At 39.0% G+C, this 50,091-nt stretch carries 38 protein-coding genes, 1 tRNA gene and 1 pseudogene; 17 read left to right on the top strand and 23 right to left on the bottom strand.

Annotation, left to right across the window (positions count from 1 at the left end; all coding sequences use genetic code 11):
- Nucleotides 1–491 precede the first annotated feature (491 nt).
- From ACK4HO_RS04800 to ACK4HO_RS04780, 5 genes are all read left to right on the top strand, one after another.
- The gene (locus ACK4HO_RS04800; RefSeq protein ID WP_409663315.1) at nt 492–1,610 is read left to right on the top strand and encodes a vWA domain-containing protein; all 1,119 of its coding nucleotides are present in this window, start codon (nt 492–494) and stop codon (nt 1,608–1,610) included.
- Nucleotides 1,611–1,655: 45 nt separating this feature from the next.
- The gene (locus ACK4HO_RS04795) at nt 1,656–3,122 is read left to right on the top strand and encodes an AAA family ATPase (RefSeq protein ID WP_409663312.1); all 1,467 of its coding nucleotides are present in this window, start codon (nt 1,656–1,658) and stop codon (nt 3,120–3,122) included.
- 159 nt (nt 3,123–3,281) lie between these two features.
- Nucleotides 3,282–3,366: transfer RNA gene (locus ACK4HO_RS04790), tRNA-Ser, on the top strand.
- Nucleotides 3,367–3,977: 611 nt separating this feature from the next.
- Nucleotides 3,978–4,559 carry a Crp/Fnr family transcriptional regulator gene (locus ACK4HO_RS04785; protein WP_409663310.1) on the top strand — a complete coding sequence of 194 codons (582 nt, stop codon included), beginning with the start codon at nt 3,978–3,980 and terminating at the stop codon, nt 4,557–4,559.
- A gap of 141 nt (nt 4,560–4,700) precedes the next feature.
- Nucleotides 4,701–5,129, top strand: coding sequence for a nuclear transport factor 2 family protein (locus ACK4HO_RS04780; RefSeq protein ID WP_409663308.1), 429 nt, complete (start codon nt 4,701–4,703; stop codon nt 5,127–5,129).
- A 118-nt stretch (nt 5,130–5,247) separates the two neighbouring features.
- Here ACK4HO_RS04780 and ribB read toward each other — a convergent pair whose 3' ends face one another.
- The 7 genes and pseudogenes from ribB to ACK4HO_RS04745 form a co-directional block, all read right to left on the bottom strand.
- A complete protein-coding gene (gene ribB / locus ACK4HO_RS04775; protein ID WP_409663306.1) occupies nt 5,248–6,381 on the bottom strand; it encodes a 3,4-dihydroxy-2-butanone-4-phosphate synthase in 1,134 nt (377 codons plus the stop codon).
- Nucleotides 6,382–6,857: 476 nt separating this feature from the next.
- Nucleotides 6,858–8,267 (bottom strand): annotated as a pseudogene (locus ACK4HO_RS04770) (LptF/LptG family permease); the annotation flags it as partial.
- 7 nt (nt 8,268–8,274) lie between these two features.
- Entirely contained in the window at nt 8,275–8,916 is a 642-nt protein-coding gene (locus ACK4HO_RS04765; protein WP_409663304.1) for a LolA family protein, read from the bottom strand.
- A 1-nt stretch (nt 8,917) separates the two neighbouring features.
- On the bottom strand, nt 8,918–11,296 hold the full coding sequence (locus ACK4HO_RS04760; protein ID WP_409663406.1) for a DNA translocase FtsK: 2,379 nt from the start codon (nt 11,294–11,296) through the stop codon (nt 8,918–8,920).
- Nucleotides 11,297–11,429: 133 nt separating this feature from the next.
- Nucleotides 11,430–11,804, bottom strand: a complete 375-nt coding sequence (locus ACK4HO_RS04755; RefSeq protein WP_409663301.1) for a diacylglycerol kinase — start codon at nt 11,802–11,804, stop codon at nt 11,430–11,432.
- 10 nt (nt 11,805–11,814) lie between these two features.
- Nucleotides 11,815–12,312: a thiol peroxidase gene (tpx, locus tag ACK4HO_RS04750; RefSeq protein WP_409663298.1), complete on the bottom strand. Its 498-nt coding sequence runs from the start codon at nt 12,310–12,312 to the stop codon at nt 11,815–11,817.
- An 89-nt stretch (nt 12,313–12,401) separates the two neighbouring features.
- Nucleotides 12,402–13,979 (bottom strand): SulP family inorganic anion transporter, encoded by a 1,578-nt coding sequence (locus tag ACK4HO_RS04745; RefSeq protein ID WP_409663295.1) that lies wholly within the window; start codon nt 13,977–13,979, stop codon nt 12,402–12,404.
- A gap of 342 nt (nt 13,980–14,321) precedes the next feature.
- On the opposite strand from ACK4HO_RS04745, the gene ACK4HO_RS04740 reads away from it, so the two are divergent.
- The 6 genes from ACK4HO_RS04740 to arsB are packed head-to-tail and all read left to right on the top strand — an operon-like array spanning nt 14,322 to nt 18,187.
- Nucleotides 14,322–14,645, top strand: coding sequence for an ArsR/SmtB family transcription factor (locus ACK4HO_RS04740; protein WP_409663292.1), 324 nt, complete (start codon nt 14,322–14,324; stop codon nt 14,643–14,645).
- 36 nt (nt 14,646–14,681) lie between these two features.
- Nucleotides 14,682–15,158 (top strand): DUF6428 family protein, encoded by a 477-nt coding sequence (locus tag ACK4HO_RS04735; protein WP_409663289.1) that lies wholly within the window; start codon nt 14,682–14,684, stop codon nt 15,156–15,158.
- A gap of 1 nt (nt 15,159) precedes the next feature.
- Nucleotides 15,160–15,777 (top strand): class I SAM-dependent methyltransferase, encoded by a 618-nt coding sequence (locus ACK4HO_RS04730; protein WP_409663286.1) that lies wholly within the window; start codon nt 15,160–15,162, stop codon nt 15,775–15,777.
- Between the two features lies 1 nt (nt 15,778).
- Nucleotides 15,779–16,390, top strand: coding sequence for a low molecular weight phosphatase family protein (locus ACK4HO_RS04725; RefSeq protein WP_409663283.1), 612 nt, complete (start codon nt 15,779–15,781; stop codon nt 16,388–16,390).
- Between the two features lie 3 nt (nt 16,391–16,393).
- Nucleotides 16,394–17,101, top strand: a complete 708-nt coding sequence (locus ACK4HO_RS04720; protein WP_409663280.1) for a protein-tyrosine-phosphatase — start codon at nt 16,394–16,396, stop codon at nt 17,099–17,101.
- Nucleotides 17,102–17,152: 51 nt separating this feature from the next.
- Entirely contained in the window at nt 17,153–18,187 is a 1,035-nt protein-coding gene (arsB, locus tag ACK4HO_RS04715; RefSeq protein WP_409663277.1) for an ACR3 family arsenite efflux transporter, read from the top strand.
- 39 nt (nt 18,188–18,226) lie between these two features.
- On the opposite strand, the gene ACK4HO_RS04710 is transcribed toward arsB, so the two are convergent.
- The 3 genes from ACK4HO_RS04710 to lpdA are packed head-to-tail and all read right to left on the bottom strand — an operon-like array spanning nt 18,227 to nt 22,432.
- Nucleotides 18,227–19,579 carry a hypothetical protein gene (locus tag ACK4HO_RS04710; protein WP_409663274.1) on the bottom strand — a complete coding sequence of 451 codons (1,353 nt, stop codon included), beginning with the start codon at nt 19,577–19,579 and terminating at the stop codon, nt 18,227–18,229.
- The gene (locus tag ACK4HO_RS04705; RefSeq protein WP_409663272.1) at nt 19,579–20,991 is read right to left on the bottom strand and encodes a choice-of-anchor B family protein; all 1,413 of its coding nucleotides are present in this window, start codon (nt 20,989–20,991) and stop codon (nt 19,579–19,581) included. The genes ACK4HO_RS04710 and ACK4HO_RS04705 overlap by 1 nt, the downstream gene beginning before the upstream one ends.
- Before the next feature lie 37 nt (nt 20,992–21,028).
- Nucleotides 21,029–22,432, bottom strand: coding sequence for a dihydrolipoyl dehydrogenase (gene lpdA, locus ACK4HO_RS04700; RefSeq protein ID WP_409663269.1), 1,404 nt, complete (start codon nt 22,430–22,432; stop codon nt 21,029–21,031).
- A gap of 377 nt (nt 22,433–22,809) precedes the next feature.
- Between lpdA and pckA the strand changes: the two genes are divergently transcribed.
- From pckA to ACK4HO_RS04685, 3 genes are all read left to right on the top strand, one after another.
- Complete coding sequence (pckA, locus tag ACK4HO_RS04695; RefSeq protein WP_409663266.1) at nt 22,810–24,411, top strand: phosphoenolpyruvate carboxykinase (ATP); 1,602 nt, start codon at nt 22,810–22,812, stop codon at nt 24,409–24,411.
- Nucleotides 24,412–24,474: 63 nt separating this feature from the next.
- Nucleotides 24,475–26,142, top strand: coding sequence for a putative transporter (locus tag ACK4HO_RS04690; RefSeq protein ID WP_409663263.1), 1,668 nt, complete (start codon nt 24,475–24,477; stop codon nt 26,140–26,142).
- Between the two features lie 228 nt (nt 26,143–26,370).
- The gene (locus ACK4HO_RS04685; RefSeq protein WP_409663261.1) at nt 26,371–27,726 is read left to right on the top strand and encodes a M28 family peptidase; all 1,356 of its coding nucleotides are present in this window, start codon (nt 26,371–26,373) and stop codon (nt 27,724–27,726) included.
- A gap of 3 nt (nt 27,727–27,729) precedes the next feature.
- On the opposite strand, the gene ACK4HO_RS04680 is transcribed toward ACK4HO_RS04685, so the two are convergent.
- Nucleotides 27,730–28,758, bottom strand: a complete 1,029-nt coding sequence (locus tag ACK4HO_RS04680; RefSeq protein ID WP_409663258.1) for a hypothetical protein — start codon at nt 28,756–28,758, stop codon at nt 27,730–27,732.
- Between the two features lie 214 nt (nt 28,759–28,972).
- Here ACK4HO_RS04680 and ACK4HO_RS04675 point away from each other — a divergent pair, with 214 nt between their 5' ends.
- The 3 genes from ACK4HO_RS04675 to ACK4HO_RS04665 all read left to right on the top strand — a co-directional run bounded on the left by ACK4HO_RS04675 (nt 28,973) and on the right by ACK4HO_RS04665 (nt 31,925).
- Nucleotides 28,973–29,245 (top strand): DUF4242 domain-containing protein, encoded by a 273-nt coding sequence (locus tag ACK4HO_RS04675; protein ID WP_409663255.1) that lies wholly within the window; start codon nt 28,973–28,975, stop codon nt 29,243–29,245.
- Between the two features lie 227 nt (nt 29,246–29,472).
- A complete protein-coding gene (locus tag ACK4HO_RS04670; protein WP_409663252.1) occupies nt 29,473–30,507 on the top strand; it encodes a hypothetical protein in 1,035 nt (344 codons plus the stop codon).
- Between the two features lie 2 nt (nt 30,508–30,509).
- Nucleotides 30,510–31,925: an MBOAT family O-acyltransferase gene (locus tag ACK4HO_RS04665; RefSeq protein ID WP_409663249.1), complete on the top strand. Its 1,416-nt coding sequence runs from the start codon at nt 30,510–30,512 to the stop codon at nt 31,923–31,925.
- A gap of 296 nt (nt 31,926–32,221) precedes the next feature.
- Here the strand turns inward: ACK4HO_RS04665 and ACK4HO_RS04660 are convergent, their stop codons facing one another.
- The 12 genes from ACK4HO_RS04660 to ACK4HO_RS04605 all read right to left on the bottom strand — a co-directional run.
- Nucleotides 32,222–32,635 carry an OsmC family protein gene (locus tag ACK4HO_RS04660; RefSeq protein WP_409663247.1) on the bottom strand — a complete coding sequence of 138 codons (414 nt, stop codon included), beginning with the start codon at nt 32,633–32,635 and terminating at the stop codon, nt 32,222–32,224.
- A gap of 64 nt (nt 32,636–32,699) precedes the next feature.
- The gene (locus ACK4HO_RS04655; RefSeq protein ID WP_409663245.1) at nt 32,700–32,930 is read right to left on the bottom strand and encodes a 4a-hydroxytetrahydrobiopterin dehydratase; all 231 of its coding nucleotides are present in this window, start codon (nt 32,928–32,930) and stop codon (nt 32,700–32,702) included.
- Between the two features lie 217 nt (nt 32,931–33,147).
- Complete coding sequence (locus tag ACK4HO_RS04650) at nt 33,148–33,897, bottom strand: Asp/Glu racemase (protein ID WP_409663243.1); 750 nt, start codon at nt 33,895–33,897, stop codon at nt 33,148–33,150.
- 156 nt (nt 33,898–34,053) lie between these two features.
- A complete protein-coding gene (locus ACK4HO_RS04645; protein ID WP_409663240.1) occupies nt 34,054–34,968 on the bottom strand; it encodes a fumarylacetoacetate hydrolase family protein in 915 nt (304 codons plus the stop codon).
- Between the two features lie 44 nt (nt 34,969–35,012).
- Nucleotides 35,013–36,125, bottom strand: a complete 1,113-nt coding sequence (locus ACK4HO_RS04640) for a cupin domain-containing protein (protein WP_409663237.1) — start codon at nt 36,123–36,125, stop codon at nt 35,013–35,015.
- Nucleotides 36,126–36,135: 10 nt separating this feature from the next.
- Entirely contained in the window at nt 36,136–37,116 is a 981-nt protein-coding gene (locus ACK4HO_RS04635; protein WP_409663234.1) for a carbon-nitrogen hydrolase family protein, read from the bottom strand.
- Between the two features lie 26 nt (nt 37,117–37,142).
- Nucleotides 37,143–37,565 (bottom strand): acyl-CoA thioesterase, encoded by a 423-nt coding sequence (locus tag ACK4HO_RS04630; protein ID WP_409663231.1) that lies wholly within the window; start codon nt 37,563–37,565, stop codon nt 37,143–37,145.
- 73 nt (nt 37,566–37,638) lie between these two features.
- Nucleotides 37,639–39,228, bottom strand: a complete 1,590-nt coding sequence (locus ACK4HO_RS04625) for an AMP-binding protein (protein ID WP_409663229.1) — start codon at nt 39,226–39,228, stop codon at nt 37,639–37,641.
- A gap of 40 nt (nt 39,229–39,268) precedes the next feature.
- A complete protein-coding gene (locus ACK4HO_RS04620) occupies nt 39,269–41,569 on the bottom strand; it encodes a bifunctional salicylyl-CoA 5-hydroxylase/oxidoreductase (protein WP_409663226.1) in 2,301 nt (766 codons plus the stop codon).
- Between the two features lie 44 nt (nt 41,570–41,613).
- The gene (locus ACK4HO_RS04615) at nt 41,614–42,219 is read right to left on the bottom strand and encodes a flavin reductase family protein (RefSeq protein WP_409663223.1); all 606 of its coding nucleotides are present in this window, start codon (nt 42,217–42,219) and stop codon (nt 41,614–41,616) included.
- Nucleotides 42,220–42,313: 94 nt separating this feature from the next.
- Complete coding sequence (locus ACK4HO_RS04610) at nt 42,314–49,234, bottom strand: GEVED domain-containing protein (RefSeq protein WP_409663220.1); 6,921 nt, start codon at nt 49,232–49,234, stop codon at nt 42,314–42,316.
- A 193-nt stretch (nt 49,235–49,427) separates the two neighbouring features.
- Nucleotides 49,428–50,091, bottom strand: a 664-nt coding sequence (locus tag ACK4HO_RS04605; protein ID WP_409663217.1) for a DUF2238 domain-containing protein, incomplete at its 5' end; no start/stop codon positions are given.

Below are 50,091 nucleotides of genomic sequence, written 5' to 3'. Positions count from 1 at the left end.
ATTACAGCCCAAAGAAAGGGCAATCCCAAAGAAAGTTAATTATCTAAGTTAACACCGAAGTAAAACCTTAGAACCTTAGCGCCTCAGTACCTTAGAACCTCATATTCTTCGCGCCTTCGCGAGACAATTACAGCCCAAAGAAAGGGCAATCCCAAAGAAAGTTAATTATCTAAGTTAACACTGCAGTAAAACCTTAGAACCTTAGCGCCTCAGTTCCTTAGAACCTCATATTCTTCGCGCCTTCGCGAGACAATTACCCTTCAATTAAAGTATAAAAAAGAGTAATGTGATCGCTAAAACCAAACCCAATCGTCTGCATATTGTCACCCAGTCCCGAAGCTTCGGGAGTTGAGAGTCTTTACTCAACCACTCAGTCACTCAGCCACTCAGTCACTCAGTCACTCAGCCACTCAGCCACTCAACCCACAATTTCACTAATAATTAACATTCGTTTGTGCCAACTTATTAACCAGAAGTGATATTTTTATACAATGGAAAAGCAAACCAAAAAAGGATTTTTCTTCAAGCCCTACGAAGCACCCTTTCTTTCGCCATTCGATAAATTATTCGACCTGTTTAAAGAGCTCATTACCCACACCTCAGGTGATTTTGAAGAAGCGATTGATTGGTTGCGGCAGTTGGATGTAGAGTACCAACTCACCGACGAGCATTATACCGTTGATGACTTTATCGAAGACTTAAAGAAAAAGGGCTACATCCGTGAGGAAGTAAAACCCGATGGCACCGGAGGCATGGGCATTACCGCCAAAACCGAAAGAGCCATCAGACAGGCCGCGCTCGACCAAATATTTGGCAACCTTAACAAGTCGGGGAGTGGCAACCACAAAACCAAATACTCCGGCAACGGCGATGAAAAAACAGGCGAGTTCAGGGCGTACCACTTTGGCGATGGGTTAGAAAACATTGCCCTAACCGAGAGCATCCGCAATGCCCAAATCAATAATGGTGTTGGCGAGTTTCAGTTAACTGAAAACGATTTGGTGGTAGAAGACAGCCAATTCAAAGCCCAAATGAGTACCGTATTGATGATCGACATCAGCCACAGCATGATATTATACGGCGAAGACCGCATTACACCCGCCAAAAAGGTAGCCATGGCGTTGGCCGAATTAATCACCACACGCTACCCCAAAGACACCATTGACATCTTGGTGTTTGGGAATGATGCCTGGCCCATTGCTATTAAAGATTTACCCTATTTAACCGTAGGCCCTTACCATACGAATACCGTGGCCGGATTACAATTGGCGATGGACATCCTCCGCCGAAAGCGCAACACCAACAAGCAGATATTCATGATTACCGACGGCAAGCCCAGTTGCGTGCGCGAAAAGGGCGGCACCTATTATATGAACAGCAATGGTTTAGACCAATACATAGTAGAGCAGTGCTACAACCAAGCGGCACAAGCCCGTAAATTGCACATTCCCATTACGACGTTTATGATAGCCAATGACCCCTATTTGCAACAGTTCGTCAACCGATTTACCGAAGCCAACCAAGGGAAAGCCTTCTACACCGGATTAAAAGGGTTAGGGGAGATGATATTCGAGGATTATGAAACCAACAGAAAGAAGAAGTTGAAATAAAGGCAACCTACTGCCGTCAGGCAGGGAAACAAGTAGAAATAAGATATGAAAATAGAGACTATAAAAACACTAGGAGAATTAAAACAATCGGGATACAAACCAAAAAGCATTAAAGATGAGTTGCGTGATAATTTGCGTAACAAACTAAAAGCAGGGCAACCCGTTTTTGAAGGCGTACACGGATTTGAGAACACCGTCATCCCCGAGTTGGAGCGGGCCATTTTATCGCGCCACAATATTAATTTGTTGGGACTTCGCGGTCAAGCCAAAACCCGTTTGGCTCGTAAAATGATTGAATTGCTCGACGAGTACATACCGGTAGTAGCAGGTTCCGAGATTAATGATGACCCTTTGCAACCCTTGTCGCGTTTTGCGCAAGACCTCATAGCCGAACACGGAGATGCCACACCCGTGAATTGGCTCCACCGCAACGAACGCTTCTTCGAAAAGCTAGCCACACCCGATGTAACTGTAGCCGACTTGATAGGCGATATTGACCCTATAAAAGCCGCCAATTTAAAACTTTCTTATGCCGATGACCGCGTCATCCATTTCGGAATGATACCAAGAGCCAACCGCTGCATATTCGTAATCAATGAATTACCCGATTTGCAGGCACGCATCCAAGTTGCCTTGTTCAACATCTTACAAGAAGGCGATATTCAGATAAGAGGTTTTAAACTCCGTTTGCCACTCGACATGCAATTTGTATTCACCGCCAATCCCGAGGATTACACCAATAGAGGCAGCATCGTGACCCCATTAAAAGACCGTATTGGGTCCCAAATATTGACCCATTATCCCGAAACTATAGCCATAGCCCGCACCATTACACACCAAGAGGCTAAATTAGATGATCAGCAAGCCAATGCCGTTTATGTGCCGTCGTTGGCCAAAGACCTGTTGGAGCAAATCAGTTTCGAAGCCCGCGAGAGCGAATACATCGATGCCAAAAGTGGCGTCAGTGCCCGTATGAGCATTACCGCTTTTGAAAACCTAATAAGCACCGCTGAAAGAAGAGCATTACAAGCCGGAGCCGAAAAGACAACGGTACGCTTGTCCGATTTTATGGGAATCATTCCGGCCATTACCGGTAAAGTAGAATTGGTTTACGAAGGCGAACAAGAAGGCGCTGCCGTGGTGGCCCAACATTTAATAGCCGATGCCATTAAAACCTTCTTCCCGGCCTACTTTCCCAAAATAGAAAAGCTCGAACGCGATGCCGAGGCCAGTCCGTACGCCTCAATCCTAGAATGGTTTTTTACCGAAACAGGTTTCGAACTCCTAGACGACGCCACCGACGAGGAGTATCAAAAACAATTAGACGCCATAACCCCGCTAACCGATTTAATCACCAAGTACCAACCCAATGGTTTAGCGGAAGACCGTTATTTCCTAAAGGAGTTTTTACTTTGGGGATTAGTAGAGTACAACAAACTCAGCAAAGACCGAGTGGCAGTAGGGTACCAATTCAAAGATTTGTATAGTAATTACATTAATAAACTACAATAGTACGTTAAATAGACAAGCTCTCAAAAGTTAATTGGCACAGCATTAATGAAATAGGGTAGCCGTAAAAAAATAAGTGAATATTTTACCTTAAATCTTTTTGCAAAAAGAAAAAGGTTGCTATATTTGCAACCGCATTAAGCAATTAGTGCCCGACTTATAGGAGAAATGGCAGAGTGGTCGATTGCGGCAGTCTTGAAAACTGTTGACTGTAACAGGTCCGGGGGTTCGAATCCCTCTTTCTCCGCAAAGGAAAACCCGAAACGATAGTTTCGGGTTTTTTATTTCAAAAAAGTCCCAAAAGTTCACTTTTGAGGACTTTTTTGAAATAAAAAACCAATGCCTTTGAAAAAGGCATTAGGGTTTTCCTTTGCAAGGTACCCCCTCCAGGGATCACCGCAGGTAATCCTGCAAAGAGGCACTAAGGCTCTAAGGTTCTAAGGCACTGAGGTTTTTCCCTGCAAAGTTCATCCCCTCCAGGGATCACCGCAGGTAATCCTGCAAAGAGGCACTAAGGCTCTAAGGTTCTAAGGCACTGAGGTTTTTCCCTGCAAAGTTCATCCCCTCCAGGGATCACCGCAGGTAATCCCGAGAAGTCCTCAGTACCTATGGTGCTGAGGTTCTAAGTTACTAAGGCACTGAGGTTTTCCCATACAAAGTTCACTCCACCAAAGATCACCGCAGGTAATCCCGAGAGTCTTTCTCTATAACCCGAAATCTTCAACCCGCAACTCTAATACGCCACATACTTCGCAATCACAAATCCATAAAGTATCCCACCAAAGCAATTGCCTACTATTACAATAAATTACCACCTTTTTTATAACTTGCATGGTTTTAAATAGAATAGGTAAACTAATGCACGAAAAATTAATCGACTATATAAATCAACACACCTCTTTACCACTTACTAAAGTAGAAGAAGAATTAGTTATTGCTGCTTTTCAACCTAAAAAACTCAGGAAGAAACAATACTTTTTACAAGAAGGAGATGTTTGTAAATATACTAGCTTTATAGTTAAAGGAGCCATGAGGCAGTTCAGTGTTGACGACAAAGGAGTAGAGCACATTGTACATCTCTTCATCGAAAATTATTGGGCAAGTGATCGAGAAAGTACAATTATGCTAACACCCTCAAAGTATAACATAGAGGCTTGGGAAGACACCGAATTATTGGTTATTACAAGAGCGGATATGTTAGACTTAATGGATAAAATACCTGCATTAGTAGAAATGATTCGATTGATGGATGAACGAAATGCAATAGCAAATCAAAGAAGATTAAGTTCTACTATTAGCAACACGGCAGAAAAGCGGTATGAAGAATTTGCTAAAAATCATCCACAGTTTATCCAACGATTTCCGCAACATATAATAGCGTCATTTTTAGGGATAACCAAAGAAACTCTCAGTAGAATAAGGAAACAATCATTAAAATAAGGGGAAGTTTTTAACCATTTATATAAAACCGTTGATATTTGTCAACGGTTTTTTTTATCAAATCTCATTGTTATAGCATTACTTTCTACTGCAACTTTGCCCTATCAAAATAGAAAATAAAATAACATTAAAATTGAAAAAATGGAAACTTTAAAAAATACCCCAGTTACCCAATTGCTTCGTAACAGTTTAGAAACCTTTTTGGCCAAAGATATGAAAGGTTGGGCTGCACTTTGTGCCGATGATGTAGTTGCCGAATTCCCTTTTGCTCCCGAAGGTTCGCCGTCAAGGTTTGAAGGACGTGACGCACTTTATGCCTATCTAAAAGATTACCCTAGTTTTATCGACGTAAAATCGTTACCCACATTAAAAATTTATGGCACTGACGATTCCAAAACGGCAATCGCAGAGTGGAGTGTCTCAGGTGTCGTGATTGGGAATGGAAATCCTTATGAAATGAGTTATGCAACTTTCGTAACTTTTAGAGACGGACTAATTACAAACTACCGCGAATACTGGAATCCACAAGCATTTATGAAAGCAATGAGTGGAGGAAGTTTTGCGGAATAAAGAGTAAGACTATTATTGGAGAACTTATTATTTTATTTAGCCTAAGCCAGCTTTGAAATAAAACAAAACCTTCAAGGAAACTTGAAGGTTTTTATATTTGAATTAGGTTTAATTATCTTTAATAGGCCACATACTCCGTAATCTCCAGCCCATAGCCAATCATGCCCACACGCTTGGTTTGGGTAGTGTTGGAGATGAGTCGGATTTTAGAAACATCAATGTCATGTAAAATCTGCGCGCCTATTCCAAAGTCTTTGCTGTCCATTTTTACCAATGGCGCTTTCATGACTCCTTCGGCCTGCAAGAGTTTTAATTCGGATAAACGATTGAGCAAGTCACTCGAATCGCGTTCGCTGTTAATGAATACTACGGCTCCTTTTTGTTCTCTGTTGATGAGGTTGAACACGTCGTCTAACTTCTTATCCATACTATCCGTCAAAGAGTTCAGGATGTCATTGTTAGATTGGGTCGAAATTACACGAGTCAATATCGATTCGCCCGAGCTCCAGCTTCCTTTGGTAAGGGCTATATGCACTTGCTTGTTGGTGTTTTGCCAATACGCTCTTAATCGGAATTGACCAAATCGAGTAGTCATTTCAAAGTCTTCTTTCTTTACAATCAGACTGTCGTGCTGCATTCTGTAGGCAACCAAGTCTTCTATGGAAACCAGTTTCAAATCAAACTTCTTAGCCACTTCCACTAACTCAGGCAAACGTGCCATAGTACCGTCTTCATTCATAATCTCTACAATCACACCCGCCGATTTGAATCCTGCAAGTCTGGCAAAGTCAATAGCGGCTTCGGTGTGACCGGTTCTTCTCAAAACCCCACCTTGCTTAGCTGTTAAAGGAAATATATGTCCCGGACGCGCTAAATCGTGCGGTTTGGTATCTTCATTCACTAAGGCCAATATAGTTTTGGCTCTATCCGCTGCCGAGATACCGGTGGTAACGCCATTTCCTTTCAAATCTACCGAAACGGTAAAGGCGGTTTCCATATGGTCGGTGTTGTTCTTCACCATCGAGTGCAGTTCCAATTCGTTACAACGACGCTCGGTTAGCGGAGCACAAATCAATCCACGGCCGTGTGTCGCCATGAAGTTAATCATCTCAGGGGTTACTTTTTCGGCTGCAGCCAAAAAGTCGCCTTCATTCTCACGGTCTTCATCATCTACTACGATAATGACTTTGCCTTGGCGAATGTCTTCAATGGCTTCTTCTATAGTGTTGAGTTGTATTTTGGTGATGTCCATTAGACAGTAGTATTAATTGTTGCAATAAGTTGTTTGACAAAAATCCGGTTGTAAATATAAAACAGGAAGTAAAAAGGAAACCCTGCTGCCAGTAGCACCAAAAGAGGGATATCGGCTTTTTTATCAGCCTTTGCCGCCAAAGCAGTTAAGGCTTGTTGGGTTTTGTATAAGCTAAAGAATAACGCCATAGCCACCAACGCGGCAATGATTATCAAAACCGGAGTATCGGGTTTACCCCAAAAGAAAAGTCCAAATAAAATGACATTGCTCACCAAGCCTACCAAACTAAAAAGGTTGTATTGTTTCAAAAGGGTTTCTACAGAACGAGTATCAGTAGGCAACACCTTCTCCTCAACTATGTTTTTAGGCTTGCTGTCGCCGGGTAAAGTGTTTAAATATTGGTGTACTTCCTCTGCATCAATAGCCAATTCAGGGGTTACGGTTGACACTACCAATTCAGGTTGGGTCTTATCCGGGAAGATGCGGTTGAAGAAATTGGTCAACCAATCAAAGTTCATGCTAAATCCTTTGTCATCAGTAGCCCTTTTGGTCAATAATATAGCAAGCGGTGTCAACACAAAAGAAGACATCCAACTGCCTAAGAAAGGGGAGAGTTCGTCCTGTTGTGCTATCTTTTTGCCAAAAGTATTGATAAAGTGGAAGATGATAAAAATAAGTATCGCAAATACGATAGGCAATCCCAAACCACCTTTGCGGATAATCGCTCCCAATGGCGCACCGATAAAGAACATCAGCAAACAAGCATAGGCTATTACAAACTTATCATACAAAGCAATCCAGTGTTGGTTGATGTTTTTTTGTTTGGCTTGCAGTTCATATTTAGAAGACTCTAAGGAGAAGTTCATAGCATCTACATTACTGTTGGCGACTCTCAAGATATGGGTTTTGTCACTTTTAGAATAAGTCCTTAGCAAATCGGTATTGTTAAGCACCGGCGCCACGGTATCCTTCATTAAATCGGTCAGCGTCATAGCAGAACGCTGGTTGATGTTTTCGGTATACGAAAGGACTTCTTTGCTGTAACTCTTCTGTAGTGAGTCGAGCGTGAAGGTGAGTTCACTAACATTCAACATGGTGTTGGTGTTGGTGATTTTTTCTTCGTCTAAATTGGAGCTGTTGAGTTTAGACAAATCGATATTGATGACATACCTCTGGAACTTACTCTTGGCAAAGGGCATTTTGTCGCGTTCTTCAAATTTCTTTGGGGTAATGTCTTCGTAGTAATGCCCGTCGTTGAGCACCAGTTTTAAAACATTAGAGTCTTCACTACTGATCAATTCTCCTTTTTTGGCTTTGATAACGGTATTGCTCCCCGAACCCATAACCGATTTTTTGTGAATGGTCACTTGGCTAAGGAAACGGCCATTATCTCCCGATTTCTTTTCTACTTTTATGTTGTAAGCACCCACTTCACTAAATTGCCCTTCGGCTATAGCCATCGCAGGCTTGACTTGGGCAATGTTTCTTCGGAAGTTAATGAATTTATACTCGGCAAAAGGAATTACGTTATTGGCAAAGAAAAAGGCAACAATACTTAACAAAAGGATAAAAACCATAAGACTGCGCATTGCTCGTTGCAAAGAAATCCCCGATGACTTCATGGCAGCAAACTCATAGTTCTCTGCCAAACTACCAAAAGTCATGATGGAAGCGAGCAGCACAGAAAGCGGTAATACTAACGGAATGATACTTGGCATTTTGAAAAGTAAGAACTTAAGAATCATTACGATGTCTAAGTCTTTTCCGGCCAATTCAGAGATAAAGAGCCAAACTACCTGGAGTACGAATATAAAAAACAAGATTACAAATACCGTAGTAAATGTAATCAGGAAGGATTTTAATAAGTACCGGTCAAGTATTTTCACCTCGAGCTTAATCTATTTTGTTGATGTAGTAATTTGGATATTTACTCGCTACAAAGGTAAACTGATTTTTTGATAAAGGTTGGTTGGTTTTAAAAGAATTAACAGTCAAAGTGGTTTTAGTACCGTTTTTGCCCATTTCAATCACATTGTAGATGTTTTTAGTTTGAGAATCGATACCCAATAACACTTCTTTGCGTTGGTCTTTAGGATTGGTTGGAACCAATTTGATGTATTGTATTTTACGACCTTTTACGTCTTGAGGAATATCCCAGTAGTATTTGTAACCGCTGTTAAAAAAGGTAAGCATTTTAGAAGGCGTTACGGCATTTTCATCTTTGTCATTCACACTCGATATGGTTATTTCTTCATCTTCGGGTACGATAGTATAGCTTTTCTTGCCGTCGTATATTTTGGTTACACCCAAGAAATTCAAAACATATTTGTTACCTTCCAACACCAAATTGCCTTTGCTTTCTTTGTTGATGTTCTCTTTCCTGTTGGTCAGTGTATATTTAAAATCGATGGAGATATTGTCATAGGTTTTCACCTTAGCGGTAACTTGGTCAAGCAAGTCTTTGGCTTTTTTATCTTGTGCATTAGTGGTAAAACTAACTAATAGGAGTAATGCAATAGATAGTAATTTGTTCATTTTAATTGTTGTTTTGTTCGTTGCTAAAAAATTGGTCTAACGAAGTCAAGTCGGGAATGTTTACACTACGCGCTTTACTTCCTTCAAACGGTCCTACAACTCCGGCGGCTTCGAGCTGATCTATCAGTCTTCCGGCACGGTTGTAACCCAGTTTCAATTTTCTTTGCAATAATGATGCCGAACCCTGTTGGGCTGTTACAATAATTTCTGCCGCTTCTCTAAATAGGCTGTCTCGTTCAGAGATGTCAAACTCCAAGTTCACGCTGCTGCCATCTTCACCAATGTACTCCGGCAAAAGATAAGCACTCGCATAAGCTTTTTGGGAACCAATATAATCTACAATCTTTTCTACTTCGGGTGTGTCAACAAAAGCACATTGTACACGCACTAAATCATTTCCGTTAGAGAACAACAAATCCCCACGACCAATCAATTGATCAGCACCACCCGAATCTAAAATAGTTCTCGAGTCAATTTTAGAAGTTACTCTAAAAGCAATACGCGCCGGGAAGTTGGCTTTAATCATACCGGTAATTACATTAACAGAAGGTCGTTGCGTAGCGATAATCAAATGGATTCCAATCGCACGCGCTAATTGTGCCAAACGAGCAATAGGCGTTTCCACTTCTTTACCGGCGGTCATAATCAAATCGGCAAACTCATCCACTACCAAAACAATATAAGGCAAGAAACGGTGACCATTCTCAGGATTCAATTTTCGGGCTTTAAACTTCTCGTTGTATTCCTTAATGTTACGCACCATGGCGTCTTTTAATAACGAATAACGATTGTCCATTTCCAAGCAAAGCGAATTCAGCGTGTTGATTACTTTGTTGTTATCGGTGATAATCGCGTCTTCCGTATCGGGTAATTTCGCGAGGTAGTGGCGTTCTATTTTGTTGAATAAAGTCAGCTCGACTTTCTTTGGATCAACCAAAACAAACTTCACTTCGGCAGGATGTTTTTTGTACAACAACGAAGTCAGTACGGCATTCAATCCCACCGATTTTCCTTGTCCGGTAGCACCAGCCATCAGTAAGTGAGGCATTTTCGCCAAATCGACTACAAAGGTTTCATTCGAAATGGTTTTTCCTAAAGCGATAGGCAATTCCATCTCAGCTTCCTGGAACTTAGCCGAAGCGATAACGCTTTTCATCGGTACCATCGTTGGGTTCTTATTCGGCACCTCAATACCAATAGTTCCTTTCCCGGGAATAGGAGCAATGATACGAATACCCAATGCAGAGAGCGATAAAGCAATATCGTCTTCTAAGCTTTTAATTTTAGAAATACGGATTCCCGCTTCGGGTACGATTTCATACAAAGTCACCGACGGCCCAACAGTCGCTTTGATTTGCGCAATATCAATCTTGTAGTTCTTTAATGTTTCTACAATGCGGTTTTTATTTTCTTCCAACTCTTCCTGATTGATGGTAATGCCTACAGAAGCATATTCTTTCAGCAAGTCAATCGTCGGGAATTTATAATTGGATAATTCTAAGGTGGGGTCAAACAAACCAAAATCAGCTACCAATTTGGCGGCCAAGTTTTCATCCATAACATCTTCTTCTTCAGCTTTTTCAATTACAAAAGCTTCATCATTGGTTTCGATGATATGTTTGGTTGGTTCTACATAAGTCGGTTCTTCCGGAGTAGGCGTAACCGCCATTTTAATCGTAGGTTCCAAATTGATTTCAGAAGCGTGTTCAATGGTGGGTTTCAACGCGTCTTTATTGATTTCAAATTGGGAAGGCTTGAGTGTTGGCTCTTCGGTTGGTTCTTCGTCTTCTGTTACCGCAAACTCTTCGAGGTTATAATCTACGCCTTTATCATTGGCACCCGCCATGTTGATGATGTCTTCTTTGAGGTCTTTGTGTTTCTTTTCGAAGAAAGACTTAATGGCATCGGGAGAGATTTTAATTTTGAAGATTAGGTACACAATAATTGAAAACACCAATAATAAAGCCGTTCCGGTTTTACCAATGTAATCCTGCAGGAACAAATTCATTTCGTATCCTATGGTTCCGCCCAATTCAGGCAAAGTATAAGCAAAGAAGCCAAACAGTATGGATAAAATCACTAAGGCAAACAAATCCCAAAACCAAGTATTTTTTAATTTGTGCACCGGTAAATCTAAGACCAAGAAAGCACCGCTTAAAAAGAACAACTTCACCAATAGGAAGGAAGCAATACCAAAACCACGGTAGATAAACAAATCGGCCAAGTAGGCACCAAATTTACCCAACCAGTTTTGCACTTCTTCATTTCTGTCGGTAATGGCATCAACGGCACTTTGGTCAACACGACCATGCAGGAAGAACGATATAAAGGAAACCAAAAAGGCAATGGACAGCAATACCAATACGAAGCCAAACAGCATTCGGTATTGTTTTTTAGTCTTTAGTATTTTAAGCTCCAGATTAGGATCTTTCTCCTTTTCTTTAGTTTCTTTTTTTACTGTTTTTGCCATTGGTGATGTATAACGCTATAAAAATAGAAATTAAATCGAATGATTATATAAATTTTGGAACATAAATGAGCAAACCGATAGCAATTGCGGCTATGGCGGCAAACAATACACCACCAGCGGCAATGTCTTTGATAAAACCAATTCTGTTATGAAACTCGGGATGTACAAAGTCGGCTATTTTTTCTATACCGGTATTCATACTCTCAATGCCCAAGACCAAACCAAAAGCCAGTATTTGCATCATCCATTCATAACGGTCAATCTCAAAGTAAAACCCGGCGATAATCATAATAATAGCCAATGAAAATTGCACCATAACACTGTGTTCAGTAGTAATCAATTTGATGGCACCTTTTACGGCAAAGCCCACACTTTTTAAGCGTCCGGTAAAAAAGGAATTGTCTTTTTGGAATTCCATAGTGTTCTAATTATAGCGCAGCTAAAGCCGATTCGTAGTTTGGTTCGTTTCCAATTTCAGGCACTAATTCGGTATGTGTTATCATCCCGTTTTCGTCAATCACAATTACTACTCTTGCATGTAAACCTGAGAATACACCATCAATGATTTCCAAACCATAATCTTTACCAAATTGTCCGGTATTGAAATCAGAAAGGTTGATTACGTTGTCTAATCCTTCGGCACCGCAAAAACGTTTTTGGGCAAAAGGCAAATCGCGTGAAATACACAATACTTTAGTGTTTTCTAAAGTACTCGCTTTGGCATTAAAAGTTCTTACCGAAGTAGCACAAGTGCTGGTGTCAATGCTTGGGAATATATTTAATACCACTTGGGTTCCCGCAAAATCGGCTAAAGAGGTGATACTTAAATCTTGTTTTACTAATTGAAATTCAGGTGCTTTTGAACCTGTTTTAGGTAAGTCACCATTAGTGTTTATTGGGTTTCCACCCAAAGTAATTCCAGCCATTTCTTTTACAATTTTTGAATGGCAAAAGTATGAAATAATTTCAGATTTGAACTTTTAATAGTAATGAAAAGCAACTAATATAAATCTTTTTAAAGTTTGTCTAAGGGTAACTTGTAAGTAGGATCTTCTATGATATTTACATCGATTATAGCTTCTGCATTATTAAGTAAACGAATACAATCTTTACTCAAATGGCGCAAATGCACTTTTTTCCCTTGTTTGTGATAACGATGGGTAATTACATTTAAGGCTTCAATAGCTGACATATCCGCAACCCGACTTTCTTTAAAGTCAATAACTATCTCGTTTGGGTCGTTCAATACATCAAACTTTTCTGCAAAACCTGTCACCGAACCAAAAAATAAAGGACCAAAAATCTCATAGTGTTTAACACCTTGCTCATCAACATATTTTCTGGCACGTATGCGTTTAGCGTTTTCCCATGAATATGCTAAAGCTGCTAAAATAACACCAATTAAAACCGCAATTGCCAAATTGTGCGTAATGGCAGTAATCAGAGTAACCAATACCATTACTATCACATCCGACCAAGGCATTTTTTTGAATGTTTTTAAACTTGCCCATTCAAAAGTTCCAATGGCTACCATAAACATTAATCCTACTAAAGCCGCCATTGGTAAACGTTCAATCAGACTTGAACCGAACATGATAAATACTAACAACATTACAGCAGCTACTATTCCGGAAAGTCGTGCTCTCGCACCCGCTGAAGTATTAATCAAACTTTGACCTATCATAGCACATCCGCCCATACCGGACAATAATCCTGAAGCAATGTTGGCTGTTCCCTGTGCGATACATTCTTTGTTACCGCTACCACGAGTTTCTGTAATTTCGTCTATCAAATTTAAAGTCAGCAAGCTTTCAATTAGACCTACGCCTGCAACAATACAAGCATAAGGGAAAATAATTTTTAGGGTAGCAAAATCAAATGGAACGGTTGGAATAGTTAAAGGAGGAAAGCCACCTTTTATGCTTTCTCCAGCGTTTAAAGTATCTGCAACCGTCATAGTGTTGATTCCAAAACCAATTACAATGCCTGAAACTATAATAATAGCAACCAAAGACGACGGTACCGCTTTAGTCAATTTAGGCAAACCCCAAATAATTAGCATCGTTAGTATTGTTAAGCCAAGCATTATTAACATTGTTGAACCTTCCAACAAGTTATCGGTACCTTTTTGATAAAAATTGGGAAATTGTGCCATAAAAATAATGATGGCCAATCCGTTTACGAATCCAAACATCACAGGATGAGGAACTAGTCGGATAAATTTACCCAAACGCAAAACGCCGGCAAGAATTTGTAAAATACCAGCAATAATTACGGTGGCAAAAACGTATTGTAAAATGGTTTCCGAGGTAATGTCGGGTAATGCGGTGCGCAATTCTAGAATCAAGCCTACAAAAATAACGGCTATCGCACCGGTTGCACCCGAAATCATTCCCGGTCTTCCGCCTAAAATGGCAGTTATTAATCCCATCACAAACGCCGCATATAAACCTGTTAGTGGCGAAAAACCCGCAATCATTGCAAAGGCGATGGCTTCTGGCACTAACGCTAAAGCAACGGTTAGTCCTGATAAAATCTCTGTTTTGTAATTTACCTTTTGTGATAAATCAAATAAGTTGAATACTTTTTTCATGTAAATAATATAAGTAGATTGTGGTACAATTTCACATACTGAAACGGCACCGAAAATTTTCGATAAGTGGTTGTTGGAAATAATTCCCCGATTTTAAGGGTTAAAATCAGTGCGGGGAAACCATTGTATGTTGGATAATATCTTTCATAAAGTCTGACAAAAGTAGTTTTTTAAAGGCTATTATCCAACAAAATATCGAATTTGCATTTTTTTAGGATTGGAATTGGTAGTTAAGTGGTTGAATGCAAATATTTTAATTTTTCCTAAAATAATTTAACATTTTTTATGCTTGCTATATTATTGTTTTATCGTAATATTGCAATATAATAATTCAATGAAACCATGGGTGCATCAAAATCAGAGTCTTTTTCAGCAGAACACAACGAGATGGCAAGCTTGTTTAAAGCCTTGTCACATCCGGCTCGAATTGCCATCGTAGATTATCTTTTGACTGTTGACACTTGTATTTGCGGTGATATTGTCAACGAATTGCCATTGGCACAACCCACCATTTCACAACATTTAAAAGAATTAAAAAACGCCAATATCATCAAAGGCACTATCGAAGGTACATCAATATGTTATTGCATCAATCCGGATACTATTGACAAAATAGAAAACCATTTCGGCGTGATTCGTCATAAACTAAAGAATAAATGCTGTTAGCTAATCACTAATTACTAATCACTAATTACTAGAACAATGAAACTCTCAGAAATTAAAAACGAATTAAAAAAGCTAAACACCATAGCTTTCCAATTGCCCAACGGCGAGTTGGTTCCCAATCATTTTCATGTAACCGAAGTTGGTAAAGTAACCAAACACTTCATCGATTGCGGTGGTGTGGTTCGAAATGAAGAAGTGGTGAATTTCCAACTTTGGGAAGCCAATGATTATGACCACAGATTGCATCCTGAAAAGTTGGTTCACATTATAGAATTATCAGAAGCCAAACTTCAAATCCCCGATTTAGAGATTGAAGTGGAATACCAAATGAAAGACACCATCGGTAAATTCAGTTTAGATTTTGACGGGACTAATTTCCAATTAAGATCAAAAATGACCGATTGCTTAGCCAAAGACAACTGCGGCATTCCACCGGAAAAAATGAAAGTCAAAATAGGTGAGTGGAAGCCAAAAGAAACGGCTTGTTGCACCCCGAATTCAGGCTGTTGTTAAAATGGGAATCGAAAGAAAAGCCCATTGGGAGAATGTATTTTCAACCAAGACGGAAAAAGAAGTGAGTTGGTACCAAGAATACCCCAAAACTTCAGTAGATTTTGTCAAGTCGCTCGATTTGCCTTTGAATGCTAAAATCATTGATATTGGCGGTGGCGACAGTTATTTTATAGACGCTTTACTCGAGTTGGGCTACCAAGATTTATACCTTTTGGACATCTCCGAAAATGCTGTAGAGCGAATTCGCAAGCGTTTGGGAAGCCGAGCCCAATATGTTACTTTTATAGTTTCAGATGTTTTAGATTTTAAGCCGAGTAAGCAATTTGATTTTTGGCACGACCGCGCTTGTTTTCATTTTTTGACCCAACCCATAGAAATAGAGCGTTATAGTAATTTGGTTTCGAAAGCAGTTGCTGATGGCGGAACTTTAGCGATGGGTACTTTTTCAGATAGTGGTCCGTTAAAATGCAGCGGTTTGGAAATCACCCAATACAATATGGAACGTTTGCGTATGGTATTTGAAAAGGATTTTGAACTAACAGGTTGTTTTACAGAAGACCATCAAACGCCTTTTAATACTATTCAAAATTTCCTTTTTTGCAGTTTTAAAAAGAAATAATATGTTAGAAAATTTAGCCAAAACTATTAAAAAAATCGCCACAATTTCAGTAGCGAAAGATCGAATTGAAGTATTAAATCCATTAGTAGATTATATTCAAGAAAAAGTCAACAATAAGGAAGAAATTCGATTGAATTTCATTTGCACCCACAATTCCCGCAGGAGTCATTTGTCTCAAATTTGGGCACAAACCATGGCATTTCATTTCGGAATCCAAAAGGTGTTTTGCTATTCGGGCGGCACCGAAGCCACAGCAATGTTTCCTAAAGTAGCTGAAACACTAACCAATCAAGGATTTCAAATACAAAAATTGAGTCGGGAACCCAATCCGGTTTACGCGGTGAAATATGCAGACAACCAACATCCGGTTGTATGTTTTTCCAAAGCTTATTTCGACGAGTTTAATCCGAAAAATCATTTTGGCGCCATCATGACGTGCAACAATGCCGACGAAGGTTGTCCGATGGTTTTTGGAGCAGAAGCCCGATTTCCTATAAAATATGATGATCCGAAAGCCTTTGACGACAGAGACTTGATGGATGAAAAATACGCAGAACGCAGTTTCCAAATTGCAAGCGAAATGTATTATGTACTATCTCAAATAAAATTTTAAAAAATGAAAAACTATAAAAAAATATTTTTAGGGTCTCTGTTGATTTTAAGCTTTGTGTTTTCTTTGTCGTTTGTAAGTTCGCCCAAATCAAGTTTAAACAAAAAACTTTATACTTATTGCAAATCACTTCCATCAGAATTTAATCAAATTTCTGTAGATAGGAAATCCGATTTAGACGAAATAGCTAATTATATTTCAGAACAACAAAAAGAGGGTAAGGATATCAACTTACTTTTTGTTTGTACCAGTAATTCGAGAAGAAGTCATATGGCTCAAGTTTGGTCTCAAATTGCTTCTGTTTTCTACGAAGTAAAAATGGTGAGTACATTTTCCGGAGGAACAGAACAAACAAAAGTTAACAAAAATGCACTGCGAGCACTTGAAAAAACAGGCATAATACTTCAGTCTAACCAACAAAGTCAAAATCCGATTTGGTTGGCAACAATTGGAGAGAATATTGCACCTTTAATTTTATTCTCAAAAAAATATACCGATTCCACTAATCCGTCGCAGAATTTTGGTGCAGTAATGGTTTGCTCAGAAGCAGATGCGTCTTGTCCTATTGTTGATGGTGCAGATTTTAGATTGGGCTTACCCTACCAAGACCCAAAGTTATTTGACAATACAGCTCAAGAAAGCGAAAAATATGATGAAAGATGCAGGCAAATTGCTCGCGAAATGTTTTATGTTTTTTCAAGAATAAAGAAATAGAAATTTTCAACTTCAAAATCATAAATTGACTTGTATGCTCAATGATTCATTATGAAAAAAAGACTTAATTTTTTAGACCGATATTTAACAATCTGGATTTTTTTAGCCATGTTAATTGGCGTTGGGATAGGTTATTTTATTCCGAGTTCGGATGATTTCATCAATTCGTTTTCTTCGGGCACGACCAATGTTCCTTTGGCGATTGGGTTAATTTTAATGATGTATCCGCCCTTGACCAAAATCGATTTTTCAAAAGTGCCGCAAATGTTTGATAAGCCTAAATTACTAACAGCGTCCTTTTTAATTACTTGGATAGTCGGGCCGTTTTTGATGTTTTTATTGGCGACATTTTTCCTTAAAGACTATCCCGAATACATGACCGGCTTAATCATCATAGGCATTGCGCCTTGTATTGCGATGGTGATTGTTTGGAACGAATTGGCCGAGGGCAACCGCGAATTAACCGCCGGTTTGATTGGAATCAATAGTTTGTTGCAAGTGTTTTTCTTCAGTTTGTATGCTTATTTTTATTTAGAAATCATGTTGCCGTTATTTGGCATCAAAGGATTAGAGTTAGATATCACCATAGCCGAAATTGCTAAAACAGTTGGGATTTACCTTGGTATTCCTTTTGCTTTAGCGGTTATCAGTCGGTATGCGATTAAAAAGTTTATTGGTGACAAATGGTTTAACCAAAAGTTCCTTCCGTTTGTTTCGCCGATTACTTTGATTGCGTTATTGTTCACTATAGTAGTCATGTTCAGTTTGAAAGGCGAAATGATTGTCGATTTGCCGATGGATGTGATAAGAATAGCCATTCCTTTAGTCATCTTTTTTGCCATTATGTTCTTCCTAATGTTTTTTGTATCGAAAAAGATTGGTGCCAATTATCGTGATGCAACTGCTTTATCATTCACTGCTTCCGGAAATAATTTCGAGTTGGCGATAGCCGTTTCCATTGGGGTTTTTGGCATTAACAGCGGACAAGCTTTTGCCGGAGTAATTGGGCCGTTGGTAGAAGTGCCGGCACTGATTATTTTGGTCAATGTGGCGTTTTGGTTGCGAAAAAAATACTTTGCAACATAAAAAAAGTCCTGAATTTACAGAACTTTTGATTTTTAATTATTATTTTACTTTTATCACCCAAAGGTCATTGCCACCTTTATTAAATGGAACATCTTGGTCATTACTTTGCGATTCACCCACTACAATAAGCTCTTTTTTTGAGTTTTGATAAAAGTCTGTAGCAATGTCAATATTTGAACCTCCAAAAGTTTTTTGCCAATATACATTTGAATTGGCTTTGTTATCTATTTCAAACATCCAAAAATCATTTTCTCCTTTATTTGGGTTATTGTCAAACGAGCCTCTTGAATTTCCAACGACTACAAAATTTCCATTTGAAATCTTTTTTATTGTTGTGGCAACATCAAAATCAACGCCTCCAAAAGATTTTTCCCATAATAAATGCCCGTGATCGTTGATGTGAATAACCCAACCATCAAAATTGCCTTTTGGATTTTTAATTTGCCCGTCTTCACTATTTGATCGTCCTACTATGAGATAGGAATTATTTCCAGTTTTTGTTATACCAAAAGCTTGATCAATTCCACTGCCACCATAATTTTCTTTCCAGTGTAAATCACCATTATGATGGATTTTTACGACCCAATAATCATAACTACCTTTGTTATTAGTAAAATCAAAATCATTACTTTCAGAATAGCCAACTAATAATATTCCTCCATCTTCAGCTTCAACAATATCATTAACTCTATCATTTTGAGTTCCGCCAAAATAGCGATACCATTCAAATTCACCGTTACTATCTAATTTGATTCCTAAGAATTCACCAACACCGTGCATATAATTCCTATGTCCAATTTCATGTCCAGCACCATTATTGTTAGTACCTCCACTTTCATCAATTCCGGAATAATCTGCAAAACCGGCCACAAAAAAGCCGCCATCACTGGTTTGAATAATTTTATGGGCATGGTCGTGATTTGAAAAACCATAATTTTTACTCCAAATAATATTTCCTTGTTCGGTTATTTTTGAAATATAAAAATCGTGCAATCCTACATTTCCGGGTACGTCACCATTACTACTAGCACTATAGCCGGAAATTACAAAATTACCATCAGAAGTGGGAATAATGCTCATTCCATAATCATTTAATGAACCACCTAAAGTTTTAGTCCAAATTAAATTTCCTTCAGCATCTAATTTAGTTAATAAAATATCTATTAAATCATGATTTTTAACAATATCACCATCATAACTATTAGTATGACCCAGAATAAGCATTCCACCATCCGATGTGGAAACCACACTATTAGTGTTTTCTTCAAAACTACCTCCAAAGGATTTACTCCAGTCTAATTCTGCTTTAAAAGCTGCATTAGTATCTGATGCAATATCTTTATCGCAACTTGTGATTGAAAAGAAAACTATAAGATAGCATAACTTTTTCATTACTCGATGATTAGTTTTTTTGTAAAATCATTGTTAACTCTTATAAAGTATAATCCTTTTTCAAGATCTGAAATATCATAGTTTTCAGCTGATTGGAAAGTTTTTATTGTTTTACCGAGTGTATCATATAAGACTATTGTTTCAATACTAATTTCTGAACTAATTCTAAAAAAAGTATTTGCCGGATTTGGATAAATGGTGTAATCTGAATTTAAAAATTCTTCATTAGCTAGCGAGGCATTTTTTCTTACTACAAATAAGCCTCTTTCTATATCACTAATCAATATATTTCCACTTGTAAAAAAAGGATAAGTGCTCCAAGCTCCATTAAATTGTGCAGCGTTATTTGTTGGGTAAGTATCAAAATAGCCAATTTCATTCATATTTGAAGAAGTTTCAATATTCGCCGTATTCATTAAACGTAATCCAGCTCTATAATTAGCTAAATAAAACTCATTATTTTTGGTATAACCATTATGATCTATTGCTGGTGTTGTACCAAAATAATTTCCTTTTAAAACTGGATTTTCAAGATCAGTCATGTCAACAATTATTGACTTGGTATTAAAACCAAAATCAATTTCATCGATTTCGTCACCAACTATCCAATATTTCAGATCACTTGTCAGCCATCCTTGATGTGTATAGCTAGTATTACTATAGGTAAAATTAGAGAGTAGTAAAGGATTTGTTTTATCTGTTACATCAATAACAACTACTTTATTTTCATTTGCACCAAAAAAAATTTCTTTACCAATATTGGAAGTATCTGGTCCATTGTAAATAACTATTTGTGCATCATGTGTGTAACCACTAGCTGAATATCCGAATGAAAAAACAGGAGCTAAAGGATTTTGAATATTTACGGCATGTATGCCACCGCTAAAAGTGTTTGATCCAATACAATATGCAAAACCACTTGCTTCATTAATAGCAATATTATGACATCTGCCAAATCCAGAATAAAAGGCATCTGTAGTAAAATCTTGTGGAGATGTTACATTTCTTAAGCGTGTTAAATCAAAGACTTGCATGCCGTGACCTGTTGCTTCACTAACAATAAATGCATAATTATTATATACTTTAATATCTCTCCATGTACTACTTATATTATTAGTTGAATTTAATTTCCCTAAATATATTGGTGCAATTGGATTTGAAATATCAACAAATGCTGTATGAGAAGTACAACCCATAAGAGCATATTCTTTTCCATTCAAAGGATCTGTCCAACCCCAACAATCATTTCCTCTGGTAGTAGAAATTCCACCTAGTTGAGAAAATGACATATTTGTCATCAAATCTATTTTATCGCATGGATATACTCCGGCAAAACCACTAGTACAAATCGTTTGACAAAAAGCAATAGAAGCAAAATGCAACATGGATGTTACTAGTAGTAATTTTTTCATATGATTTTGATTTTATTATAAAAGTAGTGTTTATATTTTACACGTGTAAAGCTCTATTGTCCGTTGCGACTAAAGCAGCTTCTTTGATGGCTTCTGCAAATGTTGGGTGAGCGTGTGACATACGAGAAATATCTTCGGCACTGGCTCTGAATTCCATTGCGGTTACCGCTTCAGCAATCAAATCGGCACAACGCGCACCAATCATGTGTATTCCCAAAACTTCGTCGGTTTTAGCATCTGCCAAAATTTTAACAAAACCATCGGTATCACCACCCGCACGAGCTCTTCCTAACGCTTTAAAAGGGAAACTTCCTGCTTTATAAGCCACACCATCCGCTTTTAATTGTTCTTCGGTTTTTCCCACTGCAGCTACTTCAGGCCAAGTATAAACTACACCCGGAATTAAGTTGTAGTCGATGTGTGGTTTTTGACCTGCCATGATTTCGGCTACTAAAACACCTTCCTCTTCGGCTTTGTGAGCCAACATGGCGCCACGAACCACATCACCAATCGCGTAAATATTTGGAACATTGGTTTGCAAATGGTCATTAACATCAATCATACCTCTTTCGGTAACTTTTACACCGGCTTTGTCGGCTGCTAATCCGTCAGTGTAAGGACGACGACCAACAGCTACTAAGCAATAATCACCTTCAAAAGTTACAGTATTTCCTTTGGTATCATCGGCTTGAACGGTAACGTTTTTACCTTTTCGGGTTACTTCTTTCACTTTGTGAGAAGTGTAGAATTTCATGCCTTGTTTTTTCAAGACTTTGGTCAATTCTTTAGACAAACCGGCATCCATACCCGGAATGATTCGGTCTAAAAACTCTACCACAGATACTTGGGCACCCAATCTTAAATACACTTGACCCAATTCGATACCAATAACGCCACCACCAATGATGATTAAATGTTTCGGTACTTCAGGTAATTTTAACGCTTCGGTAGAAGTGATGATTCTTTCTTTGTCTAATTTGATAAACGGCAACGAAGACGGTTTAGAGCCGGTTGCGATTACGATATTTTTCCCTTCGATTACTTCTGAAGAACCATCGGCTTTGGTTACTTTAACATGAGTGGCATCTTCGAAAGACCCTAATCCTTCAAAAACGGTAACTTTGTTTTTGTCCATTAAGAATTTAACACCGCCCGAAGTTTGGTCAACCACAGCTTGTTTGCGGGCAATCATTTTTTCTAAATTTACTTTTACTTCGCCTGAAACCTCGATTCCGTGGTCGGTAAAGTGTTGCAATTCTTCGTAATGATGCGAAGAAGCTAAAAGTGCTTTAGAGGGAATACAACCTACATTCAAGCAAGTTCCTCCTAAAGTAGAATATTTTTCAATGATGGCGGTTTTGAAACCCAATTGGGCACAACGAATAGCCGAAACATATCCGCCCGGTCCTGAACCTATGATGACAACGTCAAATGAACTCATGATTATATTTTTGTGTGTGTTTAATTTTTTGTCATGCAAAATTACAAATGTTTTTTGGTATTTCGATTGGCGAGGTACTTTTTTAAATGGAATTCAAAAAGTTAAGTCCACGACGTTTTTTGAGTAGTAGCTTCCCTAATATTTTTTTTCGGCTCAAGGTTTTGAAAGACTACTTTTTACTCCATTTTTTGAAGTTCTCTATACCTGACTGGGAACGCCAAAAGATACTCGAAAGCCTTGGTATTCAAAGAAAACGATTTCGTAGATTTTTATTTTTTATGATAAATATCAGTATTTACCCTTGGTGAAAATTGGAACTTTGAATTGTAGAGTAAAGTTTACTCTTTGTCATTTTTTAATCTAAAATTCACCTTACTATGAAGAACATAAAAGTAATTCAAGAATTGCACAATCTGGGAATAACAGGATACCATGAAGTAGTCTATAACCCTTCTTATGAGGAATTATTTCAAGCCGAAACCTCTCATTTGAGAAAAGGATATGAAAAAGGAGCTGTTACCGAGAGCGGTGCTGTAGCGGTAAAAACAGGTGTCTTCACCGGTCGTTCTCCAAAGGATCGTTATATCGTTAAAGATGAGATTACTAAAGACACTATTTATTGGGATGACAAAGTAAATTTTCCAACCACTCAGGAAATTTGGAGCGAATTAAAGAGTTTGGTTTTAAAACAACTGTCAACCTCCAAAAAAATATATGTGGTGGATGCCTTTTGCGGTACCAATAAAGATACCCGATTAAAAGTGCGTTTTGTCATGGAAGTGGCTTGGCAAGCCCATTTTGTAACCAATATGTTTATCCGACCTTCTGTTTATGAATTGGAAAACTTTGGAGAACCTGATTTCGTAGTGATGAATGGTTCTAAGACGACCAACCCGAATTGGGAAGCGCAAGGACTAAATTCAGAGAATTTTGTCTTATTTAATTTAACCGAAAAAATCCAAATCATCGGCGGTACTTGGTATGGTGGCGAAATGAAAAAAGGGATGTTTTCAATGATGAATTATTACCTTCCTTTAAAAGGAATGGCTTCAATGCATTGTTCTGCGAATGTAGGCGAAGAGGGTGATGTGGCTATTTTCTTTGGCCTTTCAGGTACTGGGAAAACAACTTTATCTGCCGACCCAAAACGCTATTTGATAGGTGATGACGAACACGGTTGGGACAACAATGGTGTTTTCAATTACGAAGGTGGTTGTTATGCCAAAGTGATTGACCTATCAGAAGAAAATGAACCCGATATTTGGAGAGCTATCAAGAGAGATGCGCTACTCGAAAATGTAGTAGTAAATGAATATGGAGAAGTCGATTATTACGACCATTCTATAACCGAAAATTCAAGAGTTTCTTATCCGATTTACCATATCAACAAAATAGTGTTGCCTTCAAAAGCAGGTCATGCCAGTAAAATTATTTATTTGTCTGCTGATGCTTTTGGCGTTTTGCCACCGGTTTCTATCTTAGATGAAGACCAAGCACAATACCATTTTTTATGTGGATTCACTTCTAAATTAGCCGGGACAGAACGCGGTATTACAGAACCACAACCGTCATTTTCTCCGGCGTTTGGGGAAGCGTTTTTGACTTTACATCCAACGATGTATTCTAAAACGTTGGTGGCCAAAATGAAAGAACACAATGCCAAAGCCTATCTGGTAAACACTGGTTGGAATGGTACCGGAAAACGAATTTCATTAAAAAACACTCGCGCCATCATTGATGCCATCATTGACGGTTCTATAGACAAAGCTGAAACGGTAAAAATTCCTTTTTTGAATTTAACTGCGCCCAAAATATTACCTAATGTAGATGATATTTTAGACCCAAGAACTACCTATAAAGAGATTGCGGATTGGGAAACAAAAACCAAAAAATTAGTCGCACTTTACAATAAAAACTTCGAGCAATATACCAACACCGAAGAAGGAAAAAGATTGATTGCGGCCGGTCCTAGTTTATAACACTTCAAATAAATACCAATGGGATAATTTACTATCTTTCCATTGGTATTAAAATTTTAAAAAATGAACTGGATAGTTGATTTATTCACCCATCAATCTTTTGCTCAAACGATTATCGTTTTTGGCTTAGTGATTGCTTTTGGCATTTGGTTCGGAAAAATAAAAATATTTGGGGTTTCTCTGGGTGTTACTTGGGTGCTTTTCGTTGGATTGTTTTTCTCGTTTATGGGCATATCTGTCCATCCGGAATTACAAGATTTTCTAAAAGAATTCGGCTTAGTTTTATTTGTTTATACCCTTGGATTGCAAGTTGGCCCCGGTTTTTTCGCTTCTTTAAACAAAAATGCTTTGGTCACTAATATGCTAGCCGTATTTATAGTGTTGTTTGGGGTAATCACTACTCTTGGATTGTATTATTGCTCCAATAATTCTATTTCTATTATGACCGGAATCATGAGTGGTGCAGTCACCAATACACCGGGTTTAGGAGCAGCACAAACCACGATGACTAATTTGCATCAGGCTACCGAAGCTACTTCAATGGTGACTTTAGCTTATGCCGTTGCTTATCCTTTTGGGGTTTTTGGGATTATTATTTCAATGTTATTACTCAAACGGATCTTTAAAGTCAATATCAAAGACGAAACGGAACTTCAAAGTAAGTTAGCGAGTTTGCGGGAAGATCAGGTAATCTCTAAACATTTGCAATTAGAAAACCATCAATTGGTGGGAAAACCCATCAGTGCTATTTTTGAAATGATCAAAACACCTATAGTGGTATCGCGGATGTTTCATAAAGGAACCATCATTACGCCCACACCTAGAGAAATTCTTTCGGAAAAAGATGTTTTACTGATCGTAGCTTCAAAAAGCACTTTCGACCAATTGCAAATGTTAATTGGTCCGGAAAGTGATATGAACTTGAAAACGGCACTCGATAGCAATTTGGTTTCCAATCATGTGGTCGTAACCAACAAAAACATCACGCACAAACGATTGGGCGATATACCTGAGTTTAACCAACACGATTTTACTTTTACCCGCTTGTATCGTGCCGGAACGCAAATGGTACCTAGTGGAAACATAGTATTGCAATTGGGTGATACAGTCAAAATTGTCGGAACCAAAGAGAGTTTGGAACGCATCACTTCCGTTTTAGGAAATTCATTAAAACGATTAGAAGTGCCGGATATTGCGCCAATTTTTATTGGTATAGTGCTTGGTATCATCGTAGGAAGTATACCGTTTCAAATTCCGAATATTCCGGTTCCGGTCAAAATAGGTTTGGCGGGTGGTCCGTTGATTATTGCTTTGATTTTGAGCCGATTTGGGAATCAATTTTACTTGAATAATTATACGACCAATAGTGCCAATTTGATGATACGTGAACTCGGAATCACTTTATTCTTGGCCAGTGTCGGATTGAGTAGTGGTTCAAAATTAGCCCAGGCATTTGAGGGCGGAAACGGGTTTTATTGGATAGGTTTAGGTATTATCATAACGATTGTTCCACTACTGATAGCCGGGATTATTGCCAAACGCATTTTTAAGAAAAACTTTTTTGAAATCTGTGGCTTGTTGGCCGGTGCTTCTACTGATCCGCCAGCGTTGGCCTTTGCTTTGAAAATTTCAGGTAACGACATTCCTTCAGCCACTTATGCTACAGTTTATCCATTGACCATGATACTCCGAATTATAGTCGCGCAACTACTCATTTTGATGTTTAGTTAATTTTTTATTTAAAGTTGAAAACCATTCTTTTTTTTATAAATTTAGGTGCTGTAAATTGATCAGATATGATTGCAAAAACTCGTATCAGCTTATTTACACAAAAGGTAATGAAGTCAACCAGTTCAACAGTTATAGATTTGTCTGATTTATTCGCAGGAACATGCCTGAACTGTTGAATGAAGAAGCCCAGAATCAAGCCAACAGTTTCTCAAATAAACAGTCACTTTTATGAAAAAACATCTTATATTACTTACCATATTACTGGCGAATGTAGCCACTCTTAGTGCCCAAACCGACAGCCGATTGTATGATATTATCGAAGCGGTTTCAGCCGAACGTTTAGAGAAAGACATTCGCATTTTAGCCAATTTCGGAACCCGAAATACTTTTAGCGATACTATTTCTAAAACAAGAGGAATCGGAGCGGCTCGTCGCTGGATCAAAGCTGAGTTTGATAAGATAGACAAAGACTGTAAAAATTGTTTGGAAGTTTTTTACCAAAAGGATTTAGTTACTCCAAAAGACGGCAACAGAATTCCCAAAGAAGCCTATGTAGTCAATGTGGTAGCTATTCAAAAAGGCACTAAATACCCCAATCGTTTTGTCATCATGACCGGAGATATCGACAGTCGCAACTCAGATACGATGGATTATACCAACGATGCGCCCGGTGCCAATGACAATGCTTCGGGTATGGCGGGAACTATTGAAGCGGCTAGAGTTTTATCAAAATACAGTTTTGAAAATAGTATTATTTACTTAGGATTGTCTGGTGAAGAGCAAGGCTTATTTGGAGGAAAAGGTTTTGCCGAATATGCCAAAAAAAACAATTGGGAAATTATTGGCGTGTTAAACAATGACATGATAGGCAATATTGAAGGCGTAGATGGCGTAATTGATAACAGAACTTTCCGAATATTTTCAGAGCCTACACCGGTAACTGAAACTGAAAAAGAGAGAAACCAACGTCGTTTTTATGGTGGAGAAGTAGATGGTATTTCGCGTCAATTGGCAAGGTATATTCATAAATCGGTTTCGACTTATATGCCCGAAATGAATCCGATGATGGTCTATCGTCTGGACCGATTTGGTCGTGGCGGTCATCACCGTCCGTTTAATGATTTGGGTTATGCCGGTGTTCGGATTATGGAAGCCCACGAAAATTACAACCGACAACATCAAAATACCAGAGTTGAAAACGGTATCAATTATGGTGATGTAATCGAAGGGGTTAATTTTGATTATGCCAAAAAACTCACCGCTGTCAATGCGATTATATTGGCCGGATTAGGTTGGTCACCACCTGAACCCAAAAATGTAACTATTGGAGGCGTTGTTGAACCTAATACTAAACTCAAATGGGATAAAGTAGCGGATGATACCGTTATTGGATATAAAATTTATTGGCGACTCACTACTTCGCCACAGTGGGAAAACAGCCGATTTGTTGGCAATGTTGATGCTTTTGAACTCAAAGGAATCGTGATTGACAACTATTATTTTGGCGTAGCCAGTGTCCACAAAAACGGACAAGAAAGCGTAGTGGTTTTTCCATCAGCAGTAATACGCAGTACGAGCAAATAAATATTATTGGTTTAAATAAATCTCAAGCTTTTCTTTAATGTTATGCAGCGGCGTGGCAATCGCATTCACATATTGAAAATTACCCTCACGTTTGTTGTCAATGGATAATTGAATCGGACAGGCTTCGCTTTGAATGGCGTTGACTTTGAAAGCATTGCTTTTGACATCATAAACCAAATATGGCGCACCCGAAGAACCAAATCTGAAATACCCTTTGATTAAATAACGCAAACCTTCGAGTAAATAATTACCGCCGATACGCTCGGGAAAGATGGCGAAATGCTCCGTGAAACCTTCAATTTGGGCTTTGTTCAAGAGTTTGCCCACTTCACTCGTAGGAGAACTTTGCAAACAATAATACTGCGCTTGTTCATCACTTAAAACAGAATAATCAATAGCCACACTCGGCATTGCAGCGATAATTTCCTTTGGTGTATTTACAATCCGGTACAATGCAATATCATCGCTGTAAAAAGCTTCTACCAATTCAACCTCTACCAAATAAGTATGCCTATTGATGGCCGGTTCCGCAAAATAGTTTGAAGATGTAAAATGAGCTGAAAGTTCCGGGTTATTATAAAAATTATCGTCTTTGAATTGGACTATCAAATGCGCTTGGCAAATCTTTTTCTCTAAGAAAGTAACCCATCGCGTGTCAAAATTAATTTGTTTCAAAGCCTCAACGGCAAACTGATAATCGCTCGGATTGTTGCTGTTCCAATACCTTTTTTGAACAGTAGTGTCCAATAAAAAACAATTTTGGAACAACTGCTTTTGTGCGTCATTCAAATAGGGTAAAATATCGTTGGTAAAAATGGTCTCGTCAACCGATTTAAAAATCTTGGCTTCTGTTTTTAGATTGTGTGCAACCGAAAGTATATAACCATTGCCAATATGAAAAGCACAAATGTTGTTTTCAAAATGTCTTCTGTTGGGTTCATGACTGTTTTGGGTGAACATGATGCGAAACAAAGGCGAGGTTTGTTCGTGGGTTAATTCGAGTTGTTTTTGGAGTCTATGGTTGTTTGGCATCTGTCTTTTCATTTAAATGAATCAAATATACCAAAGTTATGCTTAATAGTTGTTTATTCTTAAGTTGTTGATTATTAATATTTAAAATCGTTTTTTGAAAAATAATGACTAAATTGCACTTGCTCTTTTAACCTAGTGGAGTCCAGAAACCACTCAAATCAACGGGGCAAAACCGAAAAGCCATATAAGTAGGAATTTATTAAATAGAATACTTATGCCAAAATTCGTAATAGAAAGAGAAATTCCCGGTGCGGGAGATTTAACAACCGAACAACTGAAAGGAATTTCACAAACCTCTTGTGGGGTTTTAAACAAAATGGGACCCGATATCCAATGGGTGGAAAGTTTTGTCACCGGTGATAAAATTTATTGTGTTTATATTGCACCCAATGAAGAAATGATTCTGGAACATGCCAACAAAGGTGGTTTTCCGGCGAATAAAATCTGCAAAGTAGTCAATGTCATCAATCCGGTTACGGCCGAGTAAATTAAGAAACAGCAATTAAGGTTGCTGTTTTTTTTTGAAAAGCAATGACTTATTAACAGGAAAAGCGTTAATAAAATTTATGCCATTAGTAATTCTAGATTTATTAATTGGTTAAATTTGAAACCTATACGTTAAAAGTAATAATTATTATTTCCCCAAATTCATATTTGTATTACCCAAAAAGAGACAAAATCTTTTTTTATTACTAACCAATTAATTACAAAAAAATGAATTTAAAGCAATCATTACTCATTGCTGTACTACTTAGTGCAGTTAGCCTTGGCGCTTGGGAACTTTACTGGCGATCCAAAGGATTTTATCCCAATATTGATGACAATAAGGATTTGTGGGCTGTGCAAAGGGCAAAAGTTGGACAACTTACCAACGATGATGTCGTTTTAATAGGTTCATCAAGAGTACTTTTTGATATTCAAGTGGATGAATGGGAAAAGCAAACCGGACGCAAACCAATTCAATTAGCATCAGCCGGATCTTCGCCTTTACCAATATTTAGTGATTTAGTAAACAATACCGATTTTAAAGGAACCATTTTGGTTGGTGTGACACCCGGACTTTTCTTTTCAACTACTTTTCCGGAAGCATCACCATGGAAAAGAGCTCAAACTAAAGTCGATTATTTTCACGAACGTACTTATGCCCAGCAGTTGAATCATACCATTTCATTGCCTTTGCAAAGCGCTTTGGTAATGATGTCGGGCAGCGAAGAGGAATGGTCTGATGATATTGATTTGAAAGCTTTATTAGGACGAATTAAAATTGGGAACCGAACCGGTGAACCTGAGTTTCCTCCATTCTATAATTTTAATGATACTCGAGTAGATAGAAATACCGAAATGACGGCACGAACAGCAAGCGATACGGCCTTTGCCAATACCATTAAAACCGTTTGGGGATTCTTTGGCAAAAATGCACCGCCGCCTGATAAGAAATCTACGATGGCTTTCTTTTTGGAAGATTTAAAAAAATTCAAAGCCAAAGGCGGCAAGGTCATTTTGGTGCGATGTCCCTCTAGTGGTGGACTCAAAATAGGGGAAGATATGAAATTGCCGAGAGCTACATTCTGGGATGATTTGGTGCAACAAGCCCAAGTCAAAAGTTATTACTTTGAAGACTACAAACAGTTACAGTTTGAGTGTCCGGAATGGTCTCACTTATCAGCTGCCGATGCTAGAAAATTCACCGTTGAATTGGTAAAAATCATGAAAGCTGATGGTACTTTGTCTAATCCTAAAACCAACTAATCATGTTATTCAACTCTTTAAGTTTTGTCGTGTTTTTGGTAATAGTATTAGCCTTGTATTATGCCAAAATGTTTAATTGGACCTTCAAAAAACGAATGTTACTTTTTGCCAGTTATGTTTTTTACGGATTGTGGAATCCGCCTTTGGTAATTTTGTTATGGATATCAACAGTAATTGACTGGATAACCGGAAAAAAATTGGCCACCGAAGAAAATAAGCGAAAAAGATTGTTGTGGTTGCTGTTAAGTATGGTAGTCAATTTGGGCTTTTTGTTCTTTTTCAAATATGGTAATTTTTTACTCGAAAATTTCACGTTGTTGGTGAATGCTATCGGAATTGAATACAAAGCTTTACCGATGGATATTATTTTGCCAATGGGTATTTCGTTTTATACTTTCCAAACCATGTCTTATACCATTGATATGTATTGGCGCAAAACAGAAAGGGCTAAAACGTTTTTAGATTTTGCCTTATATGTTACATTCTTTCCGCAATTGGTAGCCGGACCAATCGTTAGAGCAGGCGATTTGATTACGCAGTTTTACGAAGAAAAAAGGGCTACGGCCAACCAATTTATTTGGGGATTGTTTTTACTGACTTTGGGTTTGTTCCAAAAGGTGGTTTTAGCCGATACCTTATTATCAAAGACTTCAGATGCGGTTTTTAATTCGGATAAAGTGCTGAATACTTGGGATGCTTGGACGGGAACATTAGCCTTTTCCGGACAGATATTTTTTGACTTTGCCGGATATTCTACTTGTGCAATTGGGCTGGCATTGATGCTTGGTTTTTACTTAACAGATAATTTCAGGTATCCTTATGCGGCCATTGGTTTCTCTGATTTGTGGCGAAGATGGCATATTTCATTGTCGACTTGGTTGAGAGATTATCTCTATATTCCCTTAGGTGGAAATCAAAAAGGCGTGGTGAGAATGTATGTGGCTTTAATGGTGACAATGTTGTTAGGCGGTTTATGGCATGGTGCAGCCTGGACTTTTGTGATTTGGGGTGCTTTACACGGTATTTTCCTTGTGGTTGAGCGTTTGTTGAAAACGGTAGTTTCTATCAAAATAACAGCTTGGAACGGAATTTTATTGGCTTTGGCGACTTATACTTGTGTCAATTTTACTTGGGTATTCTTCAGAGCCAGAAAGTTTGAAACGGCACAAAATATGATTGAATCGATGTTGTTTATGAATGGTGATGGTGCTAAAATACTGGATAGTTTTTCGATTATAAAAGTATTTACCCTCATTTCATTAACCTTTATATGCCATTGGGTAATGCGCAATACTTCTCTTGAATCTGTGGCTAAGACTAAATCTCCTATTGTATTGGGATTGGTTTGGGCTATTATGTTTTTCCTAATTGCCATTGCTCAAGGAAGTGGCGAACAGTTTATTTATTTCCAATTTTAAAGGAGTTTTTTTTGAGATACGAGCCGCTTTTTTCAGCGGCTTTTTCTTTTATAGGTTTTGATATAAAATAAAAAGGAGGTCTTTTCAGACCTCCTCAATTTTATGATTTTGATTTATCATTATTAACTTGCACCACTTGATGCATTCAACTATCGAATTCTCTCTTCGAGAACTTCAAGTAATTAATCAAAATCATATTCAAAATTACTTTTTTTCAGAAAGCAACCATGTTAAAATTAGCACTTTAACACTGATTTAACTTTGCCTTTGTAGTGTAAATTGTATGCTTTTTTTAATTATCCGTTGAGCGTATAGCTGACGCTGATTTTAGTATTCAACAACTTTGAAATCGGACAATTGGCTTCAGCATCTTTTACTAATTCTTCAAACTTTGCGTTGTCAATTCCGTCTACTTTTGCTGTTAAGGTTAGGTTAGAAGCTACTATGGTTCCGTCTTCAAAAACAATTTCTGCGTCGGTTTTTAGTTCGGTTGCCGTGAAACCGGCTGCTTGCAAGTTGAAAGCCAATTTCATAGAGAAACAACCTGCGTGAGCTGCGCCTACTAATTCTTCGGGATTGGTACCGATACCTTCTTCAAATCGGGAACCAAAGGAATATTGTGTCTGATTTAATACTGTACTTTGCGTGGTTAAATGTCCTTTACCGTCTTTACCTGAGCCGTTCCAAACAGCAGTTGCTCTTCTTTTCATACCTAAATTATTTTTGATGTTATTTTGAAAGCCCTAATTTACTAAAAAAAGTGATTCCAAAATCTTAAAGCGCTGAGATAAATTCGGCCAATTGATGGTCTAATGCGGTGATGGCCTTTTTGCTGTAGGTGAATAAAGTGATTTCAACAGTAAAAGCTTTGAAGATTTTATAATCGGGATGATGGTCTATTTCATCAGCATGTTGGGCAATTTTCAATACAAACTCCGCCAATGCCGTTTGAGATATAAATTCAAAAGTATTGACCAACTTTCCGTCTTTGGTTATCCATTCCATTATTGTAGTTTTATAGTTTAAAAATAACCCAACAAAAAGTAGATAATTATAAAAACGATAATGGTGCCTAAGCAACCACCTCCTAATTTTTTGGCACTGTAACCGGCAATTAATGTTTTGAAAATCCCATTCATAAGTTTTGCTTTTTGTAATACTATAAAAGTAAGTAAGCTTATAATGAATGAGTTATATAATTCTCAGTATAGTTTTTATAATTCTAGTACTTTCCGTTCAACAATTCACCTCCAATAGCTGATTTGGCTTCAATGCCGAGTTTTTTCATCATCTCGTAAGTGGTACAAACCGCCGCAGAAGTAACCGGAATGCCGCACTCTGCCTGAATCAAATCAATGGCTTCCAAAGATGGCATTTGCACACAAGCTGAAACGACTAAAACATCCACATCGGTTAAATCCAATTGTTTGTAGATTTCCAATAAATTCATTGGGTTTTGTGCAGCGACTTCTAAGTTATCCGGAATTTCAAGCGCAATACTTTGCTTCACTTTGATGCCTTGGTGTTCGATATAATCAACGACCATATCGGTTAGCGGACGCATATAAGGCGTAATAATCGAAATTTGTTTGGCACCCAAAACCTTTAATCCGTTAATCAAAGCACCGGCAGAAGTCACGATAGGCGTAGGGAAATCATTCGCCACCGTTTCTTGGTGTAAATTCACTTCGGAAACGCAATGGTAGCCGCGTCCCATACTCATAATGGCTACCAAACACGCATAACCCATCACATCAACGTGTGCGTCTGACAATTCTTGAGCACATTTCAAACTCATCGCATCCATGGCTTCGAGTTCTTCTTTGGTGACTTTTTTCATGCGCATGCGACTGCTGTGAAACGTAAAACGCTCCGGTAATATGGTTTCTCTGGCTCTGAAAATGGCCGGTATTTCGGTTTCCATCGTCACATTCGAAGACGGAACTATTTGTCCTATTCTGTATTTTTTCATAATTAAAGTTACTGAGTAGCTAAGTGGCTATGTGCCTGAATTTTTAATTATTATTTTTTGGGAGTTTCCCTATCGGGTCGGGCTTTCCGCAGTACATGGTACTTGCTCCACACGAGCAAAGCGACTGCCGAAGGAATCCCTAACGCAGTATGTCTTTTACCTGGAAATCTCCTTAACTGTATTCACTATCGTCCCTATTCCTCCCACAGTAGCTTCCACCACATCGCCATCATACAACCATTCTTGAGGATTGCGACCTGCACCAACGCCTGCCGGAGTTCCTGTAGCAATGATATCGCCTGGTTCCAAAGTAAATACTATGCTCAAATCTTCAATCAAATCGTTGATGTTGAATAGTAAAAATTGGGTGTTGGAGTTTTGTTTTTCTACACCATTTACTTTCAAGGATAAGTTCAAATTGTGTGGGTTTTCTATTTCGTCTTTGGTCACTAAAATTGGTCCCATCGGCGCAAAAGTATCTTGTCCTTTGGAAACAATCCATTGGCCTTCTCTGCGGCAATCACGAGCCGAAATATCGTTGATAACCGTGTAGCCAAAAACATAATCCATGGCGTCGGCTTTGGGAACGTATTTTCCTTTTTTGCCAATGACAACGGCTAGTTCTACTTCCCAATCTAATTGTGAAGTTAGTTTGGTGTTTTTAATGATTTCAGTATTTGTGCCCGTAACCGTTGTTGGAGGTTTTGAAAAGATGATCGGTTTTTGAGGTAATTTTCCGGTGGTGTCCAATGTTCGTGCACTTTCCGCTACGTGTTCGGTATAGTTCAAACCAATCCCGATAATGTTCTTTCTCGGTTTTTGAATAGGAGCAAGGAGTGTCACTTCGTCCATTGAATAGGAGATTTCTTCAAAGAAATTTTCCGGAGTTTCCGCTACCATATCGTTTAATTCTTCCACGATTTCAATACCCATGTCAATCAAATCGAGCATATCGCTCGGCAAAGGAAAATTGGAGATTTCGCCAAAATCTTCCATGTCGATGACTTGATTGTTGTGGAGAAATCCTAAACGGGGTTCGGTGTCGGCGGTTTGATAAGTAAGTAGTTTCATTTTTTTAAGGTACTGAGGCGCTGAGGCGCTAAGGTTCTGAGGTTTTATTTAGTGATTATTTGATGTCCGTTGTTTTCTTCATATACTCTTCCTTGGAATAATCCCAAAGATTCTATCACCGGTAAATCGTTGAAGTTGAACAAGCACGCATCTTCGGTAGCTGAAGCGTTATGGTGTTCGTGCCACGCCCAAGAAGGAACGCAGAAAATATCGCGTGCTGCCCAATCAAAACGTTGGCCATTGATGATGGTGTAACCATTTCCTTTGGCACATTGGTAAACAAAAGAGCCGGTGTGCTTATGGGCTTTTCCTTGGAAACCGGCAGGCAACAATTGCATCGCCGCACCCATAGTTTGCATCACATGACCTCCGGTTAACGGATTGGAATATTGCATTAAGAAGCCATCAAACGGATTAATTTCATTGACTTTGGCGACTTCTAAAAGCGTTGGATACACTTTGCTCCAAGAATATTTGAACAACGGAGAATACGGTTTGTCCCAAGTTTTATCCGCCGGAATTAAGCCTGCTCCACCAAATGTCATAGGAGAATGATTGACAGCTGAAGTTAGAGGTTGTTTGCCATCATATACCGCATAATCATTGGCTTCCAAAGCATTCACTAACGGAATGTCTAAACCGTCTTGCCAGATGCAGGTTTGACCATCGGGTTCTACGCCGTGTTCGTGCCAGGCAGAGTTAGGAGTAATTACAAAGTCATTGACTTCCAACATGATTTTATTTCCATCGACTACCGTATATCCTTTAAAACCTTCCATAATAAAACGTAGAGCAGAAGCGCGGTGTCGGTGCGCCGAAGTACTTTCGCCCGGGCGTGTTACTTGGATTCCGGTGTATAACCAACCAACCGCAGCAGAAACGTCTTTTCTTTTGTCGTTTACCAAATAAACTACACGTCTTCCGGCTTGTTCGGGCGTTACGAGTTCGGAGGATTTTAAAACCAAACTTCTTAAATCTTCATATTTCCACAACATTGGGACCGAATTGGCTCGCGGTTCCCAAGGTTCTATATCATTAGCTACTGTCCAAAGCGCACCGGCGCCAAGGGCTTCGAGTTCTTTATAATAAGCTTCGAGTTCGGGTGTGTCTTGTACTCGGGCGCGACCGATTACGTCGTCTGAATGTTTTGCTTCCATAGTTTTACTACTATTTTTTATTAAACTCCTCGTGATTGTCTACAAAGGTAATCTTTCTCGTTGGAGCGATATTGACTCTTAAATCAAAAATATCAAAGCGGTTGTAATGTCCGAGAATGTCATGCATTTGTTTCGGCTGGATGCATTTCTCCAAATCGATATCGGCGTAAATAATGCCTTCGTCGTCAATTAACGGTTCGCCAATCACAGCGCCATTTGGCCCAATAAATCCTGAGAAGGCTGAGCTTTTTCGGGTTAGCAATTCATCCACATTCGGCACATCTTCGCGCAATGCATCTTTGATTTCCTGTGAAATGGTGGAACACGAAACAATCGTAAACAATTTTCCTTCGAAGGAATGTGCGGCTGCACGAATCTTAATCGCTTCTGCCATATCATAATCCGGTGGCGCAACAGGTAGCGAAATATAGTTTGCAATGTGTACCAATTCGCCTTGAGAAAGCAATGTAAATCTTGCTAACGTATTCGTGTTTTCACCGCAAGCTAAGGTTCCGATTGGTCCAACTTCGGTATTATAAACTTTTAGCGAAGAACCATCACCTGATGTCCACGTGAGTTTTTCGGCCCAGGTTGGGACTAACTTTCGGTGTTTCCCGATTAGGTTTCCTTTATTGTCAATGATTAAATTGGTATTGTAAATTTCGCCATAACTGTCACCACGTTCGTTGATTCCGATTACAATGTGAATGTTATGGTCTTTCGCTGCTTGGAACAACGGTTTCATACTTTCATCAGTAACGGCAACCGAGTTTTTATACAATTGTTCATACCATTTGCTGCCTTGAATGGGTGTCATTATCCAGTTCCAATAGGGATAACCGGCTATAAATACTTCTGGGAAAGCGATGAGTTGGGCGCCATTATCGCTGGCTTCTTTGACGAAGGAAATTACTTTTTCAATCGTTTTTTCTACGTTGAGAAAAACGGGTGACGTTTGTACGGTGGCGGCTTTGAATTTTTTAAAGTTCATTCTAAAATTATTTTAAATTTTGAATTTTAAATTATGAATGAGGAAAGCTTTTTCTTCATTTCTTCGTTAAACGGTTCCGCTTTGATAGCGTCTCTTCCATTGTTAATCGCAACGTTTACCAATGTTACTTCGCCTTCCAAGCAAGTATTGCCTTGTTCGTCTTCAAATCGGAAACCGCAATTTACGGAGGCGCCGCCGAGTTTGATTACCCAAAGTTTCTTGGTTAAGACTTCGCCCAAGCGTGCTGCTTTTTTGAATTGGACTTTTAAATCCACGGTTGGAATGCCATTGGTTTCGTGAATCTTTGAAAATGGTCGGTCGAGTGCTTCTTCAAACCAGTCTTCGACTAAATCATTCAGCATTTCCAGGAATCTTGGATAGAAAACAATTCCGGCGTAATCGACGTGTTTGAAACGTATTTTTTCTGTTTTGGTAAAATAGTTGTTCATATATCTTTTTTAGCCCCGATAGCAGTGGAAATCCTCGAAGAGATTGCAACGTATAGCGGGAAATAGCTCCTAATTATTTTAATTTAAATCGTTGTATTTTTCCTGTTTCTGTTTTAGGCAAAGTTTCGGTAAAATAAATCACTCTCGGATATTTGTATGGTGCGGCTACTTCCTTGAACCAGTGTTGAATATGGTTCTTCATATTATCGGTAGCTTTACTTTGTTCTTTTAATACAATGTGGGCGCAAACCAACATGCCTCTTTCTTCATCGGGCAAACCGACTACGGCACATTCGAGTATTTCTTCGTGTGTTAACAATACGCTTTCGACTTCAATCGCCGCAATATTATAACCCGAAGAAATAATCATATCATCACCTCGTGCTACAAACCAAAAATAGCCTTCTTCATCTTGGCGGAAAATATCTCCGGTCACATTCCAGCCGTTTTTTACGTATTCTTTTTGTTTGTCAATGCGGTTCAAATATTTGCAACCTGTGATGCCGCGAACGACTAATCTTCCGGGTTCGTTGGTTGGCAAATCATTTCCTTCTTTGTCTACAATTTTGGCTTCATAACCCGTAATAGCCACACCGGTTGCGCCGGGTTTCATGTTGGCTTCATTGGATGATATAAAGATATGCAACATTTCCGTAGCACCGATGCCATCGATAATTTTTAAACCGGTAGCGTCGTACCAATCTTGCCAAACCTTTAGAGGCAAAGTCTCACCGGCAGAGACACATTTGCGCAAGCTGGAAATGTCGAAATCTGCTACTTTGGTCGTGATGATTCGCCAGGCTGTTGGTGCGGTAAAACAAATGGTAATTTTATAATCTTGAATCGCTTGTAAAAGCGTATCCGGACTTGGTTTTTCGATTAAGAAGGTCGAAGCACCAAAGTACATTGGAAATAAAACCAAACCACCTAGACCAAAGGTAAATCCGAGTGGCGGACTTCCGGTAAAGATGTCGTCTGCTGTTGGTTGGAGTGAATATTGTGGAAACGCTTCGCAAATGTTTAGAATGTCTTTGTGGAAATGCGACGTCATTTTAGGCAAACCGGTTGTGCCCGAAGTAAAGCCGATTAAGGCAACGCTGTCGGATTTTGTATGGTAATTGGTGAAAGTTGTTGGTTTGTTTTGCATTAACGCTTCCAACTGTGAATTGCCATAAAAACAAACACTTTGTAAATAGTCTGATTTGACCAAATGCATTTCGTCAGCCAAACTATGGTCGCAGATGGTATGACTAATTTCGGCACAATCGATAATCGTTGTTAATTCTTTCGCGCGCAACAAAGGCATAGTCGCCACAACGATGCCGCCGGCTTTTAAAACGGCATACCAAACCGCCACCATCATTGGGTTGTTAGCAGAACGAATCAAAACGCGATTGCCTGATTTCAAACCTAAATCTTCTACTAAAACATGGGCAATTTGATTCGCTTTTTCGTATAAGTCTTGGTAAGTCCAAGTGGTTTCAAAAGTGCGGAGGCAAATGTTATTGCCGCAACCTTCTTTGATATGGTCATCCAAAAGTCTTTCCACACAATTGAGCATTTCCGGTCGGTTGAACTGCGGCGAGTCTAAGAATTTATAGTCGGGCTGCAAGTTGGCACTTGGTAAATTGTCGTGAGCGAAATTGTCTGCGTAGTGTTTCATTTTTTAGGTTCTAAGGCGCTGAGGCGCTAAGGTTCTAAGGTTATTCTTTTTTATTGCTTTTGGGTTTTAGCGCTTTTTTCATGGCTTCGGTTTGTTTTCTTTCGGCTGCTTTTAGCGGATACAAATGCGAACTTCCGGCTTTGTATTGGTTGGGTATATCGGTGGCTTCAAATTGCTCATAGGCTTGTGCGTTGCGAACGAAATTGGCATCAGCTAATAATGGTCGACCCAACGCCACTAAATCGGCTCTGCCGTTTAAAATAATCGTGTTGATTTGGTCAATGTCCTGAATATAACCGGTGGTTATGGTTGGGACATGAACTGTATTTCTCACCGCATCTGCAAAAGGCGTTTGCCACATTCTGCCGACTTGCGGTTTCTGATTCGCCACAGTATTTCCAGTAGTAACATTGATGATATCGGCGCCGGCGTTTTTGAAAGCGGTGGCTATGGTGATCACTTCTTCTTCTGTGATTCCGTTTTGTGCCCAATCGTAAGCGGAGATTCTAACCGACATCGGTTTCTGTTGTGGAAAAGCTTTTCGCATTTCGTTGAAAACTCTTAGTGGAAACTTCAATCGGTTTTGGATGCTTCCGCCAAACTCGTCTGTTCTGATATTTGTCAAAGGCGATAGGAAAGAGGCTAATAAGAATCCGTGGTGGGCTTGTAATTCGATTAAATCAAATCCGGCACTTTCTGCATTTTTGGTAGCTTGGACAAATTGGGAAACGACTGCCTCCATGTCTTCGGAAGTCATTTCTTTCGGAATCGGAAACTTTTCATTGAACGCAATTGGCGAAGCCGAAGTCAAATCCCATGGCAAATCAATCGGTTCGTTTTGTCCTTCCCAAGGTTTTTTCGTGGCACCTTTTCTGCCTGAATGTCCTAATTGGATTCCGATTTTAGTTTGGGTATTTTGATGGATGAAATCGGTTACTTTCTTCCAGTCAACTAATTGTTCCTGAGTGTAAATACCGGCACAACCTAAAGTGATGCGTCCCGTTTCTGAAACGGCGGTCATTTCGGTAATGATTAATCCGATACCGCCGGTGGCCCGACTTCCGTAATGGACTAAATGCCACTCGGAAACTTTGCCGTCAACAGCAGAGTATTGTCCCATAGGAGACATGACGATACGGTTTTGTAATGTTAAATCGCGTAGTTGGAATTGGGTGAAAGCGGCTAGCACTTCATTTTTAGTGCTTTTTTGAATGGTATTGAATTCGGCTAAAACTTTATCCGTAAACGATTTATCTCTTAGTCTTAAGTTCTCGAAAGTCACCTTTTTGGAACGCGTCATGCATCCGAAAGCAAACTGATAGAATGGATGTTGGTTATTTCTATCCATATTTTCAAACCAATCAAGTGACACTAAAGCAGCGTACTGAATCATTTCAACCGTATTTCTTCTGGTTTTTTCGTATTGTTCGAATGCGGCTTGTACATTGTTTGGGTTGGCAATTACGGCATCTGATAAACCTATGGCAGAATCCATCGCCAATTTGGTGCCCGAACCGATAGAGTAGTGCGCTGTTGCTTTGGCATCGCCTAACAAAACGATATTCTTGTGAAACCATTTTTCATTGGTTACATGTGGAAACTGACGCCAATGTGATTTGTTGGAAATCAATGGATGTCCGTCGAGTTCTTCTTTGAATATTTCGGTGATTTTGGCAATCGTATCTGCTTCATTAGTCACTTCAAATCCGTGTTTTTGCCAAGTTTCATCGCTACATTCAAAGATCCAAGTGCTCATGCCTTCCTCGTACTGGTAGGAATGCGCCACAATTACGCCATGCGGTGTAGTTCTGAAGAAATAAGTAAACGCGTCTAACGGTTTGGTTGAGCCAAGCCATACAAAGCGGTTTTTCTTTAAAGTGATTTTGGTTCCAAATGCTGATTCGTATTGCGTTCTTATACCGCTGGCAATTCCATCAGAAGCCAGTATGATATCGGCGTCTCGGTATTGGTTTATATCATCTATGCTTTGTTCGAAATGAAGATTGACGCCTTCTTCAAGACAGCGTTGGTGTAATAGTTTTAATAAAGTCTTGCGAGAACAACCGCAAAAACCGTTTCCGGCGATACTCACTTCTTGACCGTCACGCGCTATGATAATATCGTCCCAATAGGCAAATTTACTTCGAATTAACTCATACGATTGCATATCGCGTTTGAGGAATTCGCCCAGAGTTTCATCGGAGAACACTACGCCAAAACCAAAACTATCGTCGGGTTTGTTGCGTTCGTACACGTCGATTTGGCAATGAGGCATTGCTTTTTTGGTTAGTATGGAAAAGTAAAGTCCGCCCGGACCGCCACCTATAACTGCTATTTTCATTCTTTTTAAAGGTTCTAAGGCTCTGAGGTTCTATGGTTCTAAGGTTAGCCTCTTTTGATGGAGAATAATTCTCCTAATTTGGCATAATTAGCACCAGCTAATCTCGAGATTGGTTTATAGGTTTCTAAATTGATTTTGTAATGGTCTAACAACACTTCATCGTCAAAATGCATCATGACGATGCGCCCGATAATGATACAAGCACCGCCGTTTTTATGGTCTTCTAGGAAGTAATGGTGCACTAGTTCGCATTCGAAAGTAATTGGGCTTTCTTTAACGCGCATGGGTTTTACTTTTACGGATGCGATAGGAGTAACGCCAGCCAATTCGAATTCGTCAACATCATGCGGAACCGATTGTGCGGTGGTATTCATTTGCTCTGCTAACGCTTCGGTCACCATATTTACCACGAACTGTTTGGTCGCTAAGACATTGTTTAAAGTATCTTTATTGGTGTTGTTTCCTCTTCCGGCAGCAAACATTACGTGAGGCGGATCTTCGCCAACGGCATTGAAATAGGAGAAAGGCGCTAAGTTGTTGATGCCTTCTTCACTAATCGAAGAAATCCATCCGATAGGTCTTGGGATAATGGCGCCGGTTAGTAGTTTGTAAACAGCCGAATACTCGAGCTCGTTAGGATCAAATAGCATGTTGTTGTTTGTTTACTACAAATTAAAGCTATTTTTTTGATAATTTTTAACAGATTACTAATTTCTATGCTTAAAATTCATGAATATTTAAACATTATAATAGTATCTTTTTAGTTACAATCTCTCCGTTTTCTAAGGTTGTTTTTACTATCAAAGTTTGATTAGTTGTCATCGTGTTGTCAATCACAATTTTGTTTTTATTGATGTTTTTTATTTCAACTATTTTTCTTCCGACAATATCATAAACAACTAACTCTGATATTTTTTCTACTGATGATTCGGCAAAGATTTGATGGTTGGCACTATAAATAGTCACGTCGCTTTGTTCAATATTTCTATCATATTCAATTCGGTTTCTGAAACGCAATTTAAATCGGTTATTGAATATGCCCGGCGTTGCGTTAAAAGTGTATGGTTTTGTTTTCAAATTGTGCAATTTTTGCGTCACCGTGTCTTCTAAATAAATGGCTCTACTCTGGTTACTAAATAATCCGTCAACTGCACCAATGGCAATGGTGTACTTACCGCTTGTAGGAATGACTACACCAAGAGGAATCACATCTTTATTATCAAATGACAGTGCGCGTCCCTGAATGCTATACTTCTCTGTTCCGATTAAAGAGTACAATGCAAGGCTTCCCGTATACTGTGTAGCGGCATCAAAGAAATTGTCTTTACCCATAGTTGCTCCTTCAATATAACCTACCAAAGTTCTTTCTGATTTTAAAGTAGGATTGATTAAGTCGAGCCAAATCCTATGACGCTCAATGTCAACAAATAAATCTCTTGGAGAATCCTCTGAATTTCGGTAAAAAATATTATTCGCATAACTCGAATTTCTCAAGTTATTATCAAAAGTAACGACATCGGTAGCACTCGGCCCGTCATTCATTTGCACAAAGAACCCCTGTCCGGCTCCAATGAAAACATCATCTCCGGCAGCAGGACAACAACTCGTACCGGTATAGTTGTAAGTCAGGTAATCGCCCGGGCTGTAGTTATAAACAAAAGTACCATAAAACGGACTTGCGGAAACGGAAGGCAAAGTGCCATGCGTCCAAAGTTTGATATTTCCCGCTATAGCGCTACTGTTGTTGTATAGAAATTGACCACCACTAATGGAGGAAGGATACGGATTACCTATTAAGTTCCAATTGTCACTGTAATTAGTGATTTCTGTGCCATTTAGTCCTTGATGGTAAGCGGTGTTAACATCATCGCCTCTGTTGATAGTGTAATTGATAATACCGTTATTGGGTACACCTGTGAATTGACCAAAAAGGGTAGCCGGTACTGAGGTGCTGAAACTATTTGGTCCGTTGGAAATATATCCTTTGGCCGCAATCATAGTGTCTCCAAAGGCACTTTCCCAATTTCCTTGTCCTCCATTGCTGTTAGGTACTGTAGTGTTCCATTTATAAATAGCTCCCGAAGATAATGGAGAAGCAATATTATTAATGTTAAAATCGGTCACCGGAGAAGACCAATAAACATAGTCTAGACTTCTGATGTTAGCATTTCTTTTATAGAGGATGTTACCGGTATTTTGGTCATTGTTAATTTGAATCAGATTGGAACTGTTTTCGAGTTGGAATGTCCCGTTAGGTTGCACTGCAACCCAATTGGTAACTGTAATGTTATTTTGTGGATTTACGGTTAGCGTAGCATTGTTTAATACAGCTAAGGTTCCGGCCAAACCATTGTAACCGATTCCTGAAATAATTGGGTTGTTAGCAGTTTGCGGAACAACAACACAGTCGGTACCATTTGGAATACCGTTAGGTGTCCAGTTAATACTATTGTTCCAATCGGTATTAACAGAACCATTCCAATTTTTACTGCCACCAACACTTACAGTAGTTTCGTCTGTTTCAACTAAGGTAGTTCCGTTGCATAATGAATAAGTTATTTCGGCAGTGTAAGTTGTTGTGGTTGATGGACAAACGTTTATCACATCGGTAGTAGCGATGACAGGTCCTGAGGTTCCTGATCCTTCATGCCATTTAATGGAGGTTAATGAATTCCCTGAAGGGACAAAGCGCCAGGCCTCATTGGTTACTGCCCAATCTAAATCTAAACCATTTCGATTAGGAGCTACTACAGCTGCTGTGCCTGTAGCATTTTGTACACCTACAATTGCATTACCTCCGTTCCAAGAACTGCATATTGTTTTTTCTTGTATATAAATTTCAATAATATTAGTGTTTTCATAAAGAACCATCATTCCGGTGTAACGTATAGAAGTGCACCGGTACATAGGCACATTCTTCCATGATACAACTAAGGCTCTGCACCCTGAGTTTAAAGTGATAAGCTCCCAGCCGATAGTCCCGCCCACACCCGGATGTATATCTTGATAAACGCCAAAAATGGTGTTTTTAAATAAAGCAGGACTGGGAATATTACTGCTAAAAGCCCATGCAGAATAACCACTAGGGGTATTGCTTACTGTATCAAAGGTTATGGCTCCATTTGAGCTTACCAAACACTTGTTGTAATTATTACCGTAATAGCAAAAGTTAAAAGGCAAGTTGACTGTAGGAGACCAAACATCATCGGTATTGATGCTCAAAGGATTCGCCAAACACCCAAACTGGTAAGGAGGTGTATAAGGAATAGATTGCACGGTATAATTTGTTGTTTCTCCCAAGTGAAGGTATTGTGCCTCTAAATCGGTACAACCAATAGCATTGCAACTGTTTAAAGCAGCCGGGTCTGCACCGTTTAAATTGAGTCCGCCGGCAGTGACTGACGGACATCCTAAAGCAGTAGTTCCAAATCCGTTACCAGTGGTACAATTTGATTGGGAGAAGGTTACCGGACCAATCCAAGCGCCTGCTCCATTAACAGCATCACAATAGGAACGAACCCAGAAATAATAAGTAAACGCAGGATTGAGTCCTGTTAAGTTGATAAAGTTTATGCCGGCACCTACGTTACCGGTTTGCATAGCTAAATAGCTTGGCGCTACTGCTGAAGTTGAATAATAATAATCGTAACCATTACTTGGTGCCGGTGTAGGTGTAACCCAACTAATAGTTGCTGAAGTTTGACTGGTGAAAATAACACTAAGTGTACTTGGATTATTGGAACAAGCGAGAGGAGTAACTTCTATAGTATAATCTTCCGTTTCCCCATTTGTAATAGTACCACAAGCCACAGGGTTAAGTAATCCAGTATCAGCTTTAACTCGCATTCGATGTTGTCCTATGATTGCTGAACCCGGAATTGCAAAGCTTCCGTTAGCGGCGGTAACAAAGGAGCCCGATGCATATACTTTTTCTCCAGCATCATTAAAATCTAAATCGTCATTCCAATCTACCCAAATATTAAAACCATAGGCAAAAGCACCATTAAAAAAGGTAGCTGAAAAGTTTACGGTTCCATAAACTTGTTGGGTAACTACCTGTGCCAAAAACGGACCATAACCCGATGTGGAATAGCCTGAACCAATATTGCTTATATTGGTTGTACCACCTGTGGTAGAAAAGCCGGTAATGTAACGTGTGGCAGTAGTTGAGGTAGAGGCGCAATAACCTGAAAACACAGTGCCAGTTACATAGGCACTACTACATACCGAGGAGGAAGCTTTTATGCGATAATAATAAGTAGTATTGATGTTTAATCCGGTAACATTTAAACTAATGGTTGGATTCAGTACCATAAAAGGTGAACCCAATACGGGAATGGTAAATCCGGAATCAGTTGTTACCTCAATGGAGTAAGTAATCGGTATAACACTGCCACCAATCGGTGCAAACCAATTCAAAGTAAAACCGTTAGCCGTAATATCATTGGCAGTAACACTAACCGGCACAGTAACACAAGTGATTATGTCATAGTTCAAAGGCGCAAGTGGGCTATAAACCGGTCCGGCACAATTGGTACTATTATTAAAGGCATAGATATAGTAATAATAGTGAGTGTTTCCGGCTATTTCAGTAGCTATAAAATTAGGAGTTGCACTATTGGCAACAAAAGTATAATTAGACCCCAAAGCTGCGATATTCTCAGCATTATAAAACGTATTGTTTACAGGATGAAGCGGTGGCGTACTCGAAGTTGATTGCACAATTAAATATCCTGAAGCACTGCCGGTAAAACTTCCGCTTACAGAGGTGCTGTTTACAGTTCCTAATACAAAATTAGTGGCTTGGCCAGTAGGTACATCACACGAAGGTGGTGTAGTAGCACAGATGCCAAAAGTGCCGCTGTCACCTCCGCCATTTTCCCATATGCGAACATAAAGCACTTCACCCGGAGTTCTGCTCGAAACCGAAACGGTTGACATCAATGGATTGCTACTGCTGTCATCGTCACAGGTTATTTCTGTCATAAAATTGCAGTCGCCTTCATAAATAGCTACACCACTATTGGTAACATTTCCATTTTGGGTATCTATAACAACCATTCCGGTTGGAGGGACAACAACAGTAAACCAAATATCATTGTTAACATAATTAGCACAACTTGGCAGATCTACATATAAACTGTTGCTGGCATTGGTGTTAGAATATGGATCATAATTACAAACTAAGGATACAGTCAACGGAATTGCATTACAAGGTTCGTCATTATCAGGCGGTATAACCCCGCAAGTGATTTCAAAACTGTAATTACCGCCTGTGGTGAATTCGGGATCTGCTAAGAAAAAATATTCAACTCCGGCCGTTAATTGAATATAGGGACTTGTAGCAGTATCATTCATAGTAGCAATGCAATTCCAGTTGTTTTCGTCACAACCCAATGCAGCTTCTTTAAACTTATAATCTATTGGTGAAAAAGAATTGTTTTGTACTATAGAATAACTGGCAGTTGTAGCCGGAGTAAAAGAATAGAGGCGCTCTATACCGTTGGTCATTAAACCACAGCCCGAAACACCATAACTGCCATAGCCCGAAGGTAATGTTTCTGAAATGGTGGTGCCACAATTCACTACTGTCGGAAGACTATCACAAGGATTAGGCGGTGTTGTAACACAAATGCTAAAGGTGCCAAAACCAATATCAATAGGGTTGCTATAAACTCTAACATAATAAGTTGCTCCTACAGTTAGCCCAGAAATAGTGCCACCTTCTACAGCATTATCAATTGTAATATCATTACAAGACCAACTGTTCAATCCTCCGATACAAGTGCCTTCAAAAACTTCAAAAACAGCATCATAAAGCGTATTGGGTGTTACCGCAATAGCATGCGTCGGATTGGTGGCTATAAATTGGTACCAAACATCGTCATCTGCTGTTCCTGAACATGCCTGCATCGATTCATCTGCCCCGATGGTTGTGCCATTAGTGCTGGTAGTACAAACAGTTGTTGGATTTACAGTAAGGTTGATAGCTCCAATGCACTCATCATTTATAGGTGTTGGAGGTCTACAGGCCAATGTAAAGTTAATAGTTCCACCGGTAATGTCTGTTGGATCTATCATAATATAATATTCATTTCCATCTACCAAATCTAAATAAGGACTTACAGTAGTTCCGGTCATATTGGCAATACAATTCCAACCTAATTCATTACAGCCACCATCAGATGACCTAATTTGGTAATCTACAGTCCCATAAGCACTGTTTTGTTGAATATAATAATCTCCGTTTTGGGTTGGTGTAAATACATAAATGTGTTCAATTCCACCAGTAGCTCCACCGCAAGCAAAGTTATCATAGCTTCCGTAACCAGGCGGAATTACTTGGTTGATGGTTGTTCCGCAAACATCTATTTCAGTAATCGATAAGCAAGGATTTGGTGGTGATGTAATGCAAATCGTGAAACTTCCTTGCCCGGTGGTATCAGCTTCGCTATATACACGAACAAAATAAGTGTTCCCAACAATAAATCCTGATACCGGCGATGTTTCAACAGTATTACCTATAGTATTATCTACACACAATAGACTGACCAAGTTGTCGCAAGTCCCGTCAAACACTTCAAATACAGCGTTAGTTAATGAGTTCGGAGTTACAGTTATAATTTGATTGGTACTTAAGGCTGTGAAGGAATACCAAATATCGTCATCAGCACTACCACTACAAGCCGGCAATGACTCAGTAGCAGCCAAAGTGTTACCTGATGCTGTTACTATACAAGAATTGAATGAATTTACACTTAAGGCAGTTGCATTAATACAATCATCATTAAAAATTATAGGACTAGCACACGTAACAGTAAAATTAATAGTACCACCAACCGTCGTATCCGGATCTGCTAAAATATAATATTGTAAACCTGCTGTTAGTGCAAAAGCGCTACTGGTAGCTGTATTAAGCAAATTGGCAATACAAGTCCAGCCAGTTTCACTGCAACCAGCAGAAACAGGTTTGAATTGGTAATTAATGTTGGTGTAAGAACTATTTTGTTGTATGGTATAGTTACCTGATATAGTAGGAGTGAAGGTATAAATTTTTTCAATTCCTAAAGTTGTATTACCACAGGCAAGGTTTGCGTAAGCTCCTGTTCCTGATGGGATAGTAGAGCTAGTTGTTGTGCCACATGCCGTTATATTGGTAATTGAACTGCAAGGATTAGCAACCGCCGTAATACATAGAGTATCTAAAGTCATGCTGGTGCTTCCGCCAACATTAACTACTTTAAGATAATAGATACCATTAGCCAATGATTGATTTATAGTTTCTGTTTGAGAAGCGTTAGAGGCAGTATCACTATTTTCACAGGCTATTTGGGTTAAACCGGTGCATGCTGCGGTTGATGACATTAGTTGTAAATACAGATTTCTATCAATGGAATCTGCTTTTATTTTTACGTTCAAAGGACCTCCGGAAACAGTAAAGGTATACCATCGTTCTTGTCCAAAAGTCACCGTTCCACAAGTGTTGTTGATATTTGGTAAATTTTGAGTAGCGTCACTTACCACTTCAAGTTCTCTACAAGCACCATTAAGGGTTATAGGTAGTGCTGTTGCACAAGTATTTTGTGCATGGGTTTTAAGATTACCTAATAAAAATAGGAGTAATAAGACACAATGAAACTGTCGGAGAGTAATCTTTTTGATCATACACTTTTGTTTAAAAGGTTTTAATTGGCGGGGACTTACTAGAATAACAATCAACAATTAAAAAACCCTAAACAAAAGTTAAAAAAATATAACTAGCACTATTTCATTGGGGTCATGGGAGAGTTTTTTATTTTAGTGGACAGAAAGTTCCATCTAGTATTATTTTTTGGTTTTTTCATTAGGCCAAACGTTTTTATTTATTCTCATAGATTTTGAACAAACGCTTCACCAATGTAACAATAGTAGTCGCGATTATTGCTCCCAGAAACGCCAAGAATATATCCTTTTGCGCATCCCAAATATCGCCTTGAGTACCGAGGTAAGCAACGCCTTGCGCCGGAAAGAACAAATCGGCTACGGCCCATTCGATGAGTTCGTAGAAACCGCTAATGGATAACGTGATTTCGATTGGTAAAACCCAGGCGACCATGGTTGGGTATTTAATCCATTTTAGAAATAATTCTCTCATGGGGTAAGCCAATAAGAATCCGAAACTAAAGTGTACTATTCGGTCGTAATGATTGCGTTCCCAACCCATATAATCCTTGAGCCAATAGCCAAAAGGGTTTTCGGCATAAGTGTATTTGGCGCCATAAATGTGCAGGCAGAGGTAGACGCAAATGAGCAAATAGGAAAGGTCACTGAATTGGTATTTTTTAAAAGAAATGATAAGGAAGGCAAAGAACAAAACAGTCAAGGTGTTTTCGAGCAACCAATTGTTCATGTCATTGGTTCCGATTAAGGTGCTGATCCAGATGATGGTGAATACACTTAGGAAAATCCAGAGCCAAGGGTTTTTGTTAAACGGCGTTCTTTCTTTGGAAATGGCGATGGTAAATGGCATAGTGAATTGGTTT

The sequence above is a fragment of the Flavobacterium sp. genome, from assembly GCF_046296355.1.
GTDB lineage: Bacteria > Bacteroidota > Bacteroidia > Flavobacteriales > Flavobacteriaceae > Flavobacterium.
The sequence above is the reverse complement of the archived record's forward strand: the minus strand, read 5'-3'. Positions and strand labels throughout refer to the sequence as shown.

Bases quoted from the DNA above. Each gene is read 5' to 3' on its own strand.
- ACK4HO_RS04660 (WP_409663247.1), bottom strand. From the start codon at position 32,635: ATGAAAAGAAGAGCAACTGCTGTTTGGAACGGCTCAGGTAAAGACGGT.
- ACK4HO_RS04725 (WP_409663283.1), top strand. From the start codon at position 15,779: ATGTTAGAAAATTTAGCCAAAACTATTAAAAAAATCGCCACAATTTCA.
- tpx (WP_409663298.1), bottom strand. From the start codon at position 12,312: ATGGCTGGAATTACTTTGGGTGGAAACCCAATAAACACTAATGGTGAC.
- ACK4HO_RS04650 (WP_409663243.1), bottom strand. From the start codon at position 33,897: ATGAAAAAATACAGAATAGGACAAATAGTTCCGTCTTCGAATGTGACG.
- ACK4HO_RS04755 (WP_409663301.1), bottom strand. From the start codon at position 11,804: ATGGAATTCCAAAAAGACAATTCCTTTTTTACCGGACGCTTAAAAAGT.
- ACK4HO_RS04675 (WP_409663255.1), top strand. From the start codon at position 28,973: ATGCCAAAATTCGTAATAGAAAGAGAAATTCCCGGTGCGGGAGATTTA.
- lpdA (WP_409663269.1), bottom strand. From the start codon at position 22,432: ATGAGTTCATTTGACGTTGTCATCATAGGTTCAGGACCGGGCGGATAT.
- ACK4HO_RS04780 (WP_409663308.1), top strand. From the start codon at position 4,701: ATGGAAACTTTAAAAAATACCCCAGTTACCCAATTGCTTCGTAACAGT.
- ACK4HO_RS04710 (WP_409663274.1), bottom strand. From the start codon at position 19,579: ATGAAAAAGTTATGCTATCTTATAGTTTTCTTTTCAATCACAAGTTGC.
- ACK4HO_RS04735 (WP_409663289.1), top strand. From the start codon at position 14,682: ATGAAACTCTCAGAAATTAAAAACGAATTAAAAAAGCTAAACACCATA.
- ACK4HO_RS04800 (WP_409663315.1), top strand. From the start codon at position 492: ATGGAAAAGCAAACCAAAAAAGGATTTTTCTTCAAGCCCTACGAAGCA.
- ACK4HO_RS04705 (WP_409663272.1), bottom strand. From the start codon at position 20,991: ATGAAAAAATTACTACTAGTAACATCCATGTTGCATTTTGCTTCTATT.
- ACK4HO_RS04730 (WP_409663286.1), top strand. From the start codon at position 15,160: ATGGGAATCGAAAGAAAAGCCCATTGGGAGAATGTATTTTCAACCAAG.
- ACK4HO_RS04655 (WP_409663245.1), bottom strand. From the start codon at position 32,930: ATGGAATGGATAACCAAAGACGGAAAGTTGGTCAATACTTTTGAATTT.
- ACK4HO_RS04665 (WP_409663249.1), top strand. From the start codon at position 30,510: ATGTTATTCAACTCTTTAAGTTTTGTCGTGTTTTTGGTAATAGTATTA.
- ACK4HO_RS04610 (WP_409663220.1), bottom strand. From the start codon at position 49,234: ATGATCAAAAAGATTACTCTCCGACAGTTTCATTGTGTCTTATTACTC.
- ACK4HO_RS04760 (WP_409663406.1), bottom strand. From the start codon at position 11,296: ATGCTGTTTGGCTTCGTATTGGTATTGCTGTCCATTGCCTTTTTGGTT.
- ACK4HO_RS04745 (WP_409663295.1), bottom strand. From the start codon at position 13,979: ATGAAAAAAGTATTCAACTTATTTGATTTATCACAAAAGGTAAATTAC.
- ACK4HO_RS04620 (WP_409663226.1), bottom strand. From the start codon at position 41,569: ATGAAAATAGCAGTTATAGGTGGCGGTCCGGGCGGACTTTACTTTTCC.
- ACK4HO_RS04625 (WP_409663229.1), bottom strand. From the start codon at position 39,228: ATGAAACACTACGCAGACAATTTCGCTCACGACAATTTACCAAGTGCC.
- ACK4HO_RS04785 (WP_409663310.1), top strand. From the start codon at position 3,978: ATGCACGAAAAATTAATCGACTATATAAATCAACACACCTCTTTACCA.
- ACK4HO_RS04685 (WP_409663261.1), top strand. From the start codon at position 26,371: ATGAAAAAACATCTTATATTACTTACCATATTACTGGCGAATGTAGCC.
- ACK4HO_RS04635 (WP_409663234.1), bottom strand. From the start codon at position 37,116: ATGAACTTTAAAAAATTCAAAGCCGCCACCGTACAAACGTCACCCGTT.
- ACK4HO_RS04670 (WP_409663252.1), top strand. From the start codon at position 29,473: ATGAATTTAAAGCAATCATTACTCATTGCTGTACTACTTAGTGCAGTT.
- ACK4HO_RS04720 (WP_409663280.1), top strand. From the start codon at position 16,394: ATGAAAAACTATAAAAAAATATTTTTAGGGTCTCTGTTGATTTTAAGC.
- ACK4HO_RS04640 (WP_409663237.1), bottom strand. From the start codon at position 36,125: ATGGAAGCAAAACATTCAGACGACGTAATCGGTCGCGCCCGAGTACAA.
- ribB (WP_409663306.1), bottom strand. From the start codon at position 6,381: ATGGACATCACCAAAATACAACTCAACACTATAGAAGAAGCCATTGAA.
- ACK4HO_RS04630 (WP_409663231.1), bottom strand. From the start codon at position 37,565: ATGAACAACTATTTTACCAAAACAGAAAAAATACGTTTCAAACACGTC.
- ACK4HO_RS04615 (WP_409663223.1), bottom strand. From the start codon at position 42,219: ATGCTATTTGATCCTAACGAGCTCGAGTATTCGGCTGTTTACAAACTA.
- ACK4HO_RS04690 (WP_409663263.1), top strand. From the start codon at position 24,475: ATGAACTGGATAGTTGATTTATTCACCCATCAATCTTTTGCTCAAACG.
- ACK4HO_RS04645 (WP_409663240.1), bottom strand. From the start codon at position 34,968: ATGAAACTACTTACTTATCAAACCGCCGACACCGAACCCCGTTTAGGA.
- arsB (WP_409663277.1), top strand. From the start codon at position 17,153: ATGAAAAAAAGACTTAATTTTTTAGACCGATATTTAACAATCTGGATT.
- ACK4HO_RS04740 (WP_409663292.1), top strand. From the start codon at position 14,322: ATGGGTGCATCAAAATCAGAGTCTTTTTCAGCAGAACACAACGAGATG.
- ACK4HO_RS04795 (WP_409663312.1), top strand. From the start codon at position 1,656: ATGAAAATAGAGACTATAAAAACACTAGGAGAATTAAAACAATCGGGA.
- ACK4HO_RS04680 (WP_409663258.1), bottom strand. From the start codon at position 28,758: ATGCCAAACAACCATAGACTCCAAAAACAACTCGAATTAACCCACGAA.
- pckA (WP_409663266.1), top strand. From the start codon at position 22,810: ATGAAGAACATAAAAGTAATTCAAGAATTGCACAATCTGGGAATAACA.
- ACK4HO_RS04765 (WP_409663304.1), bottom strand. From the start codon at position 8,916: ATGAACAAATTACTATCTATTGCATTACTCCTATTAGTTAGTTTTACC.